Source organism: Pseudomonas sp. Sample_24 (genome assembly GCF_004307605.1).
In the GTDB taxonomy this organism is placed as follows: Bacteria; Pseudomonadota; Gammaproteobacteria; order Pseudomonadales; family Pseudomonadaceae; genus Aquipseudomonas.
The window spans coordinates 1-43,915 of record NZ_RCNW01000386.1; the positions used below are offsets into that span (position 1 = coordinate 1).

Below are 43,915 nucleotides of genomic sequence, written 5' to 3' on the forward strand. Positions count from 1 at the left end.
ACTCGCCAGCCGGGTCGTATTGATGGCGGCGGTGGATCGGGTTGTAGGCGTGTTCGACCAACAGCGCAGGTTGGATGCCTGGATTGTGAATTTGCGAGAGCTTTTCTGCCGGCAAGGTAGAGGCGAATTGCCAGGCTTTGCGGCCCATGGCGTCGTAGCCAAAGCAACTGGTGAGCGCGCCCTGGGTGCGCAGGACTTCGCGGTGCAGGTCGTCGCGCTCGATGTCGCTGATGAGCTGGCCGTCGAGGTTGAGTTGGTGCAGGTGGCCACTGCCGTAGTACAGGTGATTGAGGTGTTGGCCGGTAGGCAACATCAGGGTGGTGAGGTTGCTTAGCGGGTCGTACTCGTAGGACAAGGCACCTTGCGCCGTAGTCTCCTGGATCAGGCGGCCGAGCAGGTCGTAGGAGAATTCGAGGGTTTCTTCGCTGACACCCAGTTGCTTGCCCTGCGCGGTCGGCAGGCGTTGGATCGACAGCAGGCGATCGCCGTCGTCATATGCATAATCCTGACGGGCATCGGCATTGAGTTTGGCCAGCAGCCGGCCAATGCTGTCGCGCTCGAATTCGGTGCGGCGTTGTGGCCGCTCGCCGCGTTCGCCGTAGCCGGTTTCGTCGACCTGGGTCAGATGCCCGCCCAGGTTGTAGCTGAAGCGCCGGGTCAGGTTGTCGATGCGTTTTTCTTCGATCAGCCGGTCGGACGCATCGTAGGCGAACTGGTACGCCGCGTTGTTTTCGTTGATCAACGCGGTCAGGCGAATCGCCGCGTCGTATTCGTAGCGGATGCGCTGGCCCTTGGCGTCCTGGCGGCTGCTCGGCAGTCCCCGGGCGGTGCGTAGCAGACGCGTGGTCTGGCCTTTGCCGTCGGTGTGCGTCAGCACCTGGCCGAGGGCGTTGTAGGTGAACGATTCGCCGCTGCCGTCCGGGTGATGGATGCGCAGCACTTCGCCGTCGGGTTTGCGTTCCAGCGTGGTGGTCTGGCCCAACGCGTCGGTGACGGCGACCAGGTGCTGGCGCTCGTCGAAGCGGTATGTGGTGGTTTTACCCGAGCAATCCTGGAAGCGCTCGACCTGGGCCAGGGTGTTCCACCACAGGTATTTGGACTTGTGGGTCGCGTCGATGATGGTGTGTGGCAGGCCATCGTCGCCGTTGAGGTATTCGGTGGTGTGACCGAGGGCGTCGACTTCGGCGATGAGGTTGCCTTTGTCGTCGTAGCGGGCCTGCCATGTGCTGCCGTCGGGGTAGTCCACCTGGGTGATCAGCGGGGTCAGGTGGTGATAGCGGTATTTGATCGTGCGCCCGAGCGGGTCGCTCTCTTCAAGCAGGCGTGAGTATTCGTCGTACTTGAGCGTGAGTCTGTTGCCATCCGGCAGTGTCAGGCCAGTCATGTTGCCGCTGTCATCGATATCGATGGCGTAGTGTTCGCCGCCGAAGTCGCGGCTGGCGGTGACGCGATGATCGGCGTTGTAATGAAGCTCGGCTTCGCGCCCGAGCACATCGGTGACCCACGTAATACGGGCCTGTCTGTCGTAACGGAACAGGTAACGTTCGCCATCGCTGGTCCAGTGCTCCACCACGCGCCGCTGGCCATCGATGTGTTCCCAGCGGTAGTTGCAGGTCAGGCCGAGGGCATTGCTGTGACTGACCATCACACCGTCGGCATAGCTGAAACGGCGTACTGAATCACCGTTGCGATTGATCACTTCATTGAGCTGGCCGTGCTTGTCGTAACGGTACTGCACCAGCGTTTCAACGGCCTCGTTGGCGACTATACGCCTGACATCGGTGAGGCGACCCAGCGGGTTGTCGTAATGCAGGTGCACCCGCACGCCACCAGTGGCGCTGATGTCGGTGAGCGTACCTTCAGCGGTGCGAGTGAAATGCAGGAAATGACCCAGGGCATTTTCAATGCGTTGCAGCGCCACGGGGATGTTGTCGTCTTCGACTTCGCCGAAGTAAAAAAAGGTGTTGTCGAGGGTTTGCAGCAGATAGTGACCGCCTTCGGTGCAAACCAGATACACCTGTTCATGCGGGTTGTAGATGCGCTCCCCTGGCTGCACGTCCACGAACGGAACGCTGCGCCCCTGATTGTCGGTGAGATAGACAAAAGCGCCACTGCGACGCAGGCTCTGCTCCCAGGGCAGGACCCATCCTTTTCCAAGTACGCTGTCGACACCCAGGTCGCTTGCATAGAACCGCGACCATTGAATAGGCATCAGGCCCGGCAGGCTGAAGTCGGTTTCGTCGGTGATGACCTTGCGGCCGGTAGTCGCGTCGACCGGGTTGCCGATCAAGCCACCCACCGCGCGCTCGATGGCAGGGCCCACGACGTAACGCGACGCCACCTCACCGGCGACGAATCCGGCGGTGAATTTCAGGACGCAGGGCATGACGGCTTTCATGCCGGCCTGGGTCCCGGCCTTGATCAATTGGGCGATACCGCCCGCCGCGCCGGCAACCGCCATCAGAATGTCGACCGTGGTCCGCAGCCACCCGGGAATTTCATCGTCCACCGGCAGGTAGCGGTAGGTTCCGCCACCGATGAAAACATTGTCCGAACCGCTGGAGAGGGTAGCACCGCAGGTCAACTTGTCGCCCTTGCGAGCAGCCGCCGTACCGTTGATGAAGACGTTGGTTGAACCTTCGGCGACCTTCACCGGGCCTGGATGCTTATCGCAGGCGCCGGTGCTTTTCTCCACATGGGCTGCCTTGCGGCTGTTGATGAAGACGTTGGGCGACGCGGTGACAATGGTCCCCGCGGGTGAAGAAAACATACTGCCTATCTTTTCTCCGGCCGCGGTGAGCAGGCTACCTCCGACGCCTGCCAGTAAACCTGCCAACAATGCCACGCCAAACCCACAGGTAAACGTCGCGATCGCCACCGTAGCGATCAACGCTATGCCAAGTGCTGCGCCGATGAGAAACCCGCCCAATGCACTGGTGTGCGACAGTTCATCACCAAACCTTGCGGCTTCGAACATGACCGTTACTCCTGAGCGCTGGAGTCGGTCACGGAGTCGCCCGGCAGGCGAGGCTGAAAGCTCGCCAGCAGGTCCACCCAGTTCTGGTTCTGCTCACTGCTGAAATCAGCCTGGGCGGTAGTGGAAAAGATTATCGCGCGTCCCGGTGAAATCAGAAACGCTGCCTGACGCTGGTAGAACGGTCGGCCATCGGTCATGTAATACGCATCGATCTGCACGCCGTCGATCGGCGCCGAAGTCGACAGCGCTACGGCTTTTTTGCCCAGTAGCGTATAGCCGCGCAGCTTGGACGCGAGCATCTTGATCTGACGTTCGACGTAGGCTTTGAGCGCCTCGCCGGGCAGCAAAGTATCGCGGGAAATGGTGATGCTCAATGGTGCGGGAATGCTTGCCCCCAGCACAAACATGTTTACGGTTCGATCCTGGAAACCCTGTGGCAACGCAATGCTGCCTTCCTGCAACTCATAATCCATGTGATGTAAATTCCTGAATTCAAAAAAAGGGTATTTCAGCTGGCCGCGAGGTCATCGAGCATGCCGTCAAAATCAACCAGCCAGAGACTGAGCGCGGGTCTTGCCGGATCAATCTCGCAACCGATACTCAGCCATTGCATATCTTCACGTCCAACGACCGGCACAAGCGCACCCACCAGGCGCGCGTGTCGATCGGCATGGCCGCTCTTGAAATGCAGATCCGCCGACTTCGCCGTACTACCGGCCACGATGACATCGCGCTGGCGAATGATGCGCACGTCCGGGTGTTCCTTGCGAAACGCCTGCACCGAGGCATCGAACAGTTGCTCCAGGGTCTGCCCCTGTTGCACATCACGTCGCTTGATCGTCAGGCTGACCGGTTCGCCTTCGTGCTCGACAGTGGTCTGGATCTCGCGGAATTGAAAACCCGTCGGAAATGCCAGATTGAATCCCGCGAAACTGAAGCTGCTGGGCGTGTCTTTCAGCGCCACCACAGGCGCGGGTTCCGGCTCGGGCTCAGGCTGGACGGGGACCGCGTTCTGCTGGGCGAGCCGTTCAGCTTCCTCTTGCGCAATACGCTTTTCGGAAATGCGATCGTAGAGGCTGGTTCTGATCATCGCGCCGCTACCTCAGTCATTGACCCTGACCTCGGAACCGGTGATCTGGGTCGTGCCGGTACTGACCGTGTTGATCGTCTTGCCTTTGATCTCGATGCCGTCCGGCGTGAGAATGATGCTGCTCTCCCCCACCTGAAGAATGATGTGTTGCTTGGCGTTGACCTGGATGAACTGGTTATCGACCTGAATCGTCAGCGAGCCTTCCTGGACATTCATCACCGTGTCTTTCTTGATCGTTTCAGTGTGCGTGCCACCGACCGTGATCGTGCGGTTGCTGCCGACACTGTGGGTCTCGTCGACCTCAATCTCGGTGTCCATGTTGCGCTCGGCATGCATGATGATCTGCTCGGCACCGGCCTTGTCTTCGAAGCGGAAGAAGTTCGCCGTACCGCCGTCACCTTTCATTGACCGGGTCAAAAAACCACTCTGGGTCTTGTTCGCCGGCAGCGACCAAGGCGGTGTGTTCTGGCTGTTGTAGAGACTGCCCATGACCAGCGGGCGGTCGGGGTCTCCATCAAGGAAAGCCACAACCACCTCGTCGCCAACGCGAGGGATCAAGACACTGCCGAAACCGCCACTGGCGCCGGACTGTGCGACACGGACCCAGCAGGAACTCTTGTCGTTGAACTCGCCGTAGCGGTCCCAGTGAAACTGTACTTTCACCCGGCCCAGTTCATCGGTATAGATTTCCTCGCCAGGTGGGCCGACAACAATGGCGGTTTGCGGGCCGGAAATCGTTGGCGTCAGCGTGTCGAGCTGCGGTCGGAACTTGATTTTCTTGCGTACGCAATCAAACTTGTTGGCATAACCCGCCTGCCCGCCGGACAGGTAATTATTACTGCCCCAGTGCTCGATGCACGTCAGCAAGAATTGTCGATCCTCGACTGAGCCATTATCGTGTTCGTAATGCTGCGTGAGTTCGAACGTATAGCCCGGGCGCATCGCACGGCAATTGCTCCTTCCCGAAAATCCCTTGCCCCTGAGCTCCAAAGCCTCGATACGATTGCGCACCAACACTTCGCCATCGTCATAGTTTGCATGGGTGTACTGGCCCATGAAATCGTAAATCTCGTAGGCCGGTACATCGCCCTGCTGATTGAGACTGTTCATGCTGACCGGCAGGCGGTTTCGAGGCTGACGGTAATCGAACGTCTGGACCGCTATCTTGCTCGACTGCAATTCCCTTACCGCATTCCAGTGAGTGATTGAATCCGCCGACTCTGTGATGGACGCCGTGTGAAATCGCACTTGTGGCTGCTCTGGCAGCGCAGGCAACTGGGTTGAATCATCCATGATGATCAGCGTGTGACTGTCGGCAGCATGTTCGTAGTAATAGAACAGCCCTTCGTGCTCCAGCAGGCGCATGACGAAATGCCGATCACTTTCCCGATACTGAGTGATATAGCTATGGGGTTTGAGCGTACGGTTGATACGAAATTCGAACTTGGCCAGCCCTTCATAACGACTGAACACTTGGGTGATCACTTGTTCGACGGTTTGGTCCTGGAATATCTGCGAGTCGAACCGCTGTTCAAGCAAACTGAGCCAGGAGCCAATCAGCGCGAAATACCGACACATCCCACCGTCGCTGCCATTACTGCCAAAACGCAGTACATGCCCGTTGATGTAACGACTTGCGCCCGTCGCCAGTTCGATCTCTATCGTCGCCGACTGCCCCATGGCGGATTTGAGTTTTACGCTGGCATCATCGGACAGAAGGTCCAAATGGAAACCAAACTCCATCGACAGGCCTTCGTGTCCGGTGAAAGACTCAAGCAAGAGCTCCTGACCACTTTTGAGCGGCATGGTCAGTTTGAACAGGCGCCGGTTCTGTGCGGTAAACAGGGATGAAAGGTCCATTGTCATGTGCAACTCCTGGAATCAATATTCGGGCAACCACCGCATTAACGTTCTGATCGTCAGGAACCTGTCGACTGGCGCAGGGAACCCAACCACTTGAATAACCGACCCAGCCACCAGCGGCTGCGGGCTTCGCGAATTTCGTCGATTTGCATGAAGGTGAAGGGGGTTGGCATTTTGCGCTCACGGATATGAAGGGTGCGGAGACCGCGGATGCCATGACGTACGTAGAAAAGAAGAATTACAGAAAGCACCGTGCAGGCTACCACCACAAACATGCCGCCCGTTTCTGCACCCACCGACTTTAGAAACATACTGCCTGTGAGCGTCGATACACCGGAAATTAATCCAAGGTTATAATTCCTGGAATTCACAATTCTTTTAGGTCGAGGCGCGACTCTATTGCCTACGCATTCGAAAGGAAAGAACGATGCCTTACTATAAAAAATCACCAAAAACATCATAAGCACTATAGTGATCGGTGCTATCCCAATAGCTACAGATCTAGGATCTCCCTTGCCAAAATAATCTGAGACAATCAAGTACGCCAGACTACCAGCAATATAAGGAAAAATACATATCGCAACTGACAACACCGTCGCCAATAACAAAATATATCTCTCACAGCAATAAATTAGATATAGGCTAAAACCAAAACCAACCACAACAATAAAAAAATACCACCACCAAAAATACTTCAAGTTTGAGGGTCCAAAAGCACCAAAAAAGGCCACTCCAATAAACATTAGAAAAATTTGTTTTTTTATATTCTTAGCATCAATCATGACCATTTCACTCGACTCCGCGCCACATCACGTCGAAGAACGCAGGGAAGTTAACCACTTAAACAACCTACTCAACCACCAGCGCCTGCGAGCTTCACGTATTTCGTCAATTTCCATGAAGGTATAGGGTGCAGGCATATTTCGTTCTTGGATGTGAAGCGTGCGCAGACCTCGAATACTGTGACGTGACAAAATCGAAATAGCTATTGAACATCCAGTGCAGATTACGACTGCTAGTACATTGCTTGTCTGCGCATCAACTGACTTGAAAAATATTCCGCTTGTGAGCACAGCCGCACCCACTACCAATCCAACACTATGACTTTTATTGCTCTGCCCCTTACCCCGCGCGGCAACTCTATTCCCTTTGCACTCGAAAGGAAAAAAAACCGTCTCCCCATAGAGTATTGTGGCAACCGTTAAAAACACTGTTAGCGCTGGTGACAAGCCCACCAGTGCAGCAAGCAAACTGTTCCCACCTAAGACTCTCGAAGCAGATAGATATGCCACCGTACAGGCTAGGTAAGTAAAGATACCGACCACCAGCAAAAACAGTGACGACAGATACAACACAAATCGTTCACAGCTATAAATTACGTACAAAACAAAACCTAGCAGTGCAACTATAAAAAATAGATATACCCACCAGAAATAGCTCAAATTTGAGGGACCAAAGGCACCAAATAGAGCAGCAGAAAAAAAGACAATCCACCCACCCTTCTTTAAATTTTGCGAATCAATCATGAGACTGACGCGAAGAAAGCAACCATTTAAATAATCTCCCCAACCACCAACGACTGCGGGCTTCGCGTATTTCATCGATTCTCATGAAGGTGTACGGAGTAGGCATTGTATGCTCCCGGAGTCGCAGCGCGCGAAGACCTTGGATTGTATGCCGACAGTAAAGTATTAAAGCTATACAACCAGATGTACCGACTAAAACCCCAAGCGCACCACCATTTAATGAACCTATTAATTTCAACACTCCCCCCCCTGTTAGAGTAAGAAGCCCTGCCAGAAAACCTGCACTATACTTCTCTCGGCTCTCGACCTTAAAAGCCACTTTATTGCCTTCAAGTCTAAAGCTTGATAAATGACTTCTACCATAAGCAGCAATCGCTACCGCCAAAGAAATCAAAATCAAGGGCGACAGTCCAATAGCGATCGATTTAAAACTCCCCTCTCCAAAAAAATCCGAGACAACCAAATACAAAACACTAGAAAACAAAAAACCCATTATGCCGACACCAGTGAAAAATATCATCACAACAAAAAACACATATCGCTCACAAGCCCCAACCAAAAAAAGAGTTATGAGCAAGAAAAAAACCACTACAACACAATATATAGACCAATAATATGGCACTCCTGGCGGACCAAACATACCAAAAAACACAACCATAAGAAAAACAACCCACGGACCAGTTTTCACCGTATCTACAGCAGGATCAAAAAGCATGATCAATCAACTTATTTATTGAACCACCAATCTTTTTATCAGCGCCGGACTTACCCATATAATATTGAACTGCCAGACCAGCACCCCAACCAACCAACAACACTATTACCAATGGAGCTGCAACCAGCGAAGACCCCATAAAAAAACTCACTAATACACCACTGGCGAACGCCGCTACGTTAGTAGGCTGGCTATATGCAGACTCCCTATAAAACTCTTCCATTGAAGTCGAACTTGTATAATCCAGATAAGCCTGCGGCCCAATGGCTAGCGCCACACCCACCGTATTACCCGTCATGAATTTTAGTCCGCCTGCCGCTCCTCCGGCATGCAACATTGCACGCTTACTCAGTGCAGTTTTTGTTCCATAAGCCGGAAGATTAGCAACTTGCCCTCCAACCCGACCGAGCACCTTGTAACTTTGTGCCTGAGCAGTAATCGGCACCTCGAAGTGCAACTGCCCTGCAACCCGAATCAGTTTTATCCTGCCTTTGAAGGCTTTCTTAGCCGAGATCGAGTTCGCTGTGCCCCGACTATTGGCCCACTTGATCAGTTTTTTCTTGTCGGCCGCGGAGAGATCCAGCAAGTCTACAACCGACTTCGACTTGGAAAATGCAGCTACGCTGGTGCCTGCACTGACCAACGTGCCAGGCAAGTTGGCTGGAGAAAACAACAAAGAGCCTATCTCCGGGATGGCCGCTGCGGTTTTCTGTAATTCTTGCAGCGCTTCGACGGAAACGTCCTTCGCCGAAGACAAATTCCTGATTAACGAGCGCAGTAACTGCAAGGACTCTTGCGCCTCACTCGGCGACATTTCCAATTCGGGCGAAGCCAGTTCATGGGCAAGAAACATCGCCGCGTTGTAATCGTTGGTCGCGTAGTAACCGGCAAAATTTGGCGGTGCAGGAATAGCCCGCGAGGCGAGTTCGCTGGGAAACGGAAGCCTACCGCCGCCAATCAATCCAGCTTGTGATCGTGTGCCACGGGGGTTCGCCACTGTGCAGGGTAAAAACCTTTCGTCCATGTTCCTTTCTCCTAATACCGCCTTCCCGAAAAGATCTTCGGCAAAACCTGCTCCGTGCAATAACTGACCAATCTTTCTTGGGCCATACTCCGCCCGAAGAGCATTGCCCCATCAACCATCACGAAAAAACCGCTGTTTCAATTGTCTTCCTGAATCACAAACGGCGGAAAATGACCCGTGGGTGCGACAACCACCCTGCGGAAAAAGTGCCGAAGGACTTCAACAAAAATAGAACTGCATCACATTTTTCAATCGTCATCTGAGCACGTGCGAAAGGAAACACCTATGCAACACCAAGTGTCAAGCAGGTATTTTTTCTCAGGAAATCATATGTCGAAATGCTAGCACATCACTCATCGCCTCCGAATTGCTTGTTAGCCTTCAATATTGAACCGGCTTCACATAGATATGGATTAAATACTTGATCCACTACGTCGTCGAAATCACTGAATTGGCTGAATTTCAGAATTACCTGACAGACATATCCCACAAGTAGTGGCAATCAGACATCATTGTGGCCAGTAATCCAATACGGAAAAATCCGTTCCCATGGATATCGAAAAACTGAAAGAAAAAACTCTGAGGCTACGGTCGACCATCGATGCATTGATGGCAGAGGACCCTGCTGTAGCTCAACTGGATCTAGAGCTGGCGCCCCTGATGGACCGGGCTGAACGAGGCCGAATCCGCACACCTTTGGAGTGGCGGGATATCCCTGGATGCTACTTGTTCACTGAAGACGGCTTGCAGCAATACGCAGAACTTGAGCTAGCTTTTGCGGAATTTAAAATCGAACTGATCGGAGGAGAATCCCCTACGCTACGTCGACTAAAAACCCAGATGGAAGAAAAATAGAACAGTAATCCGAAACCTACATAATCACCAAAATGCAGGCCAAAATCGGCGATGTGCCGATCAGCAATGGCGCCTTCAAGTTCGCAAATACCAAGCGCTCGGACGCCAGCAACATCGCCGCCCTGTTCGCCAGCTTGAGCATGCGCAACGAGAATGGCAGCAGGCACGCCATCAATACGACCAGTCCCCGCCAGCAACCAGTATCATCGATTTGCCAATGCAGTGGCCGGCGCTGGCGATTGCGGTTGTCTGCGCAGTGATTGCCTCGCTGAAGTAAGCCTACCGACCACTCGGCAAGGGCGGTCGCGTTTCGACTTGCTCAAGGCTTACACGAAACGTGGTGTAAGTGTCGCCGTCTTCAAGGTAAAGGTTGCTCTGGTAGTTCGAGACTGCGCCTTTGAGTTTGATGTGCAGGCCGTTGGAGACACGCTGGATTACCACGTCTTTCAAGTCAGTTTCCGAGACCAGGAAGGGCGGGGTCTTGCCGAGGCGCACCTTCATCGTCTCATTATTCCTACCGCCGTCATTGTTGACGTAGAACCTCAGGCTTTTGGGTTCATCTGCATCCCTGGCATCTTGAACGATGTAGATCGACTGTCCCGGAATGAAGTCTTGCTTCAGGACTATCTCAGCAGGAAACTCTGGTTTGTGCAGGTACGCATAGATGGAAACGCCTAGAAGGCAGAGCAAAAAGATAATCGCGAGATACTTTTTGACTCTGACGACAAGAGATTGCGGTTCGGCCTTATTCATGGAATTCAACTGTAATCGAAGGTGAATAGCACCAAACCTTCCATCGGCTCGTAGAACATGACGATCATGTCTGCTCCGACCGTCCGGAAATGCCAGCCCACGAAGGCGCGAAAGCCTTCACGCAATTGTATGGCCCGACCTGAAAGTTACTGAGTGCAGTCGTACTTGGCGCGTTATACAGAAATATCGACGGTATGTAACGCGATATTGCCCGAACACTTGTTCAGCCATGGAGAGGCCGCCTTGTATATCCCGACATCCTGAGATGCCATCACTTCGTTGACGGCTATATGACACTCGTCCTGCAATTTTTTCGTCAACGGCCACTCAAGTGGGTATTAGGTGAACCGCTTCACCTTTTTTAAAATATTTTCGATTAAAAATTGGATCCACAACCCCTCTGAAACCATTGAATTGACTGACTTTCGGAACTGTCTGACAGACACATCCAGCAAATAGTGGCAAGAAGGCATCATTGCGGTGTGTAACAAAAACGAGAAAAAATCCGCCGCCGAATGAACTTTTCGATACGACGTGTTGCCATACACGGCGTTACTGGCAACTCAATATCCATATGCCAGCATCACACTCCCGGTTGGTTCCGGCAGTGTGTTTTTTTGATGACCGACATCAGCAATTACCTCTCGTGGACGAATGTCCATGGGAAATCAAACCACTCGACATGCACCGGTTTTTTTAAGCCAGGGAGGCGTGGAGTGTTCAAGGACGATGTACCGATGACTCAAGCGTTTTTTGATGTTGAAGCATTGATCAAGCTGCGAAGCCAGACCCGGGCCATTTCCGATGCGCTGAAGGCGCAGGCCGCGGATTATCTGGCGACCCTGGCTTTGCTGATTCGTCCGCAGACGTTTTTCGGTGAGTACCTGCAGGGTGCGCAACGCAGCAGCGGGCGCGAGACCCAGCACCATTTCAAGGAGCTCAAGGAGCTCTACGACCGCATCGGCTCGGCCGCTCCGTTCCAGCTGGTCAATGAGCTCGAAGTCCCCCTCAACCTGCTCAGTACTACCCCGCAATTGTTTGCGCTGGAGTACGACAAGGTACTGAGCGCAAACGGTCAAAGCATTCGCATCACCAGCCCCGTACGCTGGGTGGTCGGCTTCAGTTCGTTCGACCTGGCCCGCTTCCGCGCCATCATCAAAGACCCCAATCGCAGCAGCGCCGAGTTGTACCGCTTCGTGGTGCATTACCTGGTGCTGTTCTACTGCCTGAGCAAGTCGCCCGGCATCAGCCGCCTGCTCGAAGGCTTGCGCTTTCCCGTCACGTTCGAACGCTTGAAGGAATTCGGCGACCTGCCCTTCTGCGTGATCAGCTCGCCGGTTCGCTCGCAGTTGCCCGACGAGGCCGTGATCCGCAGCAGCACCCAGATCGCCGGCAACACCAGCTTCGAAGAGTTGGTGGGCTTTGAAAACATCATGGACATGAACGATGAAATCCGTCAGCGCCTGCTGCTGACGATCGAAGGAATGTAACGCGCTCGGCCACCCATTGAACCGACACGCACACGACTTGCAGCGAATTGTTCGCACAGGAGATCACGATGGCGAAGAAGGAAAGTACCCAGCACAAACTCGACCGCGTCCGCGCGCCTCGGGTCCATATCACCTATGACGTGGATATCGGTGACGCTCAGGAAAAGAAAGAGCTGCCCTTTGTCGTCGGTGTGCTGGGCGATTTCTCCGGCAACCCGCTGGAGCCGCTGCCGAAGCTCAAGGACCGCAAGTTCATTTTCATCGACCGCGACAATTTCAACGGTGTGCTCAAGGGCATCAAGCCGCGCCTGACCTACCGCGTCGACAACACGCTGGCGAAAAACGGTACACAACTGGGCGTCGAGCTCAACTTCAACGCCCTTGAAGATTTCGAACCGCAGAACGTGGTCAAGCAGGTCGAGCCGCTGCGCAAGCTGCTGGACGTGCGCAACAAGCTGGCGGACCTGCGCAACAAGATGGGTGGTAACGACAAGCTCGAAGAGCTGTTGATGGACGTGTTGCAGAACACCGAGAAGCTGAAAACCCTGGGCAAGGAATTCGGGCGCGAAGCCGCCGTTCCAGCCACCGACGGCAAAGCGTAGGAGCCTGACGATGAACGACAAGCAAACCGTGACTCAACAGGACAGCGAACTGGTTGAAGTGGAAAACTTCACCGCGCAATCCTCGCTGCTCGACAGCATCATTTCGCAAAGCCGCGTGGCCCGCTCCGAGACCGAGCGCACCCGCACCCGCGACCTGATTGGCGAGTTGGTCAACCAGATCCTTGAAGGCGAAATGACGCCGAGCAAGGACCTGATCGCCGTGCTCGATGCGCGTATCGCCGAGATCGACGCGATGCTTTCCGAGCAGATGAACGAGATCATGCACGCCAGTGAATTCCAGCAGCTGGAAGCGTCCTGGCGTGGCCTGAAGTATCAGGTCGACCAGACCGAAACCAGCACCACGCTGAAGATTCACTTGCTCAACGCGTCGAAGAAAGACCTGGTGCGTGATCTCAAGGCCGCTTCTGAATTCGACCAGAGCGCGCTTTTCAAGAAGATCTACGAAGAAGAGTACGGCACCTTCGGCGGTGCACCGTTCGGCATGCTGCTGGGTGACTACGAGTTCAACCGCAGCCCGGAAGACATGTACCTGCTTGAAGAGATTTCCCATGTCGCCGCCGCCGCCCACGCGCCGTTCATCTCGGCAGCCTCGCCTGAACTGTTCGGCTGGGATTCGTTTACCGACATGTCCGGGCCACGGGATCTGGCGAAGATTTTCGACACCGTCGAATACGCCAAGTGGAAGTCGTTCCGCGCCTCCGAAGACTCGCGCTATGTCGGCCTGACCCTGCCCCACGTGCTCGGTCGCCTGCCGTATGGCCCGGATACCACGCCGGTCGAGGAATTCAACTTCGTCGAAAGCGTCGACGGACGCGACCACAACAAGTACCTGTGGATGAACGCCGCCTACGCACTGGGCACTCGGGTCACTGATGCGTTCTCCCGTTACGGCTGGTGCGTGGCAATTCGTGGTGTCGAGGGTGGTGGTCTGGTTGAAGGTTTGCCGACCCACACATTCAAGACCGATGACGGTGAAATCGCCCTCAAGTGCCCCACCGAGATTGCCATCACCGACCGCCGCGAGAAAGAGCTGTCGGACCTCGGTTTCATTCCGCTGGTGCACTGCAAAGGCACCGACTACGCCGCGTTCTTCGGCACCCAGTCGGCGCAGAAACAGAAGCAGTACAACACCGATATCGCCAACGCCAACGCCCGGCTTTCCGCGCAATTGCAGTACATCTTCGCCACTTCGCGCATCGCGCACTACATGAAGGCGATCATGCGCGACAAGATCGGCAGCTTCGCCTCGCGCAAGGACGTCGAACTGTTCCTCAACAAGTGGCTTTCCAGCTACGTGTTGCTGGACGACACCGCGAGCCAGGAAGCCAAGGCCAAGTTCCCATTGCGCGAAGCGCGTGCCGAAGTGTTCGAGGTGCCGGGCAAGCCGGGCGTCTACAAGGCTGTGACGTACCTGCGCCCGCACTATCAACTGGACGAACTGACTGCATCGTTGCGTCTGGTTGCTGAATTGCCGCAATCGACCCGCGGCTGATCGAACACTTTGCCAGGAAGGCGATATGACGAGTCAACACAAGCTGTTGCCATCACTGCTGGACCGATTGCTGGACGATCGTCCGCATCAGTCCATCGAAGCGTCATCGCAACGCTTGTGTTCGCTGGCCGATTACAAGGCCAGCATCGTTCGCGACCTGGAGATTCTGGTCAACACGCGCCAGTCCCTGGTCGCCAGCGAGCTGGACGGTTTCGTCAATCTGGGCGGCACCATCCTTGACTACGGCATGCCGGACTTCACCAGTCGCAGCGTGCTTGATCCGAAAGATCGCCTGTTGATCCAGCGGCAGCTGGAGAAGGCGATCACGGTCGGCGACCGGCGCTTTCGCAGCGTAAAAGTCCAGCTGCTCGCACAACAGACCGGCCAACGCATGCTGACCTTTCGCGTGGACGCGGTCCTGCGCCTGCAAGACATCACCCGTCAGGTGTCCTTCGACGCGGTGCTGCAGGTCAACACCCAGGAATACAAAGTGCAGAACCTCAACTGATGCTCGACGATCTGCTGCCCTATTACGAAAAGGAACTGTCGCACCTGCGCTTTTTGGGCCAGGAGTTTGCGAGCCAGTATCCGAAAATCGCTTCGCGGTTGCTCATCGAGGGCGATAACTGCGAAGACCCGCACACCGAGCGCTTGATCGAAGCGTTCTCGTTTCTCTCTGCGCGGGTGCACAAAAAACTCGACGATGAGCTGCCGGAAATCGTCGAATCGTTTCTCGAAGTGCTGTACCCGCATTACCTGCGCCCTACCCCGTCGATGTCGATCGTCGAGTTCAACCTGGGCAAACAGGAAAAGGTCACCGAAGCGTTCCGTGTGCCCCGGCATACCGAGCTCAGTGCCAACCCGATCGATGGCGTGGTGTGTAAATTCCGCACCTGCTACCCGGTCGAGTTGTGGCCAATAGCCGTGCAGCAGGCGTCGTTCATCGAGATGGAGCGCTCGGCATTCAACGGCCACAGCGCCGACCTGGTCGCCCGCTTGCGCATCGGCCTGACAGCGACCTCCGATGTGATGTTCGGCAAGATGGAACTCGACAGCCTGCGGTTTTTCCTCGACGGCGAAAGCACGTTGATGCTGCAACTGTACGAGCTGCTGTTCAACAACCTGGCCAAGGCCACGTTGAGCTTCGAGGATCAGGGGCGCAGCCGCGAGGTGGTCTTGCCGGCCAACGCGCTGAAAGCTGTCGGTTACGGTCTGGACGAAGGGTTGGTGGATTACTCGGAGCGCTCGTTCCTCGGTTATCGCTTGCTGCACGAATACTTCACCTTCCCCGACAAGTTCATGTTCTTCGACCTGTCTGGGTTCGCGCGCATTCTGGCGGGCAAGGAGATCGAGAAAGTCGAGGTCAACTTCTACTTTTCCGACTACGACCTCAGCGATCGCCTGGCGCGTCTGACGCAAAATATCGGGCGTAATAACTTCAAGCTCAACTGCACGCCGATCATCAACCTGTTCCGCCAGCAGGCCGAGCCAATCAAGTTGACCCACGCTCAGCACGAGTACGCGGTGACGCCGGATGTGCGCCTGCAAAGCTCGGCCGAAGTGGTGTCGATCGATCGCGTACGGCGCGTGCGCAAGGTCGGCGGTATCGATCAGGTCGGCACTTGCCATCCGTTTTTCGAACCCCGTGGCGATCAAGGTTCCGGCCAAAGTTTCTGGATTGCCCGGCGCCGCGCCGTGCAGTTCGGCCAGCGCGATGGCTCGAACGTGTTTATCCGCGTGGTGGATCGCGAATTGGGTTTGCTGGAGGCCAATAACGATACGTTGAGCATCCGCCTGACCTGCAGCAACCGCGACTTGCCCCTGATGCTGCCTTTCGGTGGCGAGCGCGGCGATTTCAATATCCCCGGCAACTCGGTGATCAAGGACATCCGCTGCCTGCGCAAACCCACCGCCACTGTTCGTGTACCGCTGGGCAACGGGGTGATCTGGCGACTGATTTCGCACCTGTCGCTGAACCACATGTCACTGGTGTCCCGTGGCCGCGAAGTGCTGCTGGAGCTGCTGTCGCTCTACAACTACCGAAACGTGTCGGCGATCCGCAAACAGATCAACGGCATCGTCTCGGTGAGCAGCGAACCGGTCGTTGCACGCATCGGTCACCCACGGCCGAACTTCGTTCGAGGCGTCGGTATCACCCTCAATTTCGATGAAAGCCAATACACCGGCAGCGGTGTGTTTTTGTTCGGCATGGTGCTCGACCACTTCTTTGGTCAGTACTGCTCCATGAACAGTTTTACCCAATTAACCCTTCGCACCTTGCAGCGCGAAAAGAGAGTCGTCCAATGGCCACCGCGAACCGGCGATCAACCTCTGGTCTGATTGACCAGGCACGGGCTGAGCCGCACCGATTCGAGTTTTTCCAATTGGTGCGCTTGCTTCGCCTGCATTACAGCAGAACCGGGCGCATGGACCTGCAAACCCGTCCGCACGAAGACCCTTTGCGTTTTCGCTCGCAGCTGTCGCTCAACTTCCCGGCCAGTGAAGTCAGCGACTTGCAGTTTGAGCGCGAAGGCAAGGTGTCCGTGGCTGGCCTGCCGCTGTCCGAGGTGCAAGTCACGTTCATGGGACTGGTGGGGCCGTCGGGTGTGTTGCCGCGCCCATACACCGAGCTGTTGATCGAGCGACACATCCAGTATCGGGATGATGCAGCGCACGCCTTCCTCGACATCTTTTCGCACCGCATGACCACGCTGTTTTACGAGGCCTGGCAAAAGTACAAGTTTTACATCGAGTACGAACGCAACGGCAGCTCGGATTTCGACCGCTATCTGCTCAACCTGGTGGGCTTCGGCCCGGAGGCGCAGAAACAGAAATTCGACAAACAAGGCTCGCCCCTGCGCCGCGAACTGTTCAGCTATTTCTCCGGCCTGTTCGCCCAGAAACCACGCAATGCGTTGAACCTGGAAGTGATGCTCAGCTTCTATTTTTCGCTGCCGTTCAAGGTCAAGCCGTTCGCCGGTCGCTGGCTGAAGCTCGAAGCCAGCCAATGCACGCAACTGGGCCGCAAGAACGCCGTGCTAGGGCAAAGCGCGGTCGCCGGTAACCGGGTCTGGGATTACCAGTCGTGCGTGCGCATCGAAACCGCACCACTGGAACTGGCCGACTATCAACGCTTGCAGCCAGGCGCCGTCGACTACCAGAAATTGCTCGAACTGGTGCGTTTCTATGTCGGTGCGGAACTCGACTTCCAACTGGCGCCCAAGCTCAAGACCCAAGCCGTACCCGTCGCCCGCCTTGGTCGCCAGGGCAACGTCTCACTGGGCCGGCTCGGCTGGCTCAAACGACCAGGCGTCGACGTGGAACCCTCCCGTTGCGCGCTCTTCCACATTCCTTTTGATGGGGTCTCCCTGTGAACCTGAAGTCCCTGTTCGCCAAGCTGAACGACACCAGCCGCACTGCCACCGAGAGCGCCGCGGCGCTTTGTCTGTCGGAACACCACTACGACGTTGAAGTCGAGCATCTGTTGTTGCAGTTGCTCGACAGCAGCGATAACGACCTGCCGGCGATCCTGCGTCATTACGATGTGGTGCCCGAGCGCTTGCAGGCGCAATTGGTGACGGCACTGGGGACTTTCAAAAAAGGCAATTCTCGCACCCCGGCACTGTCCCCGCACCTGACTCGCATGATCGAGCAGGCGTGGGTCCTGGCGTCCATCGAGTTCGGCCAGGCACAGATCCGCACCGGTCATCTGCTGCAGGCCTTGCTCGATGACGACGAGCTGCGCCGGGTGGTGATCGCGGGTGCGGCCGAGCTGGAGAAGATCAACGCCGACGATCTGCGCGTGAATCTCAACGCGTTGGTAGAAGGCAGCGCCGAGTCGCAACAGGCCAAACCACTGGACACCACTGGCGGTGTGAGCAGCAGCCCGGTTAAAGGCAACGGCAAGACGCCGGCCCTCGATCAGTACACCATCAATCTCACGCAAAGCGCTCGCGAAGGCCGGATCGACCCGGTGCTGGGCCGGGAGTTCGAAGTGCGGCAGATGGTCGACATCCTGACCCGCCGCCGCCAGAACAATCCGATCCTGACCGGTGAAGCCGGCGTCGGCAAAACCGCCGTGGTCGAAGGCCTGGCGCTGCGCATCATTCAAGGTGACGTGCCGTCGGTACTCAAAGGCGTTGCCATCCACACCCTCGACCTGGGCTTGTTGCAGGCCGGAGCCGGCGTGAAAGGCGAGTTCGAAAACCGCCTCAAGTCGGTCATCGAAGAAACCAAGCGCAGCCTGCATCCGATCATTCTGTTCATCGACGAAGCCCACACCCTGATCGGTTCGGGCGGTCAGGCCGGGCAGAACGATGCCGCCAACCTGCTCAAGCCAGCCCTGGCTCGCGGCGAACTGCGCACCATCGCGGCGACCACCTGGGCCGAGTACAAGAAGTACTTCGAGAAGGATGCCGCCCTCGCCCGCCGTTTCCAGGTGGTGAAGGTCGAAGAGCCGGACGAAGACAAGGCGATCCACATGCTGCGCGGCTTGCTGGCGAAGATGCAGGAGCACCACAACGTCACGGTGATGGACGAAGCACTGGTGCAGGCCGTGCGCCTGTCCAATCGCTACATCACCGGGCGCCAGTTGCCGGACAAAGCCGTCAGTGTGCTGGACACCGCTTGCGCACGGGTTGCCTTGGGGCAATCGGCGCAGCCGGGACCGCTGGAAGACTGCAAGCGTCAGATCGACAACTTGCAGGCGGAAATTTCGGTCCTGGAGCAGGAAGCCGCCAAAGGCAGCGACCACGCCCGACGCCTGACCGCCCTCAATGCCGAGTTGCAGAGTGAGCAGCAGACCCGCGACGCCCTCGAACAACAATGGCAACGCGAGCTGCAACTGGTGGAGCAACTCGGTGCCCTCAGCCACCCCGAGAATCAATCACCCGATGCCATTGAGATTGCCGCCGTACGCGCCGAACTGGCCAGCGTCCAGGGCGAGCAACCGCTGGTGCATGCCCTGGTGGATGGCGGCACCATCGGTGAAGTGATTTCCGGCTGGACCGGCATTCCCTTGGGCAAGATGCTGCGCGACGAAATCGAAACCGTGCAGCGCCTGCCTGCACTGCTGGCTGAGCGGGTACTCGGACAAGACCACGCGCTGCATGAAATCGGCAAGCGCATCAAGATTTCCCGCGCCCGCATGGAAGACCCGAACAAACCGATCGGCGTGTTCCTGTTGCTCGGCCCGAGCGGCGTCGGCAAGACCGAAACCGCACTGGCGCTGGCGGACACCCTGTACGGCGGTGAGCGTAACGTCATCACTATCAATATGTCCGAATACCAGGAGGCCCACACGGTCTCCAGCCTCAAGGGCTCGCCGCCGGGTTATGTCGGTTATGGCGAGGGTGGTGTGTTGACCGAAGCCGTGCGGCGCAAGCCGTACAGCGTGGTGCTGCTCGATGAAGTGGAAAAGGCCCACCCGGACGTGCTCGAACTGTTTTTCCAGGTGTTCGACAAAGGCGTATTGGATGACGGTGAGGGTCGCGAGATCAATTTCCGCAATACCGTGATCATCCTCACGTCCAACACCGGCACCGACCGCATCATGCAGTGGTGCCTCAATGCCCAGCCGCAACCGACGCCCGAAGCCATCGTCGAAGGACTGCGTGACGAGCTGAATCAGGTATTCAAGCCAGCCTTCCTCGGCCGCCTGACCATCGTCCCGTACTACCCGGTCAAGGACGCGATTCTGGAGCGCATCGTCGCACTCAAGCTGGAGCGCATTCGCCAGCGCTTCGAGCGAAATCATCAGGCCGTCCTGAGCTATGACGAGGCGCTGGTCAAAGCCATTGCCTCGCGCTGCACGGAAGTCGACAGCGGCGCCCGCAACATCGACAACATTTTGTCCAAGACCCTGATGCCGGAACTCGCGCAGCGGGTACTGGAGCGAATGGCGCAGGACAAACCGATCCAGAGTTTGAACATCGAATTGGGCAGCGACGGCGACTTCGCCTATCGCCTGTGCTGATCGAGCATTTACAGGTAGCGGTCATGGATAACAGACAAACAGGGAAGCAGCCCGCGAAAACGGCATTGGCTAAATGCCTGACGGCGGTGGCGGTGATGCTGGCGCTGACGGCGTGTGGCGTCACCGACCGGGTCGGCAAGCGGGTCGACGACACGTGGGCCGGCGACATGCTGTTCGATGACAGCGAAAAAGTCATCCTGACGTCCGACGGCGGCAACCAGCTCAACCCCGACGCCTCCGGCAAACCGCTTTCGGTGGTGCTGCGGGTCTACCAGCTGACTTCTCTGGAGCGCTTTTCATCGGTTGACGCGGATTCGTTGTGGGACGACCCGCAAAAAGCCCTCGGCAATACCCTGATCGAGAACCGTGAAATCACTTTGCTGCCGGGTATGGGTCAGGTCGACAAGTGGCCACTGAACAAAGCCGCAGGTTATGTCGGCGTCGCGGCTTTTTTCCGCTCGGAGGAAAACAGCCGCTGGAAGGTCGCGTTTGACGCCAATTCGTTGCGCAAGGACGGCATCTGGTTCTCTTCCGATGGCCTGCGGGTGCTGGTGGACAACAACACGGTGTCCGCCGTCAGCGGCGTCGACGTGCTGAACAAACCCAAGACCGAAGAGCAGCTCGCCAAGGCCTACACCCTGCCCGACCAGCAGGTCCAGCCGACGCTGGCCGAACGGGTTGAGGACGTCGTGATCGAAAAGGCCCAGGACAAAGCGGCCAGTTCCGCGCAAAAAGCGCTGGACTCGAAATTGAATTCATTTTTGGAAGGCGCTCAATGAGTAAGCAAAGCCGGGTGATGTGGTCCGAAGGCATGTTCCTTTTGCCACAACATTTCCAGTATCAGGATGAGTTCCACCAGCATCAGCTGGCGCAGGCGACGCTGCGCAATACGCCCTTTCACTGGGGCGTGCAGTTGCTGGAAGTGGACGAGGAAGCCCTCGCCACCGGTTCCTTGCAGCTCAAACGGCTGAAGCTGGTGTTTCCCGACGGCAGCCTGTTCGACGCGCCGCAGCATGATCCGCTGCCCGCGGCCCGTGACTTGAAAGACCTGCTCAAGGGAAACGACCTGAAGGTCTACGCCGCGCTGAAACTGCCAGAGCCCTTCGGCCTGAATTACGTTGAAGAGGGCCAGGAACAAAAGACCGGACGACGCTTTCGCAAGCAGTTCGACACCCTGCCGGACCTCAACGAAGGCGACCTGGAAAACGAAATCACCAGCCTGCGCCTGAACGTGGTGATGCTGATCGACGGCGACAACCTTGATGGCTACACCTGGTGCCCGATTGCCCGGCTGTCACGCAACAACATCGGCGGCTTCAACCTCGACGGGCATTTTGTGCACCCGACGCTGCACCTGGGCACCCACGACACCCTGGTCGGGCTGGGCAAGCGTCTGCTCGGTGCATTGCAATCCAAGAGCAAGGCGTTGTCCGGTCGCCGTCGCGAGCGCGCGGACCAGATCGCCGAGTTCGGTTCCAGCGACGTGACCCTGTTCTGGCTGCTTAACACGGTGAACCGCGCCCACCCGAGCCTGGCGCATTTGCTCGCGCACCCGCGTTTGCATCCCGAACGTTTGTACCTGTTCCTGGCCGAACTCGCCGGCGGCCTGTTGACGTTTTCGCTGGATACGCAGCTCAACGACATTCCCGAGTACGACCACCACGACCCGGCGGCCTCGCTGGTCAAGCTCGACGAAATGATTCGCGTGCTGCTCGACAACGTCGTGCCGAACCAGTGCGTGGTGATCAACCTGACGCAGACCAAGCCCTCGTACTGGCAAGGGCAGTTGCACGATCCACGGCTGGCAGAGGCGGATTTCTACATTTCCGTGCATGCCGACATGCCAGGCGCAAGCCTGTTGGAACTGGTGCCGCGGGCGTTCAAGGTCGGCTCGCCGGAGGACATCGAAGTGGTGGTCAACAGCGCCATGCCGGGCGTCACGCTCAACCACTCGACGCGCCTGCCCAATGCGATCCCGGTGCGACTGGACAATCACTATTTCTCCATCGAGCCCCATGGCCGGGTCTACGAACGCATGATGAGTGCCCAGGCCATTTCTTTCTATGCGCCCAGCGCGTTCACCAACCTCAAGCTTGAACTGATGGCGGTACTCAAATGACCGAAGCCGTACTGCAAGGCGCCGTTGCGGCTGCCAGCGAAAAACCGACGCTCAAAGACCTGGTGCAGGATTTCATCAGCATGGCGCTGATCGTGCGCAAGGGTCGGCAAGTGACCTCGGTCAGCGCCTTTGAAGCGAGCGTCGACGCTTTCTTCAAGACACTGGAGCGTGAAGCGCGCAGTGCCGACTACAGCGTTGAACAGGTCAAAGACACCCAGTACGCGCTGTGTGCGTTCCTCGATGAAAGCGTGCTGCGCTCCGGCGACAACGAGTTGCGCCGCCACTTTGAATTGCAGCCGTTGCAATTCCGCTACTTCGGCGTGCACCTGGCCGGTGAAGGTTTCTTCGAAAAAATCGATTCGTTGCGCGGCGACGTCAAACAGAACCTCGATGTACTCGAGGTTTACCACCTGTGCCTGGCATTGGGTTTCGAAGGCAAATTCAGCATCGGGCAAAAGGACCAATTGCGTTACCTGGCCAATACCCTGGGCCAGGACATCGCGCGGTTTCGCAAGACGCCCAAGGCACTCTCGCCCGACTGGGCACTGCCAGACCAGGTTTCGCAGATGCTGCGTCATGAAGTTCCGCTTTGGCTCTACCTGGCGCTGATTGCGCTGGTCTGCGCAGGTGTTTACCTGACGCTGGACTGGCTGCTGGGCAAAGAAGTCGCCGCGCTGTCCGAACAAATCAGCCAGCTGTTCAGTGCCTGAGCACAGGTCAGGTAACCGAGTCAGGAAGACATGAAGACATTATTGCGTTTGTTGAAAAGTTTTTGGTTTCTCATCCCCGTCCTGTGGCTGATCAGCCTGGCGGTCAGCTGGTTCGTGGCCCCGCGGGTGAGTTGGCTGCGCGGTTATGCGCTGGAGACGATGGCGATCGTCAGCGCCTTTTACCTGCTGATCATTGTGCTGCGTCAGTACAAGCGTATCCGGGCTGAACACAACCTCGAAAACCTGGTGCAGATCGAAGTCGACCGGTCGCTCAATTCCACCGGTGAGTTCCGAGATCAGCAAGTGCTGCGCGAGCGGCTCAAGCACGCCATCGCCATGCTGCGCGCTGATCGTTCGGCTGGCGGCGGCGGTTCGTCGGCGCTTTACGATTTGCCGTGGTACCTGGTCATCGGCATGTCGGCCGCGGGCAAGACCTCATTGCTGACCCGCTCGGGGCTGTCGGCGAACATTGCCAGCAGTGCCAACGACACCGAAAGCGGTACGCAACACTGCGATTGGTATTTCAGCCCTGAGGCCGTGATGATCGATACGGCCGGCCGTTATCTGCGGGACGACCCGTCGGCCAGCGAATTCGCCGCTTTCCTGCGCATGCTGAAAAAACAACGCAGCAAGGCCGCGGTCAATGGTCTGGTGTTGGTGGTGAGCCTGCCGGAACTGCTGGCGTGCAGTGCTGCCGAGCGCAACGAGCTCGCCGCACAACTGGTCTCGCGCATCGAGGAATACAACGATTGCCTGGAGGCCAACCCGCCGATTTACCTGATGCTGAGCAAGACTGATCAGCTGCCGGGGTTCAGCCAGGCGTTTGAAGGCCTGGACCTGAACGAACGGCAACAACCGCTGGGCATGACCTTCGGTTTGTCGGAGATCCGCAACCAGGGCCTGCGTCCGGTGCTGGATGCCAAGCTGGCCAACCTGCACAGCCATATCCGTCGCCACGTCGATGCCCAGATGATTGCGTTGGGCGCCGATGCCAATAGCGCGCTGCTGAACTTCCCCAACTATTTCGCCGAGCTGTCGGGCGTGCTCGAGCAATTTCTCCAGCATTTCGCCGAAACCCGTCGCAGTGGTGCGCCACTGTTGCTGCGCGGACTCTATTTCACCAGTGCCCTGCAGACCGACCAGCAACTGAGCCAGGTGTATGAAGATGATCTGGCTGAGTCGTTCGCCTTGCAGCCCGCCCCCGAGCACGACAAACAGGCGCAAGGCAGCAGCCGGAAAATCAGCGACCGCAGCTACTTCATCACCGATACGTTCCGTCGGGTGATTTTCCCGGATCGCGACTTGACCCTCTACCAGTCGCGATTCGGCAAGAACAAGTCCGCCAGCCCTGCCCTGCTGGGTCTGGCGGTAATGGCGGGACTCGCGTTCATCGGCTGGCAAACCCTGTCGTTCCAGAACAACCGTCAGTGGCTGGCGACACTGCGCGAGCAACTGACCGAACTGCAACAATCGCCGGACAGCACGCGGCTGCTCGCGTCGGGCCACGGCCTGGAACTGCTGCGCGAGCAACTCACCGCCATCGAGAAGCACCGAGCCAAAGGCGTGCCGCTGCAACTCGGCGCCGGCCTGTACCGGGGTGACGATGTCTACCGCGTTGCACAAACCGCCTACTTGCAGCAACTGCGCACTCAGGCGCTGGAACCGATCACCCTGCAATTGCAATTGCAGATGCGCGCGTTCAATGAGTTTGCAAAAACCATGGACCCGCAGAACAACTTTGCCCCTGCGACGTCCAAAACCGGCTCAGCCAAAGCCCGTGCGCAGGGGCAGAAACTGCCGACCCGCCTGAACAACCTGCCGCGCAGCACCGGTGATGTCGCCGGCCGCCTCAATGGCGCCGCCAGGGGAATTGCAAACAAGGCTCGCGGCGAAGCCCTGACAGCGCTGCGCAACCCTGCCACGGCGAGCGATGCCGCTGAACTGTCGGCGACTACCGGCGGGCTTTCACTGTCCGAAGAAATGTTGGGACGGCTGGATGAGCGCCAGGTTGCGTCGATCATCGAGTCTTACAACGCACTCAAGCTCTACCTGATGCTGACCCAACCCGCCACGCATCCGGATCCCGAATTCGTGAGTGCTGCATTACCGGTCGCCTGGGCCAACACGGCCAGCAGCGACAACGCGGTCAGCAGCGCGGTGATCCAGGACAACGCGCCGGTATATGTGCAGCTGCTCAAGACCGGTCAGGCGCCGACCTTGTCACGCAATGAACAGCTCATCAGTGAGACCCGCAACAGCCTGAAGTCCTTCATGATTTCCAGTTCGCTGGTGGATCGCGAATACCTGCGCCTGCAATTGGAATCCAGTCGCCAGTTCCCGGCGGTTGGCTTGAGCGATCTGGTGCCCTTGCCAGGCCGACAGTTGCTCTACGGCACAGAAGCGGTGCCGGCGATTTTCACCCGTCAGGGCTGGGAGCAATTCGTCAAGCCGGAGCTGATCAAACTGGTGTCGGGCAATCTGCAGAATGAATCGGACTGGGTGCTCGACGGCGAAGGCGCCGACAGCATCGTGCAGAAAGCCAATTTCATCCGTGAATTCATGACGCGCTACAAGCGCGACTACACACAGGCCTGGTACACCCTGATCGACAGCGTCGGCGTTCGCCATTTCACTGACATGGCCAATGCGACCCAACAACTGTCACTGCTCAGCGATGTGCAGAATTCGCCGGTGAAAATTCTCCTGGCGGCGGTCAACGACAACACCCAGTGGGATGTCCCTGCCTCGCGGGAAACCCTGCCAGCAGGCATCAAGCCTGACGACGGATTCTGGAGCAGCGTCAGCGGTATTCTCGATGGCAAGAATGCCTCGCCAAGCACGCTGATATCGCCTTTGCCGGCGGTTGACGACGGCAGTCTGGCGAAACGCTTCGAGCCTGTGTCACGTGTGTTTGCCGTGCAAAACGCCGAAGGCGCCGACAGTACGATCATGGATCGATACCTGGCGGCCTTGCGCAAACTCAAGGTGCGGATGAACAACATCCAGCGCTCCCAGGACGTCGGCAAAAGCAGCAAGCAGCTGATCAGCGAAACCCTCGAAGGGCTGCCAAGCGAAGTGACCAACGTGCGCAACTACGTCGAGACCACTGTCGACACCAGTCAGGGCGGCCTGTCCACTGCGTTGCAGGGTTTGTTCAGCCTGCCGATCCAGTTTGCCTGGGAAACCCTGCGCGACCCGGCCGGCCAACAGATTGCCAAAGCCTGGGCACAGCAGATTGCCAAGCCATGGGAACAGGTGATGGCCCACCGTTATCCGATTGCCGCCGGCAGCCGCAACGAAGCATCGGTCAAGGACCTGCAGCGTTTTGTCGATCCGGAATCCGGGCTGCTGCCGAACTTCAAGCGTAACGAGATTGGCAACCTGTCCGGTGGCGAAGGCCTGGGAATGGGCAGCGACAGCAAGGCAACGCCGCTGGTCAACCCGAACATGGTCAACAGCATCGACAAGGCCAGCTCGTTGGGCCAGGTGATCGCCAGTCTGTCGGACCGCGACAACGGCTTCGAAATCATGCTCGAACCCTCTGCCAACCTGACCGACATCATCTTCACCCTCGATGGCCAGGTGCAGCACTACCGGAACGGCAAGACCAGCTGGAGCCGCTTCTCATGGCCGGGCACGACCACCACGCCCGGCGCACGCCTGGATGTGGTGACCCTGACCGGCGAGCGCATCACGGTGTTCGATTACCCGGGCCGTTGGGGCCTGCTGCGCATGAACGACAGCGCACGGGTCAGCGATCTGGACGGTATCCAGCAACGTTTCAGCTGGAACACCAACAGCGGCCCGGTCAGCCTCGCCGTGCGCAACTACGGCGGCGTCAAGTTGACGGACCTGGCCAACGTCAAAGCCTTGAGTGCGCTCAACGCCAAAGAAGGTCGTCCGTTGTGAGCAGCCGAACCTTGAATCAGGGATCCGGCCAATGATCGGCTGCTTCGGAAAAGTCCCCGCGAGCCCGGACTTCGTCAGCCTGCAAGGCGCAGGCGATGACGTCTGCGAGTTCGACGGCTGGTTGCAAGGCGCTCTCGCCGCCTTGCAACACCGCGAGGATTGGCGCGAACTGTTCGATGCGTTGCCGGTATGTTTTTTCAGCTATCGCGCACGCAGCGGTAACTGGTTGCTGGGCGGGCTGATCAGTTCCAAGGATTCGAGCGGACGCCGCTATCCGTTTTTCATTTTCCAGACGCTCAAGGCCAGCGAGGCCGAGCCTTTGGTCAATCCGTTCACCCTCGGCGAACTGTTCAGCGGACAGATCAGGCCCTTGTTGCACATGGCCGTCCAGGGTGAAAGCACGTCGGTGCTGTTCGAACGCATCAAGGCCTTGCGTCCATTGCAAGGACAGGACTTCGAGTTGTTCCGGCGCGTGCATGACAAGTTTCTGGTGAATTTCAATCTGCGCGATATCAGTACCGCGCTCGAAGGTGCCTACCCGGAGTTCGTCAGCAATGCCGTGTTGACCCGGCTTCTGGCCTTCAGACGGCACCTGGCTGACGCGACACCTATCGGCATCGCCCTGCCCTTGCCCGCGGAAAGAGGCCTGAAGAATCCGACCGCCGACTTATGGGTCACATGGCTGACGCAAATGTCCCTTGAACGCGCGGTGCCGCAGGTCAGTCTGCTGGCCGACGACTTCATGCGCCCCAGGCTGATCTGTTTTGCCTCGCGCCACACCAGCGATGCCTATCGCGTGCTGACAGGTATCAGTGAGCGTTCGCAAAGCTACGACGTACTGGCCTCTTTCGATGCCTTCGACGAGCACCACCGCAAACACGCCTTTCCCGAAATCGACCGCCCACTGGGTGACGTTATCGACCGTTTTGTCGATGCCCTGGATTCGAAGTCCGTATGAACAAGATCAAATATTACTTCCTGCGCTATCAACCCTACATTCTCGGGGTGTGCTTTTTCCTCACGATCTTCGTGGTGTGGGGCATCGGGCGTGCGTTTGATTTCAGTTCGCTCAACAGTCTGCTGACGGGCATTGGCGTGTTCCTGTTGCTGTCGGCCGGCTATGTGCTGCTGCTTTACCGAGGCGTGTCCCGACATCACAACCTCGAAGGATTGCTGCGCGAGGATGCCGATCAGGCCGTGCTGAATGCGAGCCCGGCCGATCGCGAAGAAGTGAGCCTGTTGCGCGAAAGACTGCTGCAAAGCATCGAACGTTTGCACAGCAACAAGCCTCGGGGCAGCAATGCCAAAGATGCACTGTATGCCCTGCCCTGGTACTTGGTGGTCGGGCAGCCAGCAGCGGGCAAAAGCACCATGCTCTACCAGTCGGGGCTCAATTTTCCCTACGCCGAGCGTGAGGGCGTGCGCGTCGCCGGTCTGGGTGGCACACGCAATTGCGACTGGTTCTTCAGCTCCGAAGCGGTCCTTCTGGACACGGCCGGTCGCTACATGAACAACCAGGAAGAGGCCGGCAAATGGCGGGCCTTCCTTCAATTGCTGCGCCAGCATCGGCAACGCCGGCCACTCAATGGCCTGATCGTCACCGTCAGCATCCACGACATCCTGCAATCCTCGCTGGAAGACCAGGAACGTATCGCCAAGCGCCTGCGTGAACGCATTCAGGAAACCCATGCCCTGCTGGAAGTGCGGCTGCCGGTTTACCTGGTGTTTACCAAGTGCGACCTGGTGCCGGGTTTCGCGCCCTTCTATCGCCAGCTGGACGAAACCGCGCGCGGCGAAGTCATGGGCAAGACCTTTTCCCACAAGGGCTACGAGCAGGCTGATTGGGGTCAGCGCTTCGGCGTCGCGATGGACGAGCTGATCGGCTACTGGCAACAAGTGGCGAGCCAGCAACTGGTGACGCAGGACATTCAGATCACCCGCCAGGATTCGGCGGTGTACCGCTTCCCGCTGGAGCTGGCGGCACTCAAGCCACGGCTGCAGCTGTTCGTCGATGCGTTGTTGCGCGCCAACCCTTATCAAAATGCAGAGCTGCTGCGTGGCTTTTATTTCACCAGTGCCCTCGATGCCGACCAACCGGAAATGGGCGGACACGCGCGCCAGGTGACCGAGCGATTCTCGCTTGAACAGGATCTGGAGATCGCCAACGGCAACGCGCAACCACGGCCGTTGTTCATCAACAGTCTGTTCCGCAAAGTCATCATTCCCGATCAACACCTGGTGGCGCTATACACCACCAATCACCGCGAGCGTCGGCGCAAGGCGGCATGGATCGGTGGCGCTGGCCTGGTCGCGGTGCTGCTGTGCAGCCTGTTGAGCTGGTCGTACGTCAATAACCGCGACACCCTGCAAAGCATCTCGGCAGAGCTGACCCAGGCCAGTGCCGACGATCACTCGGCCAGCGGGCAGTACACCGATTGGCAAACCCTCGATCGCCTGCGTTTGTGGACCGCACATTACTATGCGCAGCATCACGACGATGGCGTGCCACTGCGCCTGCGCCTGGGGCTATACCAAGGCCACAAGGTAGAGCCAGTGGTACGCGGCCAGTATTTCAATCGGCTGGAAACCGTGATGCTCAAACCCACGGCCGACAACCTGACGCGCTCGTTGTATCTGCTGACCACGCTCAAGGTCTATCAGCGCAACGCCAAAGAGTTGATGCCGGTGACAGGCGTGGACAGCGTCGAGTCGAAAGCGTTGCCCAATGACAACCGGGCGCAGTCCATCGCCGCATTTGGCAAGTCGACGCTGGACACCTACGTCATGTTGTCGCGCGCACAACGAGACAAGGCCGACCCTGGGTTCCTGAAAGCGAAAATTCCGGATTACTGGTATCCGGCGATTGCCCGCCAGGTTGGCAGTGCCGCCGTCGCCACCTCGAATCAGGACTATGAGTTCGCCAGCCGGCAGATCAATTTCTACAGCGATCAGATTCACGAGCCGGACGTGCCACGGATCCTCGACAACGCGTTCCTGATCTCCAGCTCACGCAACTACATCAACAGTTTGCTCACCCAGTCGTTGCGCTCGATCGAGACCATCACGCTGGAGTCGGACACCTTGTTCGCCTTTGCCCGCGCCGACTTCCAGAGCCTGAAGACCGAGGGTCAAAGCCAGCTCAGCGCGATCGCCGGCAAGCTTCTGAGCACACCCAACATCGGCAAAATCATTATCGCCGGGCACGCCGATCAACTCGGCGACCCACAAGGCAACCTGCAGGTATCCAAGCAGCGGGCACAAACCATCAAGACCTACCTGGTGGGCAAAGGCGTTCCCGGCGAGCTGGTGGAAGCCGTCGGCGAAGGCAGCACCAAGCCTTTGGTCAGGTGCGATATGCAGCAGCCAAGGGCTCAGCTGATTCAGTGCCTGGAGCCTAACCGGCGGGTAGAAATCGAAGTACGGGCACTCAATTGAGACGCCACGTGCAATGAAGAAAAACCGCTACCCGGGCCAATCCCGGGCTGGCGTAACACACCTCTCTTGATCGTTTCAAAGAGGTTTAAACGAAGGGCTGTGATCTGTTTGCAGGTGACAACCTTTAAATGAAGGTAAGGAGAAACTAAAAATGGCATTTGACGCATACATCCAGATCGACGGCATTCCTGGTGAAGTACTGGACGACAAACACAAGGATTGGATCGAAGTGCTCGGCTACGAGTACGGCGCAACCCAGGCCACCTCCGCGACGGCCAGTTCGTCGGGCGGTGCTTCGTCTGAGCGTGTAGCGCTGAGCGACTTCAGCATCCGCAAAGCCGTGGACAAGGCTTCTGCCAAGCTGTTCGAAGCCTGCTGCAAAGGCACGCACATCGCCAAGATCCAACTGAATGTGAACCGCGCTGGTGGTGATAAGGTGACCTACCTGACCATCAACCTGGAAGAAGTCGTGGTGTCTTCGGTCAAAGCGGTCGCCGGTGGCAGCCAGAACGGCGAAGACAAAGCGGTTGGCGACCTGCCGATCGAAGAAATCAGCTTCAACTTCGCTCGCATCAAGACCACCTACACCCAGCAGAGCCGTGCAGATGGCCAGGGCGGCGGTAACGTCACCGGTGGTTGGGATCGCACTGCCAACAAGGTTTTCGCATAAAACCGTGGCAATGACGGGCCGCCCCGGCGGCTCGTTTTCAGCACCGTGCCTGCCTGGCGGGTACGGTGTTCTTTTATTTTGATCAGAGTTTCTTATGTCTGAATTTCTCAACGACCTTTCGCTGGCCGAACTGACCGCGCCCATCAATCAGGGGAGCGGCGAAGACATGAGCTTTTCCGCCTTGTTCGATCAGGTGAAAGAAGCGCGGCGAGCAGACCCCGATTATTTGACCCAGGGTGACTGGCAAACCGATCTGAAGTCATCTGACTGGGATCTGACCATCACCCTGGCTGCCCAAGGCCTGGCTCGACAGAGCAAGGACCTGATGCTTGTCGCCTGGCTCAACGAAGGCCTGGCGCACAAACACCATTTCACCGGCATCACGTTTGGCCTGACGCTGGCCGAACGCATTCTGGATAATTTCTGGGGCGATCTCTTTCCGTCCCTCGAAGATGGCGTCGATGAGCGCGCTGCCCGCCTGTCGTGGATGAAGACGACCCTCGCCGATGTCGTCGGCGGACTGCCCATCACCCAAGGCCAGCACTACGGTTTGCTTCGTTATGACGAATCCAGGCACGTTGAGAACCTGGCCCTGCAAAGCCCTCAGGCGATGCGCGCCGCCCTTGACGAAGGCAAGATCAACGCTGAGGTGTTCCAGCGCTCGGTGGTGCTGACTGACTCGGATCACTTGCGCCGCAAGGCCAGCGAAATTGCCGCCAGCCTGAACGCGTGCCAGCAATTGCAGAGCACCGCTGATCGTCTGTTCGGCCCTGAAGCGCCGAGTTTTGCCGGGCTCATGGACGTGCTGTCCCGCGCAGGCCAATTGGCCGAAAAACTGCTCAAGGACCGGGGTATCGAGTTGAACCCGCCCCCTGCCGCTCCCACGCCGACCGTCTCCGATAGCGCGGGCGCACAACCCACAGGAGCTGCAATGACCCAGACCCAGCAAGACATTCCAGTCACACCGTTGCGTACCACACCGCAATCCCGCGACGAGGCGTTCACCCTGCTGGCGGGTATCGCGCAGTTCTTCAAGCAGACCGAGCCGCAGAGCCCCGTCCCTTACCTCATCGAACGCGCGATCAAATGGGGCAACATGCCGCTCGAAGGATGGCTGAACGATGTGATCAAGGACAGCAATGTCGTGGACAACATTCGCGACGTACTGGGGACCAAGGAAGCGAAGTCCTGATTTGGCCTGCACGGCCGTTCAGATAGACGCAAAAACACCAGGCAAAAAAAATCCCGGGCAGCTGATGGACGCCCGGGACTTAAAAATGCATAAACCGTGGTGGTGAACGCGGCGCGGATATTACGCAATGTTTCGCGCTGTAACAAGATATTTTATTTAACCAGCCAGTTACTAAAGTTTATAAGCCCTTAAATATCCTGATATTTTTTAAGGTTAACCTCGAAACCTCTTTAACTATAGAAACCAGCGGTACTCCCTTGCACTGATGTCGTTCAGAAACGCGAGGTGATCCTGACGCTTGTTCTCGCAATACACATCGACAAACTCTGCGCCCAATCCTTCGCGCAATGGCGAGTAATTCTGCATCGACTGCACGGCCTCGAGCATTTCCAGCGGGAAATCGATGCCACTGCTGCGGTCTTCGTTCAGCGGTGCAATCGGCTCGCACTCCCCTTCCAGCCCCTGCTCCAGCCCCACCAGAATGGCTGCAAGCACCAGGTATGGATTGGCATCGGCACCGGCCAGGCGGTGTTCGATCCGCAGGTTTTTCGCGTCGGAGTCTGGCACCCGCAGGCAGGCATCACGGTCTTCAAAGCCCCAGCTGGCGCGCGAAGCGACGTTCACCGTAGCGCTCAGACGACGCAAGGCATTGTGGTTCGGTGCGAAGATCGGCATGCAGTGCGGCAACACATCCAGGCAACCGGCCACGGCATGGCGCAACGCGCGCTGTCCGTTCGCCGCCAACAGATTATTGCCGGCCTTGTCGTAGAGGCTCACATGCACATGCATGCCGCTACCCGGATGCTGCAAGTACGGTTTGGCCATGAAACTGGCGCGGTAGTTGTGCTTGAGCGCCACGCCACGGGTACTGCGGCAAAACAGGGCGGCCCAGTCGGCGGCGCGCAGCCCGTCATCGCAGTGGCCGAAATTGATTTCAAACTGACCTGGCCCCAGTTCGGCGGTGATCACCGTGGCATCGATACCTTGCGCCCGCGCGCTCTCGACCATTTCGTCGAGCACCGGGGCGAAACGCGACAGGCGTTCGATGTGCATGTTCGGCTGATCATCGGCATCGCCGGTCAACGGATCGCGGGCGAACTGCGGCAAACCATCACGCAACTGGCTGTCGAACAGATAGAACTCCAACTCGAACGCCACCACCGGGAAAATGCCTTTGCGTTTGAGCCGGTCCAGCACCTGCGCCAACACTTCGCGCGGTTCGAAGACGATCGGCTTTTCGGTGCCGTCGGAGGTGATCAGCATTTGCCCCAGCGGTTGTTTTTCCCAGCCCACCAACTTGAGCGTACCAGGCACCAGGCGGCGTAGCGCGTCCGGGTCGCCGTCGTTGAAGCAGTAGTCGCCGATCTTGAACAACCCGCCCTGGGTCCCAAGCAACACGCAGTTTTGCGGCAACTTGAGCGCGCTGCCAGCGGCGACTTTTTCGAGCATTTCTATCGGGTAGCGCTTGCCGTAGAAATGCCCCGGGATGTCCAGGGAAATCAGGTCGACGTAGCGCACATCGGGGTAGCGCTGACGAAACCCACGCACTTCGGCCAGCAGTTCAGAGCACACAGCATCCATCATTCTGTTCCTTGTCGTTTTTATCAGGTGTAAACCCAAAGCACGCGGGTGAGTTGGTCTGACAGGTTGCCGTAACGGCAATGGGCATGACTGGCGAGTTGAAAGCTGTCACCGGCGTGCAGGGTCACCGGCTCATCGTTATCCAGCCACAACGTCAACGCGCCTTCGAGGACATAGCCGCCCTGCTCCGAGCTGTCTTTCATGTGTCGGTCGCCGCTGCTCGCGCCGGGCTCCAGCCGGCTTTCCAGCATCGAAAAGGACGCGCGCATTTTCGGTGAAACCATGATGTCGGTGATGCCATCGGCGTAATACAGCGTGCGACGCTCATCCGGCCGGGTCACCCAGGGCAAGGCCATGGGTTTGGGCAAGCTGTAGAAATAGGTGGTCGGCACGCCGAGGGTTTCGCTGATGGCCGTCAGGTCGGCCACCGTGGGGCGGGATAAGCCGCGCTCGACCTGCGACAGAAAACCCACCGACCGGCCAATCTTGTCCGCCAGTTCCTTGAGGGTGTATTTCTTGTGTTTGCGCAGGTCCTGAATCAGGATCGCCAGCGCCGATATCTCTTCCTGCATGTCCATCTTTAGGCTTCCGGAAATTCTCGTTTCAAATGCTGTCGCGCAGCCGATACCAGGCTTTGCCGATGGCTTCCAGGGGCGCGGCCATGTACTTGCCGCCGGGAAAGCTGCCGTTGGTCAAGCCTTGGTACAACGCCAGTTCCTCCTGCCGGCCCAATATCGCATCGGACACCGCCCGCGCCCCGGCCAGGGTCGGCAACACACCGTGCCCGGAGTAGCCCTGCAACCAATAGAGGTCGCCGCGCCGGCCGATGTCAGGCGTGCGCTTGAGCGTCAGGTCGATATGACCGCCCCAGGCGAACTCCAGCTCTACGCCTTTCAATTGTGGAAACACGCGCTCCAGACACGGTCGGGTAGCTGCGGCGATGTCTCTCGGCATGCCGCCCAGATACGTGCAGCCACCGCCGAACAGCAGCCGGTTGTCCGGGGTGCGACGGAAATAATCGAGCACGAACTGATTGTCGGTGACGCAGACATTGCTCGGCAGCAACGCCGTGGCCTGTTCTTCGCTCAGTTCAGCGGTGGCCACCTGGTAAGTACCGACAGGCAGCACACAACTCGAGAGTTGCGGGTCGAGCCGATCCAGGTAGGCATTGCAGGCCAACACCAGCACATCGGCACGGATCCGGCCGCGCTCGGTGGTCACCACGTACCCGCCCGCCTCCTCTCGATATTCGAGTGCCTTGCTGTGTTCATGAATCACCCCACCGGCGCGCTCGATCGCAGCGGCCAGTCCAAGCGCCAGCTTCAGCGGATTCAAGTGCCCGCCTTCGGGATCAAACAGACCCGCCTGATAGCGCTCGCTGGCAACCCAGTCGGGCAACTGCTCACGGGGGATGAATTGCAAGCCGTCGTGACCCCATTTGTGACTGGCCTCGTGCTGCCATTCGGTGAGCAGGCGCACCCGTCTCGGCATCACCGAGGTCCACAGGTGTCCGGGCCGATAGTCACAATCGAACCCATGCCGCGCAGGCAGTTCACGCAACTCCCGCGCCGCCCAGCGCATGCCCTCCCACATCTGCCGCGCGCGCTCGTAACCCAGCGCAGCTTCCAGCGGTGGCATGTCGCACGACCAGCCGAGAATCGCCTGACCACCGTTGCGCCCCGATGCGGCCCACGCCACGCGACTGGCCTCAAGCACAATCACACGCTTGCCCGCCAGGGCAAGACGCAATGCGCTGTGCAGGCCACTGAAACCGGCGCCGATAATCACCACCTCAGCGGATTGCTCGCCTTCAAGAGCCGGTCGAATGGGCAACTGATTTGCGCAGGTATGGGCGTAATAGCTGGCGATGTGTTGGGTGGACTGCTGAAACATACCGGCTCCATGAAATTTTATAGTTTTAATTTCATGAAAAAGTACACGATTAATTTCATGCCGGCAATGGCTCGATTTGGGCAAAAAAAAAATCCCACCCAGGAAACCCCAGGCAGGATTCAGTTCAAATTCAAGCCATCAGGCAATCGGAATCAAAGGATCCGCCGCCGCCCAAGCCACCTCACGATCCGCCACCGGCGGGTAAATCCAAACCGTGTTGATCTGCGTCTTGAGCTCCTTGCCCTCCTGCCCCGTCAGCTTGACCTGACGATCCCAGCCCTCGGTATAAACCGCCCCCCACGCCCCCAGATCCAGACAAGTCACGTATTTGGGCTGGCGATACGGCGTCGGGTCCACCCCCAGTATCTGCGCCGCGACGTTATTGCCGGCATGACGGCCCAGCACAATGGCGTGCTGGCACGTCATCAACGCGTGGTTGCCGATGTCATCGGTGGCCGCATAGGCAACGTCGCCGGTGGCGTAGATGTCATCCTGACCAATGACTTTCAGGTGCGCATCGACATGCAGGCGGCCCAGATGATCGCGCTCTGCGGGGATTTGCTCGGTCAGCGAATTGGCGCGCACACCGGTGGTCCAGACCACGGTCTTGGCCTCGATGCGCTGGCCATCGGACAAGGTCACGCCGTTTTCATCGACAGCGACAACCGAAGCATTCAGATGCCATTGCACCCCGGTATGAACACTGGCTTCAGCGATTTTCTCGGCGATCTGCGGCCCCATGGAACCGCCGACCTTATTGCCACGGTCAACGATGATCACGTTGATGTCCGCTCGATCACCCAGGATGGCACGCAGGCGAGTGGGCATTTCAGTCGCCGTTTCGATGCCGGTGAAACCGCCGCCGGCCACCACGACGGTGTTGCGTGCCTGGCTTTCTGGCTGGTCGACCAGGGACTTGAGGTGGTTTTCCAGGCGCACGGCCTGCTCGATCTGATCGACATCGAAGGCATGCTCAACCACACCCGAAGTGCCGGGCAATGCCAGGCGGCTGCCGGTGGCCAGAACGAGTTTGTCGTAGATGCAGACCTGTTTTTCACCCGCCGCGTCGATGTAGCCCACACGTTTTTGCGCGACGTCGATGGTCTCGGCGGCGCCCTTGATGAACTTCACGCCGACGACATCGAACAATTCGCCGAGGGGAGCAGCCAGTTGATGGGCGTTCGGTTCGTAGAAGCGAGGGCGCACGCGCAATTCTGCCTGGGGAGCCAGTACGGTCACTTCAAAGTCTTCGTGGCCGTGAATGTCGAACAGGCGCGTGGCGCTCAAAGCGGTCCACATGCCACCGAAACCTGCGCCGATTACCAAAATGTGCTGTTTCATTCATCACTCCAGGGACAATTAGATTTGTTGAAGGATCAGGAGTCGATGGACACGTTTCTCGTAAACGCGGCGCATGGCTTTCGACCTGACAACGGCGACTCTATTTGTCCGAGTTGAATGCCGCAACAGTTTTTTCGAGATGGTTCCAATCAATCAAATCGATACACCGATAAAACTCCTTTAAACCAACAGCTTCAGAGGCATGTCGATGCCAGTGAGGAGGCAGTGGTTCGTTGTAAGGCAGGGAATCAGCTGTTAATATTTGCGACATATTTAGTCGGAGATCGAGATGTCTCTATACAGCGCAGGTGTTGAGTACGGGATTCACTGCCTGATTTTTCTGGTGGGCAATCGCGGCGATACGCGTGAAGCGAGCGTGCGCGACCTTGCGGAACTGCAAGGCGTGCCTCTGGACTACCTGGCAAAAATCTTCACCAAACTGGCCAAGGCAAAACTGGTGGTCGCCACCGAGGGTGTGCGTGGCGGCTTCAAGTTGGCCCGGCCCGCCGACGAGATCTCGCTGCTGGATATCGTCAACGCCATCGATGGGCGCAAGGCCATTTTCGATTGCCGGGAGATTCGCGGTCGCTGTGCGCTTTTTGAGGGTGAAGCCCCCGACTGGGCACTTGAAGGGCACTGCTCGGTGCACGCTGCAATGATGACCGCGCAAAAGCGCATGGAAGACGCCCTCGCCCAGCAAACCATTCTGGATATCGCCAGAAAGGTTGGGCGCAAAGCGCCGGCCGAGTTCAATTCGCAGGTAGACGACTGGATGAATGATCGCCGTGAAAAGAAAGGCTCAGCGAGTGCCCAGGCAGGCGACGATCAACTCATCCAGGTCACTGACATCGGCGACTGAAGGCTACAGGCAGTCACGCACTGCCTGGCGCAATGCGCCGGATTTCGCCCAGGGTGGCCCTTGATACAAGGACACCCGGCTACCGTCCTTGAATTTCACGATGTCCAGAACCTCGTCGGCGGTAATGATGCTGGGTGCGGTAATCCGGTAGCCATTGGAAATCGACGACTGCGTGGTGTTGGAAACTTCTTGCTGCCAAATCGGCAATACGCACCCGGCGAGGACCTTGGGTGTTTTTTCACTGTACTTACTGACATTCGGCTCCCCAGGCACCACAGACGCCGGTAACGAACATCCCCCCAACAACGCCAATACCACAGCCGCCCCCCACAACATCCGCCTCTGCATAAAGCATCCCTATCCTGAAAACATGAAATGTAGCCTGTCCCCGCACCGACAGCCATTTGCTATCGGCTGATTTGCTGCGCCGCGCCTTAGCCATCGGACTTGTGTTCGCCAGGGTCGGGGTATGAACGCTCGTTCAGATATGTCATCCAGCGCTCGTAGGCTTCATGCTGCCATCGCGTGACCCGCTCCCATTCCGGACCGCTGAGTTGGTGGCCGGAAATGAGATTCATCATTTCGCTGGTGGCCGCATCCAGATCGGCGATCAGCTCGTGGGCATGCGCCCGGAAGTCATCGGTTGCCGTCATTTGCCCTGTCCCCGCCCTGAGGAAAATCGCTACTTCACTACGACAACGAATTTTTCCGATCGCGCAAATTTCCCGACCAAAGGAAGCCGCTCGGGGCATGACAAACACAACGCCCCGTCACGCTAATGGGTCTAAAATTTCGTAGCACAGCGTTTCAGGAGAACATCATGTGGCTTAACGAGAGCGAACAAGCGCTTCGGCGTGATCTGCAAGGGCTTGCATCAGATCTGCGATGGTCGGCGGTAGAACTTTTACGCATCGCCGAGCAATTACGCCTGACCGGCAACGATGTCGATGCAGAGGCCGTCAAGCGCCTGTGCGACCTGTTCCAGGGCGATGAACAACGATTGTCTGGCTATGCCGAGGAAGTGAAGGCCAAGATCATCACCCGCAACAAGGCTGAATAAAAGTAGCCGTTACCGGGCAAACGCCCCGACACAATAAAAAGCCCCGGCGTGCCGGGGCTTTTGCGTACGCTTGATCAGCTTACTGGCTGTTCGCTTTTTTGTTCGACTTTGATCGGTAGCCGGGAAGTGACGCCGCAAACGCCAATGCTTCTTCTCGGCTGGCAAATGACCCAAGACGATCACCTTTGGTGCAAACCCGCCATGGGCCGTTGTTTACGCTAAGTACGTCGTAACCGTTCATGTGCATCTTGTTCAACATCGGAACACTCATGGTCACCTCCATCTCGACAATGAATCCAAGGTCAACACACTTACCTTACACCCACCCCTGGACGTCATGACGACCAGACGTCGATTTAGCCGCTTGCCAAAACAACGGCACTTTTCGGGTCACACACCGCTCAGAACAACAAGAGAAGGCAAAAGCGGCCCGATCATTGCAGTTTTGTTACAATTTCATGACAGCAGTTGGTCTGGAACCCATGAAAGTACGCGCGACAGTCATTTGCGAGCTGGAAAGACACATCTTGCTGGTGCGCAAACCAAGGTGTCGCTGGACGCTGCCTGGGGGAAAAGTCGAACCCGGTGAAACCACTGCTGCCGCGGCGTTGCGAGAATTGCAAGAAGAAACCGGGATAGATGCCGATGACATGCTGTACCTGATGGAACTGGAAACCGAGAGTACCCGGCACCACGTCTTCGAGGCCTCAGTGCCGGGCTACCCCGCAGCCCGGCCACTCAATGAAATCTTCGATTGCATCTGGTACCCGCTGGATGCCGTGCAGAACCTCAACACCAGCGAAGCCACGCGAAGGATCGTCAAAGCGTTTCAGCGTCGCCTCTAACTCATGTCTTCTCAGCCCTGATCGCCACCGCCCACTGGCATGACCATGCCGGTGATATAAGACGCTTCATCGCTGGCCAGAAACAAAATCGCGCCTGCTTGCTCATCCAGCGTGCCGTAACGCTTCATCAAACTGCTGTCGATTGTCTGGTCGACGATCTGCTGATACCAGACCTTTTCCTGCGGACTCTGTTCGGCGCTGTTGCGCGGAATCACCCGCGGTGGCGCTTCGGTGCCGCCCGGCGCAGTGGCATTGACCCGCACGCCGCGCCCCGCGGTTTCGAACGCCAGGCAGGCGGTCAGTGCATTCACGCCGCCCTTCGCCGCGCCGTACGGCACGCGATTGACACTGCGGGTGGCGATGGACGAAACGTTGACGATCGCACCGCTGCCCTGCCCCAGCATGAACGGCAATGCCGCATGGCAGCACCACAACGTCGGAAACAGCGAACGGCGAACCTCGGCTTCGATCTGCGACGCTTCGTAATGCTCAAAAGGCTTGGCCCAGATTGTCCCGCCTACATTGTTGATCAGCACATCCAGGCGCCCGAAACGCTCGACGGCGGTCTGCATCACCCGGTTGCACTCATCGTATTGTTCGAGGTCGGCCGTCAGCGCCAGGACCTGGCTGCTCGGCGCCAATTGTTGCTGCAGCTCGAACACCAGTTCGGAACGGTCGACCAGTATCAGCTTCGCCCCTTCCGCCGCCATGCGCTCGGCCACGCGCTTACCAATGCCCTGCGCGGCACCGGTAATCAGCGCGACTTTTTCGTGAAATCTGTTCATGTTTACCTCATCGGTCGGTGCCGAACTCATCGCGAGCAGGCCCGCTCCTGCATGGATGGGTTGTCGAAGCAGTTACCCGCGCAAGTCTCACGCCGCGCTGGCGGCAAATTTTTCGTAGTAGAAGTTCACCGGCGCGATGCCTTGCTCGCGGATGAACTGGCTGACCGCCTCGACCATCGGCGGCGGACCGCACAGGTAGACATCGACATCACCCTCGTTCAGATGCTTGGGCTCGATGTGCTGGGTCACGTAGCCCTTGAGCGGATGTTGGCTCTCGGGGCTGGCGACGCAGGCGCTGAAGGTGAAGTTGGGGATGCGTGCGGCAAAGGCTTCCAGGCGGTCGAGTTCCACCAGGTCGAAATCGTGGGTCACGCCATAGATCAGATGCAACGGATGATCACTGCCCTGCTCGGCGATTCTCTCCAGCATCGCAGTGAATGGCGCCAGCCCGGTGCCACCGGCCAGTAACAGCAGCGGACGACGGATATCGCGCAGGTAGAAACTGCCCAGGGGCCCTGCCAGGCTCATGCTGTCGCCCGCCTTGGCGATGCCGGTGAGGAAGCTGCTCATCAGCCCGCCCGGCACGTTGCGGATCAGGAAACTGACCTCGCCATCGCGCTGTAACGAACTGAACGAATAGGCCCGCGTCTGTTCGCTGCCGGGAATGCCCAGGTTCACGTACTGCCCCGGCAGGAACGCCAGTTTGCTCAATGACTCGCCCTTGATCGACAGCGCGATGGTGCTGTCGGACAGCTGGCGTACGGCGCTGATGGTCGCGTCGTAACTGGCCTGACGGGTGCGGCAGACCTCCGATGACGTCGGCACCCGCACCACGCAATCACTCTGGGCGCGCATCTGGCACGTCAGGACAAAGCCTTGCTCGGCTTCTTCAGGGCTGAGGGCGTCTTCGATGTATTCCTCACCCAAATCGTATTGCCCGGCTTCGGCAAAACACTTGCAGGTGCCGCAAGCACCGTCGCGGCAGTCCAGCGGGATATTGATGCCTTGGCGGTACGCTGCATCGGCCACGGTTTCGCCAACGTTGGCGTCGATGAATCGAGTGACGCCGTCTTCAAAATTGAACGCGATGGAATGGGTCATGACGGCAGTCTCACAAGTGGTAAACATCGATGACCTGGCGAACGTAGTCGTTCTTCAGGATCACTTTCTTGGCCTTGATCAACGGGTTTTCACCCCGCACGTCGAGGGTGTAGAAACTGCTGCCGAAATAGCTGTCGACGGTCTTGTAGCGAAAGCTCAGGGTGTGCCAGTTGAAGCGCACCTTGCACAGTCCGTCGGCTTGTTCGAGCAGCTCGATGTTGCTGATGTTGTGGGAGGTACGGGTGTCCGGCACGCTGGCACTGGAACGCTCGGTCTTGATGCGGAAGATGCGATCTTCAAGGCCCGTGCGGTTGACGTACCAGATCAGCGAGATTTCTCGCTGCGGATCTTCGGTCAGCTCATCGTTATCGTCCCAGGACGGCATCCAGTAGGTCGCGTCGGGGGCATACATTTCAAGCCATTCGTCCCACTGGCGGTCGTCGAGGTAGCGTGCTTCGCGATAGAGAAAATCACGCACCGTTTCATAGGAAATGGTCATTGCACGTCCTCCACGGCGATCAGTTTCGACTGCTCGGCAGCCAGGGCCTTGAGCATGGTCTGCTGCCAGTACTTGTGTTGCAGCACGAACAGGCCTTCGTCCTCGGTGCGTACGCCGCTGAGCAGCGGATGCAGGTCGATTTCCTTTGCCGCCTCGTCGGCGCCTTCGATCCAGTGCTCGGCGCCCCGGGACATGTCGTTCCAGGTGGTGACGCTGCCCTGGTAGCTGGTCTGGCAGGAGCGGAACTCCTCGAGATCGTCCGGCGTGGCCATGCCGCTGACGTTGAAGAAGTCTTCGTACTGACGAATCCGGCTCGAACGGGCGTGGTCGCTCTCGCCCTTCGGCGCGATGCAGTAAATGGTGATTTCCGTGCGGTTGACCGAGATCGGCCGGGCAATGCGGATCTGCGAGCTGAACTGGTCCATCAGGTAGACGTTGGGGTACAGGCACAGGTTGCGCGAGTTCTCGATCATCCAGTCAGCGCGCGCCTTGCCGAAGTCTTGCGCCAGCTCGTCGCGACGCTCGTACAGCGGACGGTCCTCGGGGTTGGCCCAACGGGTCCAGAGCAACATGTGGCCCTTGTCGAAGGAATAGAAACCACCGCCCTGCTTGGCCCAGCTGCCGGCGCTCATGGTCGGGTTTTCGTCACCGGCCTCGCGCTGCTTGCGCTGGTTCTGGGTGGCCGCGTAGTTCCAGTGCACCGAGCTGACGTGATAGCCATCGGCACCGTTTTCGGCGGTGAGTTTCCAGTTGCCTTCGTAGATGTAGCTCGAAGAACCGCGCAGCACTTCCAGGCCGTCGGCGGACTGGTCGACGATCATGTCGATGATCTTCGCCGACTCGCCCAGATGCTCCACCAGCGGCAGCACATCGGCCTTGAGGCTGCCGAACAGGAAACCGCGATAGGACTCGAAACGTGCGACTTTGGTCAGGTCGTGGGAGCCTTCGCAATTGAAGCTCGACGGGTAGCCGGCGTTGGCCGGATCCTTGACTTTGAGCAGCTTGCCGGAGTTGTTGAAGGTCCAGCCATGGAACGGGCAAGTGTAGGAGCTTTTGTTGCCGGACTTGTGCCGGCACAGCGTCGCGCCACGGTGGCTGCAGGCGTTGATGAAGGCGTTGAGTACACCGTCCTTGTTGCGCGCGATGAAGATCGACTGGCGCCCCATGGTGGTGGTGTAGAAATCGTTGATATTGGGGATCTGGCTTTCGTGGGCCAGATACAGCCAGTTGCCTTCGAAGATGTGTTCCATCTCCAGATCGAACAACCGGGGATCGGTGAACATCTCGCGTTTGCAGCGATAGAGGCCCTGCTCGGGATCGTCTTCAAGCAGGGAATGCAAATATTCGGGTCGCAGGGTCATGGCCGCCGCCTCCATTGTTATTGTTCAGGCAGGGCCATGCTAGGACGGGGCAATGGGGTGGACTATCCGCTGGATGCAGATCTTTATCCGTTTTGTGCAGTTCGGGGCGCGACGTCAATTCTGTGGCGAGGGAGCTTGCTCCCGCTGGGTCGCGCAGCGGCCCCAAAACCTGC

40 protein-coding genes are annotated in these 43,915 nt (G+C 58.0%); 19 read left to right on the plus strand and 21 right to left on the minus strand.

From position 1 onward, the window contains the following. The 8 genes from D8V06_RS21530 to D8V06_RS21565 all read right to left on the minus strand — a co-directional run. Nucleotides 1–2,977: DUF6531 domain-containing protein (locus D8V06_RS21530; RefSeq protein WP_130931743.1), on the minus strand; the 2,977-nt coding region annotated here is incomplete at its 3' end. A 5-nt stretch (nt 2,978–2,982) separates the two neighbouring features. Further along, nucleotides 2,983–3,450, minus strand: a complete 468-nt coding sequence (locus D8V06_RS21535) for a DUF1795 domain-containing protein (protein WP_056856665.1) — start codon at nt 3,448–3,450, stop codon at nt 2,983–2,985. A gap of 35 nt (nt 3,451–3,485) precedes the next feature. Then, a complete protein-coding gene (locus tag D8V06_RS21540; RefSeq protein WP_056856666.1) occupies nt 3,486–4,067 on the minus strand; it encodes a DcrB-related protein in 582 nt (193 codons plus the stop codon). A 12-nt stretch (nt 4,068–4,079) separates the two neighbouring features. Beyond that, nucleotides 4,080–5,933 (minus strand): type VI secretion system Vgr family protein, encoded by a 1,854-nt coding sequence (locus tag D8V06_RS21545; RefSeq protein ID WP_177434469.1) that lies wholly within the window; start codon nt 5,931–5,933, stop codon nt 4,080–4,082. Nucleotides 5,934–5,986: 53 nt separating this feature from the next. Continuing rightward, nucleotides 5,987–6,718, minus strand: coding sequence for a hypothetical protein (locus D8V06_RS21550; protein ID WP_130931744.1), 732 nt, complete (start codon nt 6,716–6,718; stop codon nt 5,987–5,989). A 21-nt stretch (nt 6,719–6,739) separates the two neighbouring features. Beyond that, nucleotides 6,740–7,531 (minus strand): hypothetical protein, encoded by a 792-nt coding sequence (locus D8V06_RS21555; RefSeq protein WP_130908505.1) that lies wholly within the window; start codon nt 7,529–7,531, stop codon nt 6,740–6,742. Continuing rightward, nucleotides 7,449–8,171, minus strand: coding sequence for a hypothetical protein (locus D8V06_RS21560; protein ID WP_130904589.1), 723 nt, complete (start codon nt 8,169–8,171; stop codon nt 7,449–7,451). The genes D8V06_RS21555 and D8V06_RS21560 overlap by 83 nt, the downstream gene beginning before the upstream one ends. After that, nucleotides 8,161–9,195, minus strand: a complete 1,035-nt coding sequence (locus D8V06_RS21565; RefSeq protein WP_130908504.1) for a hypothetical protein — start codon at nt 9,193–9,195, stop codon at nt 8,161–8,163. The genes D8V06_RS21560 and D8V06_RS21565 overlap by 11 nt, the downstream gene beginning before the upstream one ends. 549 nt (nt 9,196–9,744) lie before the next feature. Here D8V06_RS21565 and D8V06_RS21570 point away from each other — a divergent pair. After that, nucleotides 9,745–10,050 carry a hypothetical protein gene (locus D8V06_RS21570; RefSeq protein ID WP_130908503.1) on the plus strand — a complete coding sequence of 102 codons (306 nt, stop codon included), beginning with the start codon at nt 9,745–9,747 and terminating at the stop codon, nt 10,048–10,050. A 16-nt stretch (nt 10,051–10,066) separates the two neighbouring features. Here D8V06_RS21570 and D8V06_RS30455 read toward each other — a convergent pair whose 3' ends face one another. Both D8V06_RS30455 and D8V06_RS21575 read right to left on the minus strand, forming a co-directional pair. Continuing rightward, on the minus strand, nt 10,067–10,222 hold the full coding sequence (locus D8V06_RS30455; protein ID WP_177434470.1) for a hypothetical protein: 156 nt from the start codon (nt 10,220–10,222) through the stop codon (nt 10,067–10,069). Nucleotides 10,223–10,329: 107 nt separating this feature from the next. Beyond that, the gene (locus D8V06_RS21575; protein ID WP_130908502.1) at nt 10,330–10,803 is read right to left on the minus strand and encodes a hypothetical protein; all 474 of its coding nucleotides are present in this window, start codon (nt 10,801–10,803) and stop codon (nt 10,330–10,332) included. Between the two features lie 737 nt (nt 10,804–11,540). Between D8V06_RS21575 and D8V06_RS21580 the strand changes: the two genes are divergently transcribed. The 15 genes from D8V06_RS21580 to tssA all read left to right on the plus strand — a co-directional run bounded on the left by D8V06_RS21580 (nt 11,541) and on the right by tssA (nt 32,417). Continuing rightward, entirely contained in the window at nt 11,541–12,293 is a 753-nt protein-coding gene (locus D8V06_RS21580) for a hypothetical protein (RefSeq protein ID WP_130931754.1), read from the plus strand. Nucleotides 12,294–12,361: 68 nt separating this feature from the next. Continuing rightward, a complete protein-coding gene (gene tssB / locus D8V06_RS21585) occupies nt 12,362–12,895 on the plus strand; it encodes a type VI secretion system contractile sheath small subunit (RefSeq protein ID WP_056856670.1) in 534 nt (177 codons plus the stop codon). A 10-nt stretch (nt 12,896–12,905) separates the two neighbouring features. Then, nucleotides 12,906–14,408, plus strand: coding sequence for a type VI secretion system contractile sheath large subunit (gene tssC, locus D8V06_RS21590; RefSeq protein ID WP_056856671.1), 1,503 nt, complete (start codon nt 12,906–12,908; stop codon nt 14,406–14,408). A gap of 25 nt (nt 14,409–14,433) precedes the next feature. Further along, nucleotides 14,434–14,916 (plus strand): type VI secretion system baseplate subunit TssE, encoded by a 483-nt coding sequence (gene tssE, locus D8V06_RS21595; protein WP_056856672.1) that lies wholly within the window; start codon nt 14,434–14,436, stop codon nt 14,914–14,916. Next, nucleotides 14,916–16,748 carry a type VI secretion system baseplate subunit TssF gene (gene tssF, locus D8V06_RS21600; protein WP_130931745.1) on the plus strand — a complete coding sequence of 611 codons (1,833 nt, stop codon included), beginning with the start codon at nt 14,916–14,918 and terminating at the stop codon, nt 16,746–16,748. The genes tssE and tssF overlap by 1 nt, the downstream gene beginning before the upstream one ends. Next, nucleotides 16,712–17,782, plus strand: a complete 1,071-nt coding sequence (gene tssG / locus D8V06_RS21605) for a type VI secretion system baseplate subunit TssG (RefSeq protein WP_130906573.1) — start codon at nt 16,712–16,714, stop codon at nt 17,780–17,782. The genes tssF and tssG overlap by 37 nt, the downstream gene beginning before the upstream one ends. Continuing rightward, entirely contained in the window at nt 17,779–20,382 is a 2,604-nt protein-coding gene (gene tssH, locus D8V06_RS21610) for a type VI secretion system ATPase TssH (RefSeq protein ID WP_130904594.1), read from the plus strand. Before tssG ends, tssH begins: the two co-directional genes overlap by 4 nt. Before the next feature lie 23 nt (nt 20,383–20,405). Further along, entirely contained in the window at nt 20,406–21,161 is a 756-nt protein-coding gene (tssJ, locus tag D8V06_RS21615) for a type VI secretion system lipoprotein TssJ (RefSeq protein ID WP_130931746.1), read from the plus strand. Beyond that, nucleotides 21,158–22,501 (plus strand): type VI secretion system baseplate subunit TssK, encoded by a 1,344-nt coding sequence (tssK, locus tag D8V06_RS21620; protein WP_130931747.1) that lies wholly within the window; start codon nt 21,158–21,160, stop codon nt 22,499–22,501. The genes tssJ and tssK overlap by 4 nt, the downstream gene beginning before the upstream one ends. Further along, on the plus strand, nt 22,498–23,211 hold the full coding sequence (gene icmH / locus D8V06_RS21625) for a type IVB secretion system protein IcmH/DotU (protein ID WP_056856677.1): 714 nt from the start codon (nt 22,498–22,500) through the stop codon (nt 23,209–23,211). The genes tssK and icmH overlap by 4 nt, the downstream gene beginning before the upstream one ends. Before the next feature lie 30 nt (nt 23,212–23,241). Continuing rightward, nucleotides 23,242–27,120: a type VI secretion protein IcmF/TssM N-terminal domain-containing protein gene (locus D8V06_RS21630; protein ID WP_130931748.1), complete on the plus strand. Its 3,879-nt coding sequence runs from the start codon at nt 23,242–23,244 to the stop codon at nt 27,118–27,120. A 31-nt stretch (nt 27,121–27,151) separates the two neighbouring features. Continuing rightward, the gene (gene tagF / locus D8V06_RS21635; protein ID WP_130931749.1) at nt 27,152–28,078 is read left to right on the plus strand and encodes a type VI secretion system-associated protein TagF; all 927 of its coding nucleotides are present in this window, start codon (nt 27,152–27,154) and stop codon (nt 28,076–28,078) included. Continuing rightward, nucleotides 28,075–30,555: a type VI secretion system membrane subunit TssM gene (gene tssM, locus D8V06_RS21640; RefSeq protein WP_130906577.1), complete on the plus strand. Its 2,481-nt coding sequence runs from the start codon at nt 28,075–28,077 to the stop codon at nt 30,553–30,555. The genes tagF and tssM overlap by 4 nt, the downstream gene beginning before the upstream one ends. Before the next feature lie 151 nt (nt 30,556–30,706). Continuing rightward, a complete protein-coding gene (locus D8V06_RS21645) occupies nt 30,707–31,225 on the plus strand; it encodes a type VI secretion system tube protein Hcp (protein ID WP_007978712.1) in 519 nt (172 codons plus the stop codon). 94 nt (nt 31,226–31,319) lie between these two features. After that, nucleotides 31,320–32,417, plus strand: coding sequence for a type VI secretion system protein TssA (gene tssA / locus D8V06_RS21650; RefSeq protein ID WP_130931750.1), 1,098 nt, complete (start codon nt 31,320–31,322; stop codon nt 32,415–32,417). 234 nt (nt 32,418–32,651) lie between these two features. Here tssA and D8V06_RS21655 read toward each other — a convergent pair whose 3' ends face one another. The 4 genes from D8V06_RS21655 to D8V06_RS21670 form a co-directional block, all read right to left on the minus strand. Continuing rightward, nucleotides 32,652–33,998 carry a glutamine synthetase family protein gene (locus D8V06_RS21655; protein ID WP_130931755.1) on the minus strand — a complete coding sequence of 449 codons (1,347 nt, stop codon included), beginning with the start codon at nt 33,996–33,998 and terminating at the stop codon, nt 32,652–32,654. Between the two features lie 23 nt (nt 33,999–34,021). Further along, nucleotides 34,022–34,576, minus strand: a complete 555-nt coding sequence (locus D8V06_RS21660; protein ID WP_056856683.1) for an XRE family transcriptional regulator — start codon at nt 34,574–34,576, stop codon at nt 34,022–34,024. A 25-nt stretch (nt 34,577–34,601) separates the two neighbouring features. After that, nucleotides 34,602–35,891: an FAD-binding oxidoreductase gene (locus D8V06_RS21665; protein WP_130931751.1), complete on the minus strand. Its 1,290-nt coding sequence runs from the start codon at nt 35,889–35,891 to the stop codon at nt 34,602–34,604. Nucleotides 35,892–36,029: 138 nt separating this feature from the next. Next, the gene (locus D8V06_RS21670) at nt 36,030–37,232 is read right to left on the minus strand and encodes an NAD(P)/FAD-dependent oxidoreductase (protein WP_130904601.1); all 1,203 of its coding nucleotides are present in this window, start codon (nt 37,230–37,232) and stop codon (nt 36,030–36,032) included. Between the two features lie 289 nt (nt 37,233–37,521). Here D8V06_RS21670 and D8V06_RS21675 point away from each other — a divergent pair, with 289 nt between their 5' ends. Then, the gene (locus tag D8V06_RS21675) at nt 37,522–38,091 is read left to right on the plus strand and encodes an Rrf2 family transcriptional regulator (RefSeq protein WP_056856686.1); all 570 of its coding nucleotides are present in this window, start codon (nt 37,522–37,524) and stop codon (nt 38,089–38,091) included. A gap of 3 nt (nt 38,092–38,094) precedes the next feature. On the opposite strand, the gene D8V06_RS21680 is transcribed toward D8V06_RS21675, so the two are convergent. Together D8V06_RS21680 and D8V06_RS21685 are read right to left on the minus strand one after the other, a co-directional pair. Beyond that, a complete protein-coding gene (locus tag D8V06_RS21680; RefSeq protein ID WP_056856687.1) occupies nt 38,095–38,439 on the minus strand; it encodes a hypothetical protein in 345 nt (114 codons plus the stop codon). 86 nt (nt 38,440–38,525) lie between these two features. Beyond that, a complete protein-coding gene (locus D8V06_RS21685) occupies nt 38,526–38,744 on the minus strand; it encodes a hypothetical protein (protein ID WP_056856688.1) in 219 nt (72 codons plus the stop codon). A 167-nt stretch (nt 38,745–38,911) separates the two neighbouring features. Here D8V06_RS21685 and D8V06_RS21690 point away from each other — a divergent pair, with 167 nt between their 5' ends. Continuing rightward, nucleotides 38,912–39,151, plus strand: a complete 240-nt coding sequence (locus tag D8V06_RS21690; RefSeq protein WP_056856689.1) for a hypothetical protein — start codon at nt 38,912–38,914, stop codon at nt 39,149–39,151. A gap of 79 nt (nt 39,152–39,230) precedes the next feature. Here D8V06_RS21690 and D8V06_RS21695 read toward each other — a convergent pair whose 3' ends face one another. After that, a complete protein-coding gene (locus D8V06_RS21695; RefSeq protein ID WP_056856690.1) occupies nt 39,231–39,422 on the minus strand; it encodes an SPOR domain-containing protein in 192 nt (63 codons plus the stop codon). Between the two features lie 211 nt (nt 39,423–39,633). On the opposite strand from D8V06_RS21695, the gene D8V06_RS21700 reads away from it, so the two are divergent. Continuing rightward, nucleotides 39,634–39,996: an NUDIX hydrolase gene (locus D8V06_RS21700; protein WP_056856691.1), complete on the plus strand. Its 363-nt coding sequence runs from the start codon at nt 39,634–39,636 to the stop codon at nt 39,994–39,996. A gap of 11 nt (nt 39,997–40,007) precedes the next feature. On the opposite strand, the gene D8V06_RS21705 is transcribed toward D8V06_RS21700, so the two are convergent. The 4 genes from D8V06_RS21705 to benA form a co-directional block, all read right to left on the minus strand. After that, on the minus strand, nt 40,008–40,781 hold the full coding sequence (locus D8V06_RS21705; protein ID WP_130931752.1) for a 1,6-dihydroxycyclohexa-2,4-diene-1-carboxylate dehydrogenase: 774 nt from the start codon (nt 40,779–40,781) through the stop codon (nt 40,008–40,010). Nucleotides 40,782–40,868: 87 nt separating this feature from the next. After that, nucleotides 40,869–41,882 (minus strand): benzoate 1,2-dioxygenase electron transfer component BenC, encoded by a 1,014-nt coding sequence (gene benC / locus D8V06_RS21710; protein WP_130904604.1) that lies wholly within the window; start codon nt 41,880–41,882, stop codon nt 40,869–40,871. A gap of 10 nt (nt 41,883–41,892) precedes the next feature. Beyond that, entirely contained in the window at nt 41,893–42,381 is a 489-nt protein-coding gene (gene benB, locus D8V06_RS21715; RefSeq protein WP_130931753.1) for a benzoate 1,2-dioxygenase small subunit, read from the minus strand. Next, nucleotides 42,378–43,742, minus strand: coding sequence for a benzoate 1,2-dioxygenase large subunit (gene benA / locus D8V06_RS21720; RefSeq protein ID WP_056856911.1), 1,365 nt, complete (start codon nt 43,740–43,742; stop codon nt 42,378–42,380). Before benA ends, benB begins: the two co-directional genes overlap by 4 nt. Nucleotides 43,743–43,915 lie beyond the last annotated feature (173 nt).

What these genes read in the sequence shown, in the direction of transcription:
- tssJ (WP_130931746.1), top strand. Translation starts at nt 20,406, where the DNA reads ATGGATAACAGACAAACAGGGAAGCAGCCCGCGAAAACGGCATTGGCT.
- tssC (WP_056856671.1), top strand. Translation starts at nt 12,906, where the DNA reads ATGAACGACAAGCAAACCGTGACTCAACAGGACAGCGAACTGGTTGAA.
- D8V06_RS21555 (WP_130908505.1), bottom strand. Translation starts at nt 7,531, where the DNA reads ATGAAATACGCGAAGCCCGCAGTCGTTGGTGGTTGGGGAGATTATTTA.
- benB (WP_130931753.1), bottom strand. Translation starts at nt 42,381, where the DNA reads ATGACCATTTCCTATGAAACGGTGCGTGATTTTCTCTATCGCGAAGCA.
- D8V06_RS21535 (WP_056856665.1), bottom strand. Translation starts at nt 3,450, where the DNA reads ATGGATTATGAGTTGCAGGAAGGCAGCATTGCGTTGCCACAGGGTTTC.
- tssK (WP_130931747.1), top strand. Translation starts at nt 21,158, where the DNA reads ATGAGTAAGCAAAGCCGGGTGATGTGGTCCGAAGGCATGTTCCTTTTG.
- D8V06_RS21630 (WP_130931748.1), top strand. Translation starts at nt 23,242, where the DNA reads ATGAAGACATTATTGCGTTTGTTGAAAAGTTTTTGGTTTCTCATCCCC.
- D8V06_RS21550 (WP_130931744.1), bottom strand. Translation starts at nt 6,718, where the DNA reads ATGGTCATGATTGATGCTAAGAATATAAAAAAACAAATTTTTCTAATG.
- D8V06_RS21645 (WP_007978712.1), top strand. Translation starts at nt 30,707, where the DNA reads ATGGCATTTGACGCATACATCCAGATCGACGGCATTCCTGGTGAAGTA.
- tagF (WP_130931749.1), top strand. Translation starts at nt 27,152, where the DNA reads ATGATCGGCTGCTTCGGAAAAGTCCCCGCGAGCCCGGACTTCGTCAGC.
- tssG (WP_130906573.1), top strand. Translation starts at nt 16,712, where the DNA reads ATGGCCACCGCGAACCGGCGATCAACCTCTGGTCTGATTGACCAGGCA.
- icmH (WP_056856677.1), top strand. Translation starts at nt 22,498, where the DNA reads ATGACCGAAGCCGTACTGCAAGGCGCCGTTGCGGCTGCCAGCGAAAAA.
- D8V06_RS21675 (WP_056856686.1), top strand. Translation starts at nt 37,522, where the DNA reads ATGTCTCTATACAGCGCAGGTGTTGAGTACGGGATTCACTGCCTGATT.
- D8V06_RS21690 (WP_056856689.1), top strand. Translation starts at nt 38,912, where the DNA reads ATGTGGCTTAACGAGAGCGAACAAGCGCTTCGGCGTGATCTGCAAGGG.
- D8V06_RS21565 (WP_130908504.1), bottom strand. Translation starts at nt 9,195, where the DNA reads ATGGACGAAAGGTTTTTACCCTGCACAGTGGCGAACCCCCGTGGCACA.
- tssF (WP_130931745.1), top strand. Translation starts at nt 14,916, where the DNA reads ATGCTCGACGATCTGCTGCCCTATTACGAAAAGGAACTGTCGCACCTG.
- benC (WP_130904604.1), bottom strand. Translation starts at nt 41,882, where the DNA reads ATGACCCATTCCATCGCGTTCAATTTTGAAGACGGCGTCACTCGATTC.
- D8V06_RS21570 (WP_130908503.1), top strand. Translation starts at nt 9,745, where the DNA reads ATGGATATCGAAAAACTGAAAGAAAAAACTCTGAGGCTACGGTCGACC.
- D8V06_RS21580 (WP_130931754.1), top strand. Translation starts at nt 11,541, where the DNA reads ATGACTCAAGCGTTTTTTGATGTTGAAGCATTGATCAAGCTGCGAAGC.
- tssB (WP_056856670.1), top strand. Translation starts at nt 12,362, where the DNA reads ATGGCGAAGAAGGAAAGTACCCAGCACAAACTCGACCGCGTCCGCGCG.
- D8V06_RS21705 (WP_130931752.1), bottom strand. Translation starts at nt 40,781, where the DNA reads ATGAACAGATTTCACGAAAAAGTCGCGCTGATTACCGGTGCCGCGCAG.
- D8V06_RS21685 (WP_056856688.1), bottom strand. Translation starts at nt 38,744, where the DNA reads ATGACGGCAACCGATGACTTCCGGGCGCATGCCCACGAGCTGATCGCC.
- D8V06_RS21695 (WP_056856690.1), bottom strand. Translation starts at nt 39,422, where the DNA reads ATGAGTGTTCCGATGTTGAACAAGATGCACATGAACGGTTACGACGTA.
- D8V06_RS21560 (WP_130904589.1), bottom strand. Translation starts at nt 8,171, where the DNA reads ATGCTTTTTGATCCTGCTGTAGATACGGTGAAAACTGGTCCGTGGGTT.
- tssE (WP_056856672.1), top strand. Translation starts at nt 14,434, where the DNA reads ATGACGAGTCAACACAAGCTGTTGCCATCACTGCTGGACCGATTGCTG.
- D8V06_RS21540 (WP_056856666.1), bottom strand. Translation starts at nt 4,067, where the DNA reads ATGATCAGAACCAGCCTCTACGATCGCATTTCCGAAAAGCGTATTGCG.
- D8V06_RS21700 (WP_056856691.1), top strand. Translation starts at nt 39,634, where the DNA reads ATGAAAGTACGCGCGACAGTCATTTGCGAGCTGGAAAGACACATCTTG.
- D8V06_RS21680 (WP_056856687.1), bottom strand. Translation starts at nt 38,439, where the DNA reads ATGCAGAGGCGGATGTTGTGGGGGGCGGCTGTGGTATTGGCGTTGTTG.
- D8V06_RS21545 (WP_177434469.1), bottom strand. Translation starts at nt 5,933, where the DNA reads ATGACAATGGACCTTTCATCCCTGTTTACCGCACAGAACCGGCGCCTG.
- benA (WP_056856911.1), bottom strand. Translation starts at nt 43,742, where the DNA reads ATGACCCTGCGACCCGAATATTTGCATTCCCTGCTTGAAGACGATCCC.
- D8V06_RS21670 (WP_130904601.1), bottom strand. Translation starts at nt 37,232, where the DNA reads ATGAAACAGCACATTTTGGTAATCGGCGCAGGTTTCGGTGGCATGTGG.
- tssM (WP_130906577.1), top strand. Translation starts at nt 28,075, where the DNA reads ATGAACAAGATCAAATATTACTTCCTGCGCTATCAACCCTACATTCTC.
- D8V06_RS21575 (WP_130908502.1), bottom strand. Translation starts at nt 10,803, where the DNA reads ATGAATAAGGCCGAACCGCAATCTCTTGTCGTCAGAGTCAAAAAGTAT.
- tssA (WP_130931750.1), top strand. Translation starts at nt 31,320, where the DNA reads ATGTCTGAATTTCTCAACGACCTTTCGCTGGCCGAACTGACCGCGCCC.
- D8V06_RS30455 (WP_177434470.1), bottom strand. Translation starts at nt 10,222, where the DNA reads ATGGCGTGCCTGCTGCCATTCTCGTTGCGCATGCTCAAGCTGGCGAAC.
- D8V06_RS21655 (WP_130931755.1), bottom strand. Translation starts at nt 33,998, where the DNA reads ATGGATGCTGTGTGCTCTGAACTGCTGGCCGAAGTGCGTGGGTTTCGT.
- D8V06_RS21665 (WP_130931751.1), bottom strand. Translation starts at nt 35,891, where the DNA reads ATGTTTCAGCAGTCCACCCAACACATCGCCAGCTATTACGCCCATACC.
- D8V06_RS21660 (WP_056856683.1), bottom strand. Translation starts at nt 34,576, where the DNA reads ATGGACATGCAGGAAGAGATATCGGCGCTGGCGATCCTGATTCAGGAC.